Origin of the sequence: Streptomyces sp. KM273126, assembly GCF_004337435.2 — a bacterium.
GTDB lineage: Bacteria > Actinomycetota > Actinomycetes > Streptomycetales > Streptomycetaceae > Streptomyces > Streptomyces acidicola.
In genome coordinates this window covers 2,755,134-2,805,000 of record NZ_SJXB02000001.1, presented here as the reverse complement: position 1 = coordinate 2,805,000, position 49,867 = coordinate 2,755,134, and the positions used below count along the sequence as shown (strand labels likewise).

The 49,867-nt window shown below is 70.5% G+C and carries 43 protein-coding genes and 1 rRNA gene (1 of these 44 running past the window's edge); 16 read left to right on the top strand and 28 right to left on the bottom strand.

Annotated features, from left to right (window positions below):
* Positions 1-136, bottom strand: a 16S ribosomal RNA gene (locus E0500_RS12085) (it extends 1,391 nt beyond the left edge of the window).
* Between the two features lie 831 nt (positions 137-967).
* Between E0500_RS12085 and trpS the strand changes: the two genes are divergently transcribed.
* A complete protein-coding gene (gene trpS / locus E0500_RS12080; protein WP_131572221.1) occupies positions 968-1,966 on the top strand; it encodes a tryptophan--tRNA ligase in 999 nt (332 codons plus the stop codon).
* 58 nt (positions 1,967-2,024) lie between these two features.
* On the opposite strand, the gene proC is transcribed toward trpS, so the two are convergent.
* The 7 genes from proC to E0500_RS12045 all read right to left on the bottom strand — a co-directional run bounded on the left by proC (position 2,025) and on the right by E0500_RS12045 (position 7,811).
* A complete protein-coding gene (gene proC / locus E0500_RS12075) occupies positions 2,025-2,837 on the bottom strand; it encodes a pyrroline-5-carboxylate reductase (protein WP_131572220.1) in 813 nt (270 codons plus the stop codon).
* Positions 2,838-3,287: 450 nt separating this feature from the next.
* Positions 3,288-3,947, bottom strand: coding sequence for an ABC transporter permease (locus E0500_RS12070; protein WP_258572751.1), 660 nt, complete (start codon positions 3,945-3,947; stop codon positions 3,288-3,290).
* Between the two features lie 178 nt (positions 3,948-4,125).
* Positions 4,126-4,920 carry an ABC transporter ATP-binding protein gene (locus E0500_RS12065; protein WP_131572317.1) on the bottom strand — a complete coding sequence of 265 codons (795 nt, stop codon included), beginning with the start codon at positions 4,918-4,920 and terminating at the stop codon, positions 4,126-4,128.
* Between the two features lie 227 nt (positions 4,921-5,147).
* The gene (locus tag E0500_RS12060) at positions 5,148-5,927 is read right to left on the bottom strand and encodes a class I SAM-dependent methyltransferase (RefSeq protein ID WP_181586964.1); all 780 of its coding nucleotides are present in this window, start codon (positions 5,925-5,927) and stop codon (positions 5,148-5,150) included.
* Between the two features lie 441 nt (positions 5,928-6,368).
* A complete protein-coding gene (locus E0500_RS12055) occupies positions 6,369-6,893 on the bottom strand; it encodes an EamA/RhaT family transporter (RefSeq protein ID WP_399119019.1) in 525 nt (174 codons plus the stop codon).
* 221 nt (positions 6,894-7,114) lie between these two features.
* A complete protein-coding gene (locus E0500_RS12050) occupies positions 7,115-7,459 on the bottom strand; it encodes an SH3 domain-containing protein (RefSeq protein WP_165935104.1) in 345 nt (114 codons plus the stop codon).
* A 22-nt stretch (positions 7,460-7,481) separates the two neighbouring features.
* Positions 7,482-7,811: an SH3 domain-containing protein gene (locus tag E0500_RS12045; protein ID WP_131567326.1), complete on the bottom strand. Its 330-nt coding sequence runs from the start codon at positions 7,809-7,811 to the stop codon at positions 7,482-7,484.
* Between the two features lie 391 nt (positions 7,812-8,202).
* Between E0500_RS12045 and E0500_RS12040 the strand changes: the two genes are divergently transcribed.
* The gene (locus E0500_RS12040; protein ID WP_131567324.1) at positions 8,203-10,296 is read left to right on the top strand and encodes a protein kinase domain-containing protein; all 2,094 of its coding nucleotides are present in this window, start codon (positions 8,203-8,205) and stop codon (positions 10,294-10,296) included.
* A gap of 48 nt (positions 10,297-10,344) precedes the next feature.
* Here E0500_RS12040 and ilvD read toward each other — a convergent pair whose 3' ends face one another.
* The 4 genes from ilvD to E0500_RS12020 form a co-directional block, all read right to left on the bottom strand.
* The gene (gene ilvD / locus E0500_RS12035; protein ID WP_131567322.1) at positions 10,345-12,198 is read right to left on the bottom strand and encodes a dihydroxy-acid dehydratase; all 1,854 of its coding nucleotides are present in this window, start codon (positions 12,196-12,198) and stop codon (positions 10,345-10,347) included.
* Between the two features lie 192 nt (positions 12,199-12,390).
* Positions 12,391-13,005, bottom strand: a complete 615-nt coding sequence (locus E0500_RS12030; RefSeq protein ID WP_131567319.1) for a TetR family transcriptional regulator — start codon at positions 13,003-13,005, stop codon at positions 12,391-12,393.
* Complete coding sequence (locus E0500_RS12025) at positions 13,002-13,826, bottom strand: sugar phosphate isomerase/epimerase (protein WP_131567316.1); 825 nt, start codon at positions 13,824-13,826, stop codon at positions 13,002-13,004. The genes E0500_RS12030 and E0500_RS12025 overlap by 4 nt, the downstream gene beginning before the upstream one ends.
* 320 nt (positions 13,827-14,146) lie before the next feature.
* The gene (locus E0500_RS12020; protein WP_131567314.1) at positions 14,147-15,079 is read right to left on the bottom strand and encodes a Ppx/GppA phosphatase family protein; all 933 of its coding nucleotides are present in this window, start codon (positions 15,077-15,079) and stop codon (positions 14,147-14,149) included.
* Positions 15,080-15,150: 71 nt separating this feature from the next.
* Between E0500_RS12020 and E0500_RS12015 the strand changes: the two genes are divergently transcribed.
* Complete coding sequence (locus tag E0500_RS12015; RefSeq protein WP_131567312.1) at positions 15,151-16,071, top strand: hypothetical protein; 921 nt, start codon at positions 15,151-15,153, stop codon at positions 16,069-16,071.
* Positions 16,072-16,235: 164 nt separating this feature from the next.
* Here E0500_RS12015 and E0500_RS12010 read toward each other — a convergent pair whose 3' ends face one another.
* The gene (locus E0500_RS12010) at positions 16,236-18,023 is read right to left on the bottom strand and encodes a BACON domain-containing protein (protein WP_220140497.1); all 1,788 of its coding nucleotides are present in this window, start codon (positions 18,021-18,023) and stop codon (positions 16,236-16,238) included.
* 210 nt (positions 18,024-18,233) lie between these two features.
* Between E0500_RS12010 and radA the strand changes: the two genes are divergently transcribed.
* Positions 18,234-19,643, top strand: coding sequence for a DNA repair protein RadA (gene radA, locus E0500_RS12005; RefSeq protein WP_131567307.1), 1,410 nt, complete (start codon positions 18,234-18,236; stop codon positions 19,641-19,643).
* An 81-nt stretch (positions 19,644-19,724) separates the two neighbouring features.
* Complete coding sequence (gene disA, locus E0500_RS12000) at positions 19,725-20,849, top strand: DNA integrity scanning diadenylate cyclase DisA (protein WP_131567305.1); 1,125 nt, start codon at positions 19,725-19,727, stop codon at positions 20,847-20,849.
* A gap of 279 nt (positions 20,850-21,128) precedes the next feature.
* Here disA and E0500_RS11995 read toward each other — a convergent pair whose 3' ends face one another.
* The gene (locus E0500_RS11995) at positions 21,129-21,971 is read right to left on the bottom strand and encodes a hypothetical protein (protein ID WP_131567303.1); all 843 of its coding nucleotides are present in this window, start codon (positions 21,969-21,971) and stop codon (positions 21,129-21,131) included.
* A gap of 191 nt (positions 21,972-22,162) precedes the next feature.
* Here E0500_RS11995 and E0500_RS11990 point away from each other — a divergent pair, with 191 nt between their 5' ends.
* The 5 genes from E0500_RS11990 to cseC all read left to right on the top strand — a co-directional run bounded on the left by E0500_RS11990 (position 22,163) and on the right by cseC (position 27,054).
* A complete protein-coding gene (locus E0500_RS11990) occupies positions 22,163-23,092 on the top strand; it encodes an A/G-specific adenine glycosylase (RefSeq protein WP_131567293.1) in 930 nt (309 codons plus the stop codon).
* Between the two features lie 556 nt (positions 23,093-23,648).
* Positions 23,649-24,200, top strand: a complete 552-nt coding sequence (locus E0500_RS11985) for a SigE family RNA polymerase sigma factor (protein WP_131567291.1) — start codon at positions 23,649-23,651, stop codon at positions 24,198-24,200.
* Complete coding sequence (locus tag E0500_RS11980) at positions 24,188-24,895, top strand: hypothetical protein (protein WP_131567289.1); 708 nt, start codon at positions 24,188-24,190, stop codon at positions 24,893-24,895. Before E0500_RS11985 ends, E0500_RS11980 begins: the two co-directional genes overlap by 13 nt.
* Positions 24,896-24,904: 9 nt before the next feature.
* Positions 24,905-25,612, top strand: coding sequence for a two-component system response regulator CseB (gene cseB, locus E0500_RS11975; RefSeq protein ID WP_131567287.1), 708 nt, complete (start codon positions 24,905-24,907; stop codon positions 25,610-25,612).
* 101 nt (positions 25,613-25,713) lie between these two features.
* Positions 25,714-27,054: a two-component system sensor histidine kinase CseC gene (gene cseC, locus E0500_RS11970; RefSeq protein WP_131567331.1), complete on the top strand. Its 1,341-nt coding sequence runs from the start codon at positions 25,714-25,716 to the stop codon at positions 27,052-27,054.
* Positions 27,055-27,101: 47 nt separating this feature from the next.
* On the opposite strand, the gene E0500_RS11965 is transcribed toward cseC, so the two are convergent.
* From E0500_RS11965 to E0500_RS11955, 3 genes are all read right to left on the bottom strand, one after another.
* Positions 27,102-27,551: a VOC family protein gene (locus E0500_RS11965; RefSeq protein WP_131567329.1), complete on the bottom strand. Its 450-nt coding sequence runs from the start codon at positions 27,549-27,551 to the stop codon at positions 27,102-27,104.
* A 96-nt stretch (positions 27,552-27,647) separates the two neighbouring features.
* Positions 27,648-28,100 carry a helix-turn-helix transcriptional regulator gene (locus E0500_RS11960; protein ID WP_131567285.1) on the bottom strand — a complete coding sequence of 151 codons (453 nt, stop codon included), beginning with the start codon at positions 28,098-28,100 and terminating at the stop codon, positions 27,648-27,650.
* Positions 28,101-28,231: 131 nt separating this feature from the next.
* The gene (locus E0500_RS11955) at positions 28,232-29,872 is read right to left on the bottom strand and encodes an MDR family MFS transporter (RefSeq protein WP_181586963.1); all 1,641 of its coding nucleotides are present in this window, start codon (positions 29,870-29,872) and stop codon (positions 28,232-28,234) included.
* Between the two features lie 240 nt (positions 29,873-30,112).
* Between E0500_RS11955 and E0500_RS11950 the strand changes: the two genes are divergently transcribed.
* The 4 genes from E0500_RS11950 to E0500_RS11935 all read left to right on the top strand — a co-directional run bounded on the left by E0500_RS11950 (position 30,113) and on the right by E0500_RS11935 (position 35,808).
* Positions 30,113-30,697 (top strand): TetR/AcrR family transcriptional regulator, encoded by a 585-nt coding sequence (locus E0500_RS11950; protein ID WP_131569878.1) that lies wholly within the window; start codon positions 30,113-30,115, stop codon positions 30,695-30,697.
* A gap of 58 nt (positions 30,698-30,755) precedes the next feature.
* Positions 30,756-31,868, top strand: coding sequence for a YhcG family protein (locus E0500_RS11945; protein ID WP_131569874.1), 1,113 nt, complete (start codon positions 30,756-30,758; stop codon positions 31,866-31,868).
* Positions 31,869-31,895: 27 nt separating this feature from the next.
* Positions 31,896-35,030, top strand: coding sequence for an NACHT domain-containing protein (locus E0500_RS11940; protein WP_131569872.1), 3,135 nt, complete (start codon positions 31,896-31,898; stop codon positions 35,028-35,030).
* 118 nt (positions 35,031-35,148) lie between these two features.
* Positions 35,149-35,808 carry an HAD family acid phosphatase gene (locus tag E0500_RS11935; RefSeq protein WP_131569870.1) on the top strand — a complete coding sequence of 220 codons (660 nt, stop codon included), beginning with the start codon at positions 35,149-35,151 and terminating at the stop codon, positions 35,806-35,808.
* A gap of 78 nt (positions 35,809-35,886) precedes the next feature.
* Here E0500_RS11935 and E0500_RS11930 read toward each other — a convergent pair whose 3' ends face one another.
* Complete coding sequence (locus tag E0500_RS11930) at positions 35,887-38,412, bottom strand: ATP-dependent Clp protease ATP-binding subunit (RefSeq protein WP_131569868.1); 2,526 nt, start codon at positions 38,410-38,412, stop codon at positions 35,887-35,889.
* 430 nt (positions 38,413-38,842) lie between these two features.
* Here E0500_RS11930 and E0500_RS11925 point away from each other — a divergent pair, with 430 nt between their 5' ends.
* Positions 38,843-39,577, top strand: a complete 735-nt coding sequence (locus tag E0500_RS11925; RefSeq protein WP_131569866.1) for an SCO3374 family protein — start codon at positions 38,843-38,845, stop codon at positions 39,575-39,577.
* Here E0500_RS11925 and E0500_RS11920 read toward each other — a convergent pair.
* The 10 genes from E0500_RS11920 to E0500_RS11875 form a co-directional block, all read right to left on the bottom strand.
* The gene (locus tag E0500_RS11920) at positions 39,556-39,891 is read right to left on the bottom strand and encodes an Lsr2 family protein (protein ID WP_131569864.1); all 336 of its coding nucleotides are present in this window, start codon (positions 39,889-39,891) and stop codon (positions 39,556-39,558) included. The two genes, E0500_RS11925 and E0500_RS11920, sit on opposite strands and share 22 nt — an antisense overlap.
* Positions 39,892-40,169: 278 nt before the next feature.
* Positions 40,170-40,703, bottom strand: a complete 534-nt coding sequence (locus tag E0500_RS11915; RefSeq protein WP_131569862.1) for an amino-acid N-acetyltransferase — start codon at positions 40,701-40,703, stop codon at positions 40,170-40,172.
* Between the two features lie 9 nt (positions 40,704-40,712).
* Positions 40,713-41,177 carry a BlaI/MecI/CopY family transcriptional regulator gene (locus E0500_RS11910; RefSeq protein ID WP_309505033.1) on the bottom strand — a complete coding sequence of 155 codons (465 nt, stop codon included), beginning with the start codon at positions 41,175-41,177 and terminating at the stop codon, positions 40,713-40,715.
* 106 nt (positions 41,178-41,283) lie between these two features.
* Positions 41,284-41,466 (bottom strand): hypothetical protein, encoded by a 183-nt coding sequence (locus E0500_RS11905; RefSeq protein ID WP_131569858.1) that lies wholly within the window; start codon positions 41,464-41,466, stop codon positions 41,284-41,286.
* Entirely contained in the window at positions 41,430-42,347 is a 918-nt protein-coding gene (locus E0500_RS11900) for a hypothetical protein (protein ID WP_258572750.1), read from the bottom strand. The genes E0500_RS11905 and E0500_RS11900 overlap by 37 nt, the downstream gene beginning before the upstream one ends.
* Positions 42,348-42,710: 363 nt before the next feature.
* Positions 42,711-43,508, bottom strand: a complete 798-nt coding sequence (locus E0500_RS11895) for a type III pantothenate kinase (protein WP_131564136.1) — start codon at positions 43,506-43,508, stop codon at positions 42,711-42,713.
* Positions 43,509-43,522: 14 nt separating this feature from the next.
* Entirely contained in the window at positions 43,523-44,512 is a 990-nt protein-coding gene (gene nadC, locus E0500_RS11890) for a carboxylating nicotinate-nucleotide diphosphorylase (protein ID WP_131564137.1), read from the bottom strand.
* A gap of 7 nt (positions 44,513-44,519) precedes the next feature.
* Entirely contained in the window at positions 44,520-46,391 is a 1,872-nt protein-coding gene (gene nadB / locus E0500_RS11885; protein WP_181586962.1) for an L-aspartate oxidase, read from the bottom strand.
* The gene (gene panC / locus E0500_RS11880) at positions 46,388-47,389 is read right to left on the bottom strand and encodes a pantoate--beta-alanine ligase (protein WP_131564138.1); all 1,002 of its coding nucleotides are present in this window, start codon (positions 47,387-47,389) and stop codon (positions 46,388-46,390) included. The genes nadB and panC overlap by 4 nt, the downstream gene beginning before the upstream one ends.
* 29 nt (positions 47,390-47,418) lie before the next feature.
* Complete coding sequence (locus E0500_RS11875) at positions 47,419-48,339, bottom strand: Rossmann-like and DUF2520 domain-containing protein (RefSeq protein WP_131564139.1); 921 nt, start codon at positions 48,337-48,339, stop codon at positions 47,419-47,421.
* A gap of 205 nt (positions 48,340-48,544) precedes the next feature.
* Between E0500_RS11875 and E0500_RS11870 the strand changes: the two genes are divergently transcribed.
* Positions 48,545-49,792 carry a beta-eliminating lyase-related protein gene (locus E0500_RS11870; RefSeq protein ID WP_131564161.1) on the top strand — a complete coding sequence of 416 codons (1,248 nt, stop codon included), beginning with the start codon at positions 48,545-48,547 and terminating at the stop codon, positions 49,790-49,792.
* Positions 49,793-49,867 lie beyond the last annotated feature (75 nt).

Sequence of the window (49,867 nt, the reverse complement as noted above, 5' to 3'; positions counted from 1 at the left end):
AGAGTGAAGGGCAGATTGCCCACGTGTTACTCACCCGTTCGCCACTAATCCACCCCGAAGGGCTTCATCGTTCGACTTGCATGTGTTAAGCACGCCGCCAGCGTTCGTCCTGAGCCAGGATCAAACTCTCCGTGAATGTTTTCCCGTAATCGGGATGACACCACGAGAGCGGAACCAGGAGGAGGAATAATCCCCCCGGCTCACAGCGTCCTCGCTGTGTTATTTCAAAGGAACCTCGCCCTCCCGGAACCGGGAGAGACGGGGTATCAACATATCTGGCGTTGATTTTTGGCACGCTGTTGAGTTCTCAAGGAACGGACGCTTCCTTTGTACTCACCCGAGAGACTCTCTCGTGGCTTTCCTCCGGGCGCTTCCCTTCGGTGTTTCCGACTCTATCAGATCTTTTTCCGATCCGATTTCCTCGGCGCTTTCCAGGTCAGTCGCTTTCGCGCTTCCCTTTCCGGCGGTTCCGACTTTATCAGATCCTTTCGGTCCTGATTCCCAGTCGGAGGGGGTTGCCTTCCCGGCCGCTGGGCCGTTCCGACGAGTGAGACTTTAGCGGATTCCCGACTCCCGAGCTAATCGGGGGCTGCGCCCTTTCGAACGCGGATTCCTCATTCCGTAAATACGCATGACAGCGTCACGACGACGGATCGCCGTTTGTCAGTTGATACCTGCGGAATGGTTGCCCGGGGACCGACCGGAGTCGGCGCTCACGTCGGGCAACCCGGAGAACACTACGTACCGCGCCGAGGCGTGTCAACTTCGCTCCCGGGAGCACTCCTGGGGCGTAGTCTGACGTCTATGACTACGCGTACGTGCACCCAGCTGTGGTGGGCCGCCTGACGGCGGCCGTACTCACGTATGCACTCGACGGCCGCCAATCCGGCGGCCGTTCTTGTTTCTCCCTCCTGGAGGACCCGGCCGGCGGGCAGTGGCGGTCCTGACCGGAGAGGTGGAGAGGGAGATGACGCGGGTCTTCAGTGGGGTGAAGCCGACCGGGCATCTGACGCTGGGGAACTACCTGGGGGCCATGCGGCGGTGGGCTGCGGTCGACCAGCACCAGGCGGATGCGCTGTTCTGCATCGTCGATCTGCACGCACTGACCGTGGACCATGATCCGGCGCGGGTGCGCAGGCTCAGTCGGCAGGCGGCGACCCTGTTGTTGGCGTCGGGGCTCGATCCCGAGGTGTGCACCGTGTTCGTGCAGAGTCATGTGGACGAGCACGCGCGGTTGTCGTACGTGCTGGAGTGCGTCGCCACCGACGGGGAGATGCGGCGCATGATCCAGTACAAGGAGAAGGCGGCGCGCGAGGGGGCGCGGGGTGGGAGTGTTCGGCTGTCGTTGCTGACGTATCCCGTGCTGATGGCGGCCGACATCCTTGCGTACGGGACCGATGAGGTGCCGGTGGGGGACGACCAGGCGCAGCACGTGGAGCTGACGCGGGATGTGGCGGTGCGGTTCAACCAGCGGTACGGGCACACGTTCGTGGTGCCCCGGGCGACGCATCCGAAGGTCGCGGCGCGGGTCATGAACCTGCAGGAGCCGGCGGCGAAGATGGGGAAGAGCGATGACGTCGGGCCGGGGATCGTCTATCTGCTCGATGAGCCGGACGTCGTGCGGAAGAAGGTCATGCGGGCCGTGACCGACAGCGGGCGGGATGTCGCGTACGACCGGGAGGGGCGTCCGGGGGTCACGAATCTGCTGGAGATTCTCGCGGCCTGTGAGGGTGGGAACCCCGAGGACCTGAGCGGTGTATACGAGTCGTACGGCGCTTTGAAGAAGGACACCGCGGAGGCCGTGGTCGAGGTCCTCAGGCCCGTACAGGAGAGGCACAAGGAGTTGTGCGCGGATCCTGCGTACGTGGAGGGGGTGTTGCGCAGTGGCGCGGAGCGGGCCAGGGAGATGGCGCGGCCGAGGGTGGACGCGGCGTATCGGGCGATGGGGTTGCTGCCGCCTGGCTAGGGAGCGGCGCATGGAACAGAGGTGGAGCCGGGGGCGGGTCCGGCTCCACCCGGGGTTCCTAGCTGCTGCTGCCGGAGGCGAGCTCGCGGCTGCGGTCGCGGGCCGCTTCGAGGGCGGCGATGAGGGCGGCTCGTACGCCGTGGTTCTCCAGTTCGCGGATGGCGTTGATCGTGGTGCCTGCGGGGGAGGTGACGTTCTCGCGGAGTTTGACGGGGTGTTCGCCGCTGTCGCGGAGCATGGTGGCGGCGCCGATGGCGGACTGGACGATGAGGTCGTGGGCCTTGTCGCGGGGCAGGCCGAGCAGGATGCCCGCGTCGGTCATGGCTTCGACCAGGTAGAAGAAGTACGCCGGGCCCGAGCCGGAGAGGGCGGTGCAGGCGTCCTGCTGGGCCTCGGGGACGCGGAGCGTCTTGCCGACGGCGCCGAAGATCTCTTCGGCGTGGGCGAGGTCGGCCTGGCTGGCGTGGCTGCCGGCGGAGATCACGGACATGGCCTCGTCGACGAGGGCGGGGGTGTTCGTCATGACGCGGACGACGGGGGTGCCCTGGGCCAGGTGCTCCTCGATGAGGGAGGTGGTGATGCCCGCTGCGCCGCTGATGACCAGTCGGCCGCTGGGGATGTGCGGGGCGAGTTCTTCGAGGAGGGTGGTCATGTCCTGGGGCTTGACCGTGAGGATGAGGGTGTCGGCGGTCTTGGCGGCCTCGGGGTTGGTGACCGGCGTGACTCCGTAGCGGGACCGGAGCTCTTCTGCTCGCTCAGAGCGGCGCGCGGTGACCAGGAGGTCCTGCGGGGCCCAGCCTGCTCGGATCATGCCGCTGAGCAGGGCTTCGCCGATCTTTCCTGTGCCGAGGACTGCGACTTTGTGGGTCATGGTGCGGGTGCCCTCCGGGGGTGCGTCGTCCTTGGGTCATCCTCGCACTGGGGGTGCCGGTTGGGGGGAGCTGTCCGGTGGGCGGGATGTTGCGGGGCCTGGGTGGCTGGAGGGGTGTTTCGCTCGCGCCGCCCCTACCTGTCCCATCGCAGGGGCTCCGCCCCTGCGACCCCGCCAGGAGGGCTACGCCCCCTGGAGCCCTGGGATTCGGGGCACCGCCCCGGGCCTCACGCTTCGAGATCGCGCCCCGGCCGGCGCTTCGGGGCTTCGCCCCCGGCCCTCTCTCTGGGGCCCGTACACGGTCCCCCGTCAGGGCCGACCCCGGAAACCAGCGTGTTGGCAGCCAGCCCCGGACCCCCGCTCCTCAGACGCCAGAAGGGCTGAAAGATCAGCGGAGGTCTGGGGGTGCAGCCCCCAGGCGAGCCCAGGGGCAGAGGAGGGCGGAACGGCTCATGTTGTTCGGCGTCTCAGGGTGGCGGCTCCCAGGGCCAGGACCAGTAGGGCGCAGGCAGCCACGATCAGGACGTCGCGGATGAAGTTGGCGGTCAGGTCAGTGTTCTTGAGGACCTCGTTCATGCCGTCGACTGCGTAGGACATGGGGAGGGCGTTGGAGATGGCTTCCAGGACGGGGTGCATGTCCGGCCGGGGGGTGAAGAGGCCGCAGAGGAGGAGTTGAGGAAAGATCACGGCCGGCATGAACTGGACCGCCTGGAACTCGGAGGTCGCGAAGGCCGAGATGAAGAGGCCCAGGGCGGTGCCGAGGAGGGCGTCCAGGACGGCGACGACGAGGAGGAGCCAGGGGGAGCCGGTGACGTCCAGGTCCAGGAACCAGACGGCCAGGCCAGTGGCCAAGGCTGACTGGATGATCGCCAGGGTGCCGAAGGCCAGGGCGTAGCCCGCGATGAGGTCGGCCTTGCCGAGGGGCAGGGTGAGGAGGCGTTCGAGGGTGCCGGAGGTGCGTTCGCGCAGGGTGGCGATGGACGTGACCAGGAACATCGTGATCAGGGGGAAGATACCCAGCAGCGATGCGCCGATGCTGTTGAAGGTGCGCGGGCTTCCGTCGAACACGTAGCGGAGCAGGAAGAGCATCACGCATGGGATGAGGAGCATCAGCGCGATGGTGCGGGGGTCGTGGGCCAGTTGGCGCAGGACGCGGGTCGCTGTCGCCGTCGTACGGGAGTAGTTGATCGCGCTCCGGTAGTTCCGCGAGCTCCGGGAGCCGGGGCGGGGGCGGCGGGGGTGTTCGGATTCGTGTGCTCGGTGGTCGTCGGGGTTGGGGACGGGGTTTTCATCGGGCCCGCTCCTTTTCCGGGGCGCTCGCCGCGGCGGCCTCGTCGACCAGGTGCAGGAACGCGGCTTCGACGGTCTCGGCGCCGGTGCGGGTGCGCAAGGCGTCGGGGGTGTCGTCGGCAAGGAGACGGCCCTCGCGCATCAGGAGGAGACGGTGGCAGCGCTCGGCCTCGTCCATGACGTGGGAGGAGACCAGCAGGGTCGCGCCGCGGTCTGCGGCGATGGTGTGGAACAGAGTCCAGAGGTCTCGACGGAGGACGGGGTCCAGGCCGACCGTGGGCTCGTCGAGGACGAGGAGTTCGGGGGTGCCCAGGAGAGCGACGGCCAGGGAGACGCGGCTGCGTTGGCCTCCGGAGAGGTTGCCCGCCAGGGCGTTGGCGTGGGAGGTGAGGTCGACGTCGGTGATGGCTCGGGTGACGGTTGCTCGGCGGCGCTCGGCGGCGGCGCGCCCGGGGTCGAGGATCGCGGCGAAGTAGTCGAGGTTCTGGCGGACCGTGAGGTCGTCGTAGACGGAGGGGGCTTGGGTGACGTAGCCGATTCGGGAGCGAAGGGGGGCAGCGCCGGCGGGGAGGCCAAGGACCTCCAAGGTGCCCATGACCTTGGCCTGAGTGCCGACGATTGCCCGCATCAGGGTGGACTTGCCGCACCCGGAAGGGCCGAGCAGCCCGGTGATCTGGCCGGGCGGGACAGTGAAGTCCAGGGAGCAGAGGACCGTGCGGGGGCCGCGTACGACCGAGAGGTCCTGGGCTCGGACGGCCGGGAGGTCGGGCGGGTCCGACACGGAATTCATCATGCGATGAATAGTGCGCCTGTGGGGTGAAGGCGTCAAGCCAGGGCGCCTGGAATTCGCGGGGAGGGGCAGGGCCTGCGGTCCTCGTGCGGGTGCGTGGGCATGAGAGGCAGCGCGGGCATGGGACCGGAGAGAGCTGGTGGTGCGGGTGGTCGGCGACGCCGCGTTCCTGTGGTTGCCGGAGCTGCTGGACGGGGTGGAGGGCTTGCGGCAGTCGGACGGAACGAGGGTCAGGGGCGGGGCACGACGATCAGTACGACGTCGTAGACCTCTTCGATCATGCCGTTCGGGAACGTGTCGAGGAGGAGGGCGCGCTCCTCCGTGAGGAAGGTGTGGGTGGCCTCCTCGCCGAGGACCAGGAAGACCGAGTGGCTGCCGATGTTGGCGAGGTGGGTGTCGATCGGGACGGTGCGGCTCCAGCGGAGTTCGCGGAGGGTGCAGTCCGGGTGGTGCGGGGCTCCGGCGAACACCTCTTCGGTGCGGGTGCGGCGGCCGGAGCCGCGCACGGTGGTGACGTCACCGCCCATATACGCGTCGATGCGTTGGCTCTGGGCCGCGATCCACGGGACGTCGGAGGCGCTGGTGTTCCACCAGAGGGCCAGTGCGCCGCCCGGGCGGAGGACGCGCATCGCCTCCGGGAGGGAGCGGGCGGGGTCCGTCCAGTGCCAGGCCTGGGCGTAGGTGATGAAGTCGGCGGAGGCGGTGGCCAGGGGGAGGGCGTCGCCGTTGCCTCGGATGATCGGGATGTGCGGGTGGGTGCGGCGGAACTGGGTCGTCATGCCGTCGCCCGGTTCCACGGCGAGGACATGGGCGCCGCGTTGGTGGAGGAGCGTGGTGGCGATGCCCGTGCCGGCCCCCACGTCTATCGCGCGTGAGCCGGCGAGGGGGCGGGTCGCGATGTTCTCGATCGCGTCGAAGAGGGGTGGTGGGTAGGAGGGGCGGTTTGCGGCGTACTGGGCTGCGGCGGCGTTGAAGGAGTGGGCGTGGGTGGTGCGGGAGGGCGTGGCCATACGGCCATGGTGGCGGCGGTGGGGGGCTTGGGCCAGGGAGTGTGCCGGGTGAGGGGGAGGGAGGCGGTGCTGGCGGTCGGTGGGTCGATCATGTGCGGGTTTGTCGGACCGGGAGGGTGTGACAGTTCGGGACCGGCCGGCCACTGCACCGGACTACCGACCGGCGCACCGGGTTAGGGGGCTTCTGATGGATCTCCGTGGAAGAAGGAGCGGCGTTCGGTGCGTGCTCTCGGCGTGCCGGGCGGAAGTCCTCGATGGGGCGCCCCCGGGCATGGGGGTCCCCCCGCTCGAGCGGAGCCGAGAGTGGGGGAGGAGTGGAGACTGGGAGAGGAGCTACTAGGGCTTTAGTACGGTGCGCCGAGTGGGGCACCTCCCACGCCCTTAAGGCAGTGGGGGAACGTGCCGGGCGGCGCGACGCCGCGGAGAGCCATCAGAAGCCCCCTAGCCGCGGCGTCGGCGGGCCGGGTTGCCTGTGCGGCGGGATGTGCGGCGGTCGTACTGGGTGCGGGCCTTCTCGTACTCCTCGCGGTGGAGCTTCTCGCCGGGGGCCTCGGCGAGGGAGCGGAAGAAGTAGGCGAGGAGGGAGCCGACGAAGCCGATGGTCATGAGGCCGCGCAGGGAGGCCTGGCGGTCCGGGTCGGGGCGCTTGGTGAACGCGCCCCAGGTGTGGCCGAAGGCCAGCGCGCTGCACGCTGCGAACATCACCACGATGAGCAGGCTGACCCAGCCGCCCACGGCCGCGATCTGCAGACCCTGGTAGGCCAGCCGGAGCACCACGCAGGCGACCGCGGCCGCGGCGAGCGAGCCGGCGGACACCGCCACGCGGCGGGCCCGGTAGCCGTCGTCGTGGTTGAGCCACGTCGTCCCGAAGAACCGGATGGGTTCGGGGCGCGGGCCCTTGGGGGTCGCCGCGGTGGGGTGGGCCGGAGTGCCGTTGACCGGAATGCCGTTCTGCTCGTCGCTCACGCGGCAATTATGGCTGCGGTTATGGAGGCGGTCTCCGCTGGGCCCATGCCGCTCCGGGTGACTCCGCCGGCCGTCGCACCACGACGTCGGAAGGGCCGTGCCCGCGTTTGTTGCGCGGGCACGGCCCGGGTCGGGCCGAGCCGGGCCTGACCGTTGGCCCGAGAGTCGTGCCGTACACGACCGGCTCTCATCTCATGAGGCTCAGGAGCCTCTCGCCGGCTTTATGCGCAGCGCGGTGCCACGTAGCCGTCGCTGCCCGTGTACACGTACGCGTCCGAGACGTACTGGCCGTCAGCGATGTTGTCCCAGATGTTCGTCGTGCCGTACGGGCCGCTGATCGTCTCGCCAGGACGCTGGCACCAGATCGGGACCTGGGAGCCCGCCGGCAGGACGCGCACGATGCTGTAGTTGGTGCCCGGGCCGCTGCGGACGTTGACACTGACACCGGGGGCGACCGGGTAGTAGCGCACCTCCGCCGAGGCGGTCGTGGACGAGCCCAGCACCATGAGAAGGGCTCCGGCGGCGCCACCGGCCAGGAGAACGGATCTGCGTTTCCTCGACGTCATGATTGTCCTCTCGTCGGTGAGATCAGCCGCAGCGGGAGGCGACGTAGCCGTCGCTACCCGTGTGGACGTACGCGTCCGAGACGTACTCGGCGTCGCCGATGTTGTCCCAGATGTTGCTCGTGCCGTACGGGCCCGTGACCGTCGTACCCGGGCTCTGGCAGAAGATCGGGACCTTGGCCCCTTCGGGCAGGACCCGGACGATGGTGTAGCCGGTACCGGGGCCGCTGCGGACGTTGAGGCGCACGCCCGGGGCGACCGGGTAGTAGCGCAGGGCCCTGGGCGTGGCTGCCACCGTGGTGACGGCCTCCGCCGCTTCGTCGCCCTCGGCCTGTGGAACGCGCTCAACAGACATGAAAAACCTCCCCCGTTGGACCCCATGACTGTCATGGAGCCTCGTTGATTCCCGTGAAACTCGCCGTGAAATCTGTGTGCGCAACCTACCCCCGGAGGCCGGCTCTTCACACAGCGTCGGCCAGCCACCCTCGATCTCGCCACCGACAAGCTGTACTACCGCATCCGGCAGCGCAAGCGGTGGCGCCAGTTCCTCGGCCTGCTCAAGGTTCTGCGTGCCCGCCGGCCCGGTCAGAAGCTGTACCTTCGCGTGAGAATCACCGATCCGATCATGGACCGATCACCTGGCCACGGCTGCGTGACAAGCCACTGGCAAGCCGCCTCGGTCTCGTACGAGTCATCGACTAGGCTCCGTGCGTCGCGCGCGCGTACGAACAGCACGGGGGTGGTCCATGGCGCCACAGCGCAACACCGGAGCGAGCGCGGAACCGGAACTTCCCGAGTACGCCGGTCACTACCGTCTGGAGTCCTGCCTGGGCTCCGGCGGGATGGGCGTGGTGCATTTGGCCCGGAGCACCTCGGGGATGAAGCTCGCGGTGAAGGTCGTACATGCCGAGTTCGCCAGGGATCCCGAGTTCAGGGGCCGTTTCCGGCAGGAGGTGGCCGCTGCCCGCAGGGTGAGCGGTGCCTTCACCGCGCCCGTCGTCGACGCCGATCCCGAGGCCGAACGGCCTTGGATGGCCACGCTGTTCATTCCGGGACTCACCCTGTCCGACCACATAAAGCGGAACGGGCCCATGACCGCGACCCAGTTGCGGCAGTTGATGGCCGGGCTGGCGGAGGCGCTGCGTGACATCCATCGGGTCGGGGTCGTCCACCGGGACCTGAAGCCCAGCAACGTACTGCTCGCCGAGGACGGTCCCAAGGTCATCGACTTCGGCATCTCCCGGCCGAAGGACAGCGAACTGCGGACCGAGACCGGGAAATTGATCGGTACTCCGCCGTTCATGGCACCCGAGCAGTTCCGTCGCCCGAGGGAGGTCGGGCCCGCGGCCGACATCTTCGCGCTGGGCTCGGTGATGGTGCACGCGGCGACGGGGCGTGGCCCGTTCGACTCCGACAGCCCTTACGTGGTCGCGTACCAGGTCGTGCACCACGAGCCGGACCTGACCGACGTACCGGAGAATCTCGCGCCGCTCGTGTTGCGCTGCCTCGCCAAGGAGCCCGAGGACCGGCCCACTCCTGACGAGCTCATGCGGGAACTGCGGTCGGTGGCGGCCTCGTGCGACACGCAGGTGTTCATACCGGCACAGCGGTCAGGTGATGTCCCGAGGCCCGAGCCCCGTGTCGAGGAGCCGGAACAACCGCCCAAGAAGCGTCTGCGCAGGAATGTGGTCCTCGTCGGCGGGGCACTCGTCCTCGTCGTCAGCGGTGCGCTCGTCCCGGTCCTGTCGCACGAGGAGCCGACCACCGCGCCGAACAGCGCCGCTCCCCGGACCACGTCGGCCGCGTTCCGTGTGTGGGAAGCGAAGCCCGTCTCTGCCGACGGGGGTGCGCCCCATTGTTCCCTCGGAGCTGGGAAACTGCTCTGCGCACAGCAGGGGCTGGTCTTCGCCCTCGACCCGTCCGACGGCACCCGGCTGTGGCGGCACCCCGTCGCCAGGACGGCCAGGAGCGGGCCGCCGGTCGTGTCGGGTGGTCTCGTCCAGCCCTTGACGGACGGCAGCCGACGCCTGGAGGCGCTGGATCCCGCCTCGGGAAAGACGCGCTGGCAGCGGAACACATCCGAGAGCAACGGGGTGCAGCAGGTGAACGGCATGCTCCTGCTCACCCGTTCCGACGGGACGGTAACCGGCGTGAACAGCGCAACGGGCGACACCGAATGGAGCCGTGGGTTCCCCGGCCAGAGCATGCCGTACTTCACCTCGTTCGCCGGGGACCCGATGGCGTACACGGCGAGCATCTCCGACGACGGATCGAGCACGCATGTCACCGCCGTGGATCCGAACACGGGTGATGTGCGGTGGGACGCGCACCTGAAGGGGACGCTGAAGCCCTTCGGCGCCGCGGGCGGGTCGGTCTTCTTCCTCTCCCACGACGAGGCCTACGGGAACACGAAAGCCGTGGTCCGCTACACCCCGGAGTCCAAGGCGACGCGCAGGGTGGCGTTGCCCGTCCCGCGCGAGGGCGTCAGTGCCACCGTGCGCGGCGCGGTCGTCTACCTCCTGGCCGCCGGTGGCTCACTGGAGGCCTTCGACATGGATGTGCGACAACAGCTGTGGCATATCGAAACGTCCGTGAGCCGTGGCTCGGCGCCGGTCGCGGACGGCAGGCACGTCTACTTCACCGCGGCCGACGGGCGACTGCTCGCCGTCGACGCCAACAAGGGAAGGCTCATCGGCCAGACCCCACCGCGACTCGGCACACACGGGGACCAGGTCGCGGCCGCGCTGCCCGAGCCGGTGGTCGTCGACGGCCGCGTCTACGCGAGCGCCCCCGACGGCACGGTCTTCGGGCTGGACGGGCGCAACCCGTTGGACTGGTGACATGCGCAGGGCCGCCCCCAAGGGGCGGCCCTGCGACGTGAAGAACCCTCAGCCCAGCTTCGTCACGTCCCGCACCGCGCCCTTGTCGGCGCTCGTGGCCATCGCGGCGTAGGCGCGGAGGGCGGCGGAGACCTTGCGGTCGCGGTTCTTGGGGACGTACGCGCCGTTCAGGGCCTGCTCGCGGCGGGACAGTTCGGCGTCGTCCACGAGGAGCTCGATCGTACGGTTCGGGATGTCGATGCGGATACGGTCGCCGTCCTCGACGAGCGCGATCGTGCCGCCGGACGCCGCCTCCGGGGAGGCGTGGCCGATGGACAGGCCCGAGGTGCCGCCGGAGAAGCGGCCGTCCGTGATCAGGGCGCAGGCCTTGCCGAGGCCGCGGCCCTTCAGGTACGAGGTCGGGTAGAGCATCTCCTGCATGCCGGGGCCGCCCTTGGGGCCCTCGTAGCGGATGACGACGACGTCGCCCTCCTTGACCTGCTGGGTGAGGATCTTCTGGACGGCCTCCTCCTGCGACTCGCAGACCACCGCCGGGCCCTCGAACGTCCAGATCGACTCGTCGACGCCGGCCGTCTTCACCACGCAGCCGTCGACGGCCAGGTTGCCCTTGAGGACGGCCAGGCCGCCGTCCTTGGAGTACGCGTGCTCCACGGAGCGGATGCAGCCGTCCTCGGCGTCCTCGTCCAGGGCCTCCCAGCGCTCGGACTGGGAGAAGGCCTCGGCGGAGCGGACGCAGCCGGGGGCCGCGTGCCACAGCTCGACCGCCTCGGGCGAGGGCGACCCGCCGCGCACGTCCCAGGTCTTCAGCCAGTCCGCCAGGGACGGGCTGTGCACGGAGTGCACGTCCTCGTTGAGCAGGCCCCCGCGGTGCAGCTCGCCGAGCAGGGCGGGGATACCGCCGGCGCGGTGCACGTCCTCCATGTAGTACGTGCGCGTCTTGGCGACGTTCGGGGCGACCTTGGCGAGGCAGGGCACCCGGCGCGAGACCGCGTCGATCTCGTTCAGGCCGAAGGGGACCTCCGCCTCCTGGGCCGCGGCCAGCAGGTGCAGGATCGTGTTGGTGGAGCCGCCCATGGCGATGTCGAGGGCCATGGCGTTCTCGAAGGCCGCGAAGGTGGCGATCGAGCGCGGCAGGACCGACTCGTCGTCCTGCTCGTAGTAGCGGCGGGTGATGTCCATGACCGTGCGGGCCGCGTCCTCGTACAGCGCCTTGCGGGCCGTGTGGGTGGCCAGGACCGAGCCGTTGCCGGGGAGGGAGAGACCGATCGCCTCGGTCAGGCAGTTCATCGAGTTGGCGGTGAACATGCCGGAGCAGGAGCCGCAGGTCGGACAGGCGTTCTCCTCGATGCGGAGGATGTCCTCGTCCGAGACCTTGTCGTTCACGGCGTCGGAGATCGCGTCGACCAGGTCGAGCGTGCGGACGGTGCCGTCGACGAGCGTGGCGCGGCCGGACTCCATGGGGCCGCCGGAGACGAAGACCGTGGGGATGTTCAGCCGCAGGGCGGCGTTCAGCATGCCCGGGGTGATCTTGTCGCAGTTGGAGATGCAGATCAGGGCGTCGGCGCAGTGGGCCTCGACCATGTACTCCACGCTGTCGGCGATCAGGTCGCGGGAGGGCAGCGAGTACAGCATGCCGCCGTGGCCCATCGCGATGCCGTCGTCGACCGCGATCGTGTTGAACTCGCGCGGGATGCCGCCCGCCTCACGGATGGCCTCGGAGACGATCCGGCCGACCGGCTGGAGGTGGGTGTGCCCCGGCACGAACTCGGTGAACGAGTTGGCCACCGCGATGATCGGCTTCCGCCCGATGTCCGCGCCCGGTACACCGGAGGCCCGCATAAGGGCACGGGCGCCCGCCATGTTGCGGCCGTGGGTGACTGTGCGGGACCTCAGCTCGGGCATCGCGCTCGCTCCTTTGAGACTGCGATCAGAGACTTCTGACTGGATGACTTCTGACGGGAGACTTCTGACTGTTGCCGAGCCTACGCCCGTGAACCAAGGGGTGGACACGCTGTCCGGAATGCGGGATGTGTGTCTCGGGGGGGGCGGTGCCCGCGCGGGGCGGCTCAGGGTAGGCGGCTGGGAGCTGAGGGCTCAGGGCCCGGTCAGGTGTGCCTGTACCACCGGTGCCACCCGCGCGATGATCTGCTCCGGGTCCGCCGACGCCAGCGGGTCGATCCTGATGATGTACCGCAGCATGGCGATGCCCACGAGCTGCGCGGCGGCGAGTTCGGCGCGGATCTCGGCGTCCGGGACGTCCAGGCGGCCGGCGATGCGGCGCAGCAGCTGCGCGGCGATGATGCGGCGGAACACGGCGGCCGCGGTCTCGTTGTTCACGGCTGAACGGACGATCGCGAGGAGAGGCGTACGGGTCGCCGGGGTCTCCCAGATGCCGAAGAAGAACCGGGTCAGCCGCTCACCGACGCTGTCGAGAGGGCCCTCCTCAACCGCCTTGGGGGCGCCCAGGGCGGGTGCGACAGCGATCGAGATGGCCGCCTCGAAGACCTGCTCCTTGGTGCCGAAGTAGTGGTGGACGAGCGCCGAGTCCACCCCGGCGGCCTTGGCGATGCCGCGCACCGACGTCTTGTCGTAGCCGCGCTCCGAGAACTCCTCGCGGGCCGCCTCGAGGATGCGGTCGCGGGCGGCCGGGGCGTCGGCCGACTCCGTACGGGAGGGGCGTCCCCTGCGGCGGGGGGTGGCCGCGGTCACGGCCGCGGCACCTTCACTGCCGAGGCGAGATGCAGCCGGGTGAAGGCGAGGGCCTCCGCCAGGTCGGCCTCGCGCTCGGCGCCGGACATCGCGCGGCGGGTGTTGACCTCGATGACCACGTGGCCGTCGAAGCCGGTGTGCGCGAGGCGCTCCAGCACCTCGGCGCAGGGCTGGGTGCCGCGGCCGGGGACCAGGTGCTCGTCCTTGTTGGAGCCGCCCCCGTCGGCGAGGTGGACGTGACCGAGGCGGTCGCCCATGCGGTCGAGCATCTGGAGGGCGTCGGTACGGGCCGTCGCGGCGTGGCTGAGGTCGATCGTGAAGTGACGGTAGTCGTCCCGCGTGACGTCCCAGTCGGGGGCGTAGGCGAGCATCTCGCGGTCGCGGTAGCGCCAGGGGTACATGTTCTCGACGGCGAACCGTACGTCCGTCTCGTTCGCCATGCGCCAGATCCCGGTGATGAAGTCACGGGCGTACTGGCGCTGCCAGCGGAAGGGCGGGTGGACGACGACGGTGCCGGCGCCGAGCTTCTCGGCGGCGGCCTGGGCGCGCTGGAGCTTGATCCAGGGGTCGGTGGACCACACGCGCTGGGTGATCAGCAGGCAGGGGGCGTGGACGGCCAGGATGGGGATCTGGTGGTAGTCGCTGAGGCGGCGCAGGGCCTCGATGTCCTGGCTGACCGGGTCGGTCCACACCATGACCTCGACTCCGTCGTACCCGAGGCGCGCGGCGATCTCGAAAGCCGTCGCTGTCGACTCCGGATAGACGGAGGCCGTGGACAGCGCGACCTTCGCATCCGGGATGCGCACCACTGGTTCTGCCACGGGGACAGATTACGGGGTGGTCTCGGTCTGTGGGCCGGGGAGGTGGGATGCCCTGTGCCTCCGGCGGTTGGGCTGGGGGTGCCTGTGCGCCGTTGGGCGCTTCTCCGCGGGCGGGTGCGGGGTGCCTCCGGCAGCGGGCCGGGGCGCCTTCCCGTCGTCGTGGACTTCGCCACGGGCGGGTGCGGGGTGCCTCCGGCAGCGGGCCGGGGCGCCTTCCCGTCGTCGTGGACTTCGCCGTGCGCGGGTGCGGGGTGTTTGGGGCTGGGCGCGCAGTTCCCCGCGCCCCTTTGGGGCGCGGCCTCAGCCCCCTCTATGACGAACTATGACGAACCCATGTGATCCAGTCGCCGCAGGATCACGCCCTCTCGCAGGGCCCAGGGGCAGACCTCCAGGTTTTCCACGCCGAAGAGGTCCATGGCGCCCTCGGCGACCAGGGCGCCCGCGAGGAGCTGGCCGGCGCGGCCCTCGGAGACTCCGGGGAGGTCCGCGCGCTGGGCGGCGGTCATCCCGGCGAGCCGCGGCACCCAGTCCTCCAGGGAAGCCCGCTTCAGCTCGCGCTGGACGTAGAGGCCCTCGGCGGAGCGGGCGGCGCCGGCCAGCCGGGCCAGCTGCTTGAAGGTCTTCGACGTGGCAACCACGTGGTCGGGGGCGCCGAAGCGGCTGAACTCCCCCACCGTACGGGCGATCTCCGCCCGCACATGGCGGCGGAGCGCCCTTATGTCCGCCGGGTCGGGCGGGTCCCCCGGCAGCCATCCGGCCGTCAGCCGGCCAGCGCCGAGCGGCAGCGACACCGCTCGCTCCGGCTCCTCGTCCATGCCGTACGCGATCTCCAGGGAGCCGCCGCCGATGTCCAGGACCAGCAGCTTGCCCGCCGACCAGCCGTACCAGCGGCGTACGGCCAGGAAGGTCAGGCGGGCCTCCTCCTCGCCGGTCAGGACCGTCAGCTCGACGCCCGTCTCCTCGCGCACGCGCGCGAGGACGTCGTCCGCGTTGCTGGCCTCGCGCACGGCGGACGTGGCGAACGGCAGCACGGATTCGACACCCTTGTCCTCGGCGGCCTGCAGCGCCTCCTGGACGACGCCTATCAGGCTCTCGACCCCCTCGGGGCCGATCGCCCCGCTGCCGTCGAGGAGTTGAGCGAGCCGCAGCTCCGTTTTGTGCGAGTGCGCGGGCAGCGGGCGCGCGCCTGGGTGTGCATCCACGACCAGTAGATGCACCGTGTTCGAACCTACGTCGAGGACACCGAGTCTCATGTACGGAAACGCTACTGCCCGCGGGAGCCCGCGCAGTCCTCGTTGTCGCCGCGTGGACTTACTCTGGACCCGTGCCAAAGACGAAAAAGGCGAAGAACGACAAGGCGGCCAAGCCGACCAAGCCGATCAAAGCGGCCAAGCCGACCGAGGCCGCCGAATCCGCCAAGGGTTCTTCGCGGGCGAAGCCTGCCACATCCACGAAGCCGGGGAAGGGCGCCTCGTACGCCCCGGAGCCCGACGAGAAGGGGCTCGACTTCGCGCGCGCGTGGGTGGAGTTCCCTGATCCTGCGGACGACGAGCAGGTCTTCCGCTGCGATCTGACCTGGCTGACCTCCCGCTGGAACTGCGTCTTCGGAAGCGGCTGCCAGGGCATCCAGGCGGGCCGCGCGGACGACGGCTGCTGCACGCTGGGCGCGCACTTCTCGGAGGAGGACGACGAGAAGCGGGTGGCCGAGCACGTGGCGAGGCTCACACCCGAGATCTGGCAGCACCACGACGTGGGCACGAAGACCGGCTGGGTCTCCGAGGACGAGGACGGGGAGCGGCAGACGCGCCCGTACCAGGGCTCGTGCATCTTCCAGAACCGGCCGGGCTTCCCGGGCGGCGCGGGTTGTTCGCTGCACATCCTGGCGCTCAAGGAGGGCCGCGAGCCCCTGGAGACCAAGCCGGATGTCTGCTGGCAGCTGCCGATCCGGCGGACGTACGAGTGGATCGACCGGCCCGACGACACCCGGGTGCTCCAGGTCTCCATCGGCGAGTACGACCGGCGCGGCTGGGGCCCGGGCGGGCACGACCTCCACTGGTGGTGCACGTCGGCGACCTCGGCCCACGGAGCGGGCGACCCGGTGTACGTCTCGTACCGTCCGGAGCTGGTCGAACTGATGGGCAAGGCGGGGTACGACCGGTTGGCCGAGCTCTGCGAGGAGCGCCTGGCGTCGCGGCTGCCGCTGGTGGCCCCGCATCCGGCGGATCCGGTGGATCCGGTGGGCTGAGGGGGCTGCGTCCCGAAGGGGCGCGGGGCTGTATCAATGTGCGGCTCCGCCGCGATGGGGTTCCCCCCGCTCGAGCGCAGCCGAGAGTGGGGGAGCGACCAGCCACGGAAAACCGGCACTCCGCACACCACAGCAACCCGGCAGACGCTTCGGGCCGCTTCCGGCTATCCCTCAGAGGGACTCGCTTCGCCACTGCCACTGGGCGCCAGGGTCGATCCTTCGGGGCCCGAGGAGCCCGGGTCCGGGCTACCCGGGTCCGACGGGTTCGGATCCGACGGGCTCGGGTCCGAGGGAGATGGGTCCGACGGGGACGGCGTAGGCGTCGGATCGGCCGACCCCGGGTCGCTGGGCGTGGGGTCGGGCGCGGACGTCGGAGGAGGGGAACTCGGCGCGGGCCGCGGCCCGGGCGGGGTGGGCCGCGGAGGGCGGCTCGGCAGCGGGGCGCTCCCGTACCCCTGGATGGAGACGACGTCCCGCGTGGGCCCGATGGACACCCGTGCGCTCCAGTACCCGGCCGGCTCGCGCAGATGGTCGACGTACACCTTGATCGTCAGCGATTCGCCGGGGGCGAGGGTTCCCGAGGACCGGCTGAGGTAGAGCCAGTTCTGGCCGGTGTGCGCGGACCAGTGGACCGGTGAGGTCCCGGACGCGGTCAGGGTGATGAGCGTGGTGTCGCCACGGCCGGCGGCCTGCACCGTGAGTGTTCCGGCGCCCTTTCCGGCGGTGCTGACGACTTCCACGGAGACGTCGGAGGCGTGCTTGCCCGGTTGGTCGTAGCGGGCGTCCGGCCGGGCGCTGGCGTTGCCGGCGTTCTCGTACTCGCCCGTTTCCTCGCCTGCGAGCCCGTCGGCGCCGTGGCTCTCGCGCGCGGCGGCGGTGCGGTCGCCGCTGCCCTCGCCGGTCGAGGGCGCCCCCCGGTAGGCGGCCCAGAGGGCGAGGACGGGCGCGGCGACGACGGTGGCGACGACGGTCGTCGTCACGGCACGCGCGCGCAGGCGGTCGCGGCGGGCCGCGCGGTCCCGGGGGTCCATGGGGAAGCCGCGCCGGTCGAAGCGTGGGGCACCGCCACGCGCGCGCGTGAGGTGGGCCATCGCCGAGTGCAGGGCCGCGCGCGGGGCTTCGAGTACGGGGAGCGCGGCGGGTGTGACGCTGGTGCCGGGCCAGCGGCCGGGGGTGGCGCGCTCGGCGGTGCGGCGGCAGTGGGGGCAGTCGTCGACATGCCGGACGAGCTCGCGGCGCAGGGTGGCGCTGAGGACGAGCTGGTGGTCGCCGGTGAGCCGGGCGACGCTCGGGCAGCCTCCGGTCTCGACGACGGCGAGGGCGGCCCGGGTGCGCTCCACCTCGCAGGCGGCGGAGGCGAGCAGTTCGCGTGCGGCGGCGGGGGCCTGGCCGATGACGGCGGCGACCTCCTGGGCGGCGAGCTGGTGGCGTACGGCGAGTTCGAGGGCCTCGCGCTGCTCGGGTGTCGTGCCGGCGGCCTCGGGCCAGGCGAGCAGGGTGAGTTCGCGCTGCCGCTGTGCCTGGAGTTCCGCGGGGAGGCCAGGTGCGGGCTTCTGTGCGCGTTGCTTCTCGGACTTCTGAGCGCGCTGCTTCTCGGCGCCGTGGCGGCCGGAGGCATGCGTGCCCTGACGTTTCTGCTTGGCCTCGGCCAGTTTGCGCAGACACGCCCAGCGGGCCAGAGCGTACAGCCAGGCCCTGCGGTCGTCCGGGGCGTCGGGGCCCCGGCGACGCTCGGCGAGGGCGAGGCCGTCGGCCAGGGCGGCGGTCGCCGTGTCGTGGTCGCACAGGACGGACAGGCAGTAGGTGAACAGGCCGTCCAGGTACGGCTCGTAGGGCTCGTGGCGGACGGGCGGGGCTTGCGTCCGGGTGCGCGTGGCCGCCCGGTCCTGTGCCTCGCGGTGCGCTCGGTGTGCGCCGGCGGTGCGGGTGGAGATCTGCGGGGTGCTGCTCATCACCCATGGGACCGTATGCGGCGGGCAATGGTCCCTTCTTCCTCCTTGCGCACATTTAATCCGTACGGGTGAAACGATCCCTCATAAGGGGACAGGAACGCCTGATTCCGCCGCCTGCACCCGGTCGGGTGGCCCAGAACGCGGGGCCTCGGGGCGCAGCCCCGTCATGCGGGGGCCGTGCTGTCAGTGGGCTCCGTTACGGTTTCGTCCATGGCTGCCCGTACCAAGACCACCAAGGACCGGCCGTCCTACCGCTGCACCGAGTGCGGCTGGCAGACGGCCAAGTGGCTCGGCCGCTGCCCCGAATGCCAGGCATGGGGGACGGTCGAGGAGTACGGCACGCCCGCGGTCCGTACGACGGCACCGGGCCGCGTCACGACGTCCGCGGTGCCGATCGGCCAGGTCGACGGGCGCCAGGCCACCGCCCGCACCACCGGCGTGCCCGAGCTGGACCGCGTCCTCGGCGGCGGACTCGTCCCCGGAGCCGTCGTCCTCCTCGCGGGCGAACCCGGTGTCGGCAAGTCCACGCTGCTGCTGGACGTGGCGGCCAAGGCGGCGGGCGGCGACCACCGCACGCTGTACGTCACGGGCGAGGAGTCGGCGAGCCAGGTCCGGCTGCGCGCCGACCGCATCGGCGCCATCCACGACGACCTGTACCTCGCGGCGGAGACCGACCTGGCCGCCGTGCTGGGCCACTTGGACGCGGTGAAGCCGTCGCTGCTGATCCTCGACTCGGTGCAGACCGTGGCGTCCCCGGAGATCGACGGCGCCCCCGGCGGTATGGCCCAGGTCCGCGAGGTGGCCGGAGCCCTGATCCGCGCCTCCAAGGAGCGCGGCATGGCCACCCTCCTTGTGGGCCACGTCACGAAGGACGGCGCGATCGCGGGTCCGCGCCTGCTGGAGCACCTCGTGGACGTGGTGCTGCACTTCGAGGGCGACCGGCACGCGCGCCTGCGGCTCGTACGAGGCGTCAAGAACCGCTACGGGGCGACGGACGAGGTCGGCTGCTTCGAGCTGCACGACGAGGGCATCACAGGGCTGGCCGACCCGAGCGGTCTGTTCCTGACCCGGCGCGACGAGCCGGTGCCCGGCACCTGCCTCACCGTGACGCTGGAGGGCCGCCGCCCGCTGGTGGCCGAAGTCCAGGCACTCACGGTCGACTCGCAGATCCCCTCCCCGCGCCGTACGACCTCCGGCCTGGAGACCTCCCGTGTCTCGATGATGCTCGCCGTCCTGGAGCAGCGCGGCCGGATCAGCGCTCTGGGCAAAAGGGATATCTACTCCGCGACGGTCGGCGGTGTGAGGCTCTCGGAACCGGCCGCGGACCTCGCGATCGCACTCGCGCTGGCGTCGGCCGCGAGTGACACCCCGCTGCCCAAGAACCTCGTCGCGATCGGCGAGGTGGGCCTCGCGGGCGAGGTGAGACGCGTCACGGGCGTCCAGCGGCGCCTCGCCGAAGCCCACCGCCTCGGCTTCACGCACGCCCTCGTACCGGGCGATCCCGGCAGGATTCCGCCGGGCATGAAGGTCCTGGAAGTGGCCGACATGGGGGACGCTCTGAGAGTCCTCCCGCGCTCCCGTCGCCGAGAGGCCCCACGGGACGCGGAGGACCGCCGGTAGACTTTGCCCAGGTCTCGCCCGTCCGTACGAACCAGGTGTGCGAAACGGGAGCGCCCCAGAACCTGCGACCGGAGGAGTGCAGTGGCAGCCAACGACCGGGTGGCAGCTCCCGGAAAGTCCGGTGGGAGTGCCGGTTCCGATGGCCTGATGCGCACCTCTCTGAGCGCGGTGGCGCCGGGTACGGCCATGCGCGACGGACTGGAGCGGGTGCTCCGCGGCAACACCGGCGGGCTCATCGTGCTCGGCTCCGACAAGACCGTCGAGGCACTGTGCACCGGCGGCTTCGTCCTGGACGTCGAGTTCACGGCGACCCGCCTGAGGGAGCTGTGCAAGCTCGACGGCGGCATCGTGCTGTCCTCGGACCTGTCGAAGATCCTGCGGGCCGGCGTGCAGCTGGTGCCCGACCCGACGATCCCGACGGAGGAGACGGGCACCCGGCACCGCACGGCGGACCGCGTCTCCCGGCAGGTGGGCTTCCCGGTCGTCTCGGTCTCCCAGTCCATGCGGCTCATCGCGCTCTACGTCGACGGGCAGCGCCGCGTCCTGGAGGACTCGGGGGCGATCCTCTCCCGCGCCAACCAGGCCCTCGCGACCCTGGAGCGGTACAAGCTCCGCCTGGACGAGGTCGCGGGCACGCTCTCCGCCCTGGAGATCGAGGACCTCGTGACGGTCCGCGACGTCTCGGCGGTGGCCCAGCGGCTGGAGATGGTGCGCCGCATCGCCACGGAGATCGCCGAGTACGTGGTGGAGCTGGGCACGGACGGACGTCTCCTCGCCCTGCAGCTGGACGAGTTGATCGCGGGCGTGGAGCCGGAGCGCGAGCTGGTGGTCCGGGACTACGTACCCGAGCCGACGGCCAAACGTTCCCGTACGGTCGACGAGGCCCTCGCCGAACTCGACGCGCTCACGCACGCGGAGCTGCTCGAACTGTCCACGGTGGCCAAGGCGTTGGGCTACACGGGCTCCCCCGAGGGGATGGACTCCGCCGTGTCGCCGCGCGGTTTCCGGCTGCTGGCCAAGGTGCCGCGGCTGCCGGGCGCGATCATCGACCGGCTGGTGGAGCACTTCGGCGGCCTGCAGAAGCTGCTCGCGGCGAGCGTGGACGACCTCCAGACGGTCGACGGCGTCGGTGAGGCGCGGGCGCGCAGCGTACGGGAGGGGCTATCGCGGCTGGCGGAGTCGTCGATTCTTGAGAGGTATGTCTAGCGGCCTTGGGCTCAGCGTCTCAGATTGGCTTAGGGATCCCCAGTGTTGCTCAGGGATGTGAGCCAATCGCCTTCGTGCCCTGGTGCCGAACGGCGGGAACCGTCAGCCCTCGTGGCACGTCCCTCCGGACGCTGGTCGGTGAGGTCTCGCGATCTCACCGAGGAGGGTGCCCGACGTCGCCTGGGCGCCGGGCGTGCGCGTGACAGCCTGCCACAGGATCGCTACGGACCGCTAATCCGACTGATGAGCCTGAGGCTCGCCTGGTTCGTTCTAGTCCCTCTAGTCCTTCGCCAGGACGAACGACGTCTGTGCTTTCACCAGCCCCGGAGCCTTCGCCTCCACCAGGTACGTGCCTGCGGCGGCCGAACCGCTCGGCGGAGTCTCGCAGTTGGGGGCACTGGGCTTGCGGTCCCACGCGACCGTGTAGGTGGCGCTGCCCTCGGCGCGCACGCGGAAGGTGAGGCTGCCGGCGCTCTGCGGGCAGTCGGCGGAGGACCAGATCTCTTCGTCGCCGTCGGCCTGAGTGATCGTCACCACGGCTTTCCGCGGGCCGAGATCGACCTTGCAGTCGCTGCCCGAGGAGTTCCGGGCGATCAACTCGAAGGTGGGCTTCTCACTGGGCTCATACGTGTTCTGGGCGCTGCGCACCGTCAACTTGACTGCTTCGGCGGTGCAGTTGGGCAGGCTCGACCCGGCCGGGACCTGATCGCCGGAGGCGCCGCCGTCCGCGCCGCTGCCGTCGCCGTTGGAGCCACCGCCCGAACCACTGCTCGACCCGGAACCGCCGGCGTCCCCCGAGCCGGAGCCGTCGTTCGAGTTGCCCGAGCCGTCCGAGCCGTCACCGGAACCAGAAGTGTCGCCTCCGCTTCCGGGCGACTCGTCGCGCCCGCCGGGGGCTTGGCTGATCGCGGGCCCGGAACCGGTGGGACCCGGCGTGATCGAGGGCACGGGGTTCTTGCCGTCGGACCCGTTCGCAGTGTCCTTGCCGTTCCCGCCGCTGCTGGCGACGACGACCCAGGTGGCGAGCAGCGCCAACAGGGCGAGGACTGTCAGCAGAACAGCCCTCCGTCGCCAGTAGATGGAGGAGGGAAGCGGCCCGACCGGATTGCGCAAAGATCCCACGCCGCAAACTCTACGAGAGATCCGCCACTTACCCTGCCCCACCCCGCCGCCCCCGCACTACTTTCTCCGGATCATCATCCTGGATACAGCGCCTCGCGGGTGCTCTCAGTCCTCAGGAAGGCGACCACGACCCACCCACCGCAACCCGATACGCACACTCCGCCACCTCTGCATGGCAGGATCGAAGTGCCATGACTGCACCCACGCACACCCCGAGCTCCCACACCCCCACCATGCCGACGTCCGCCGGAGGCACCCTTCACGAGCCGGTCATCGACTGGTTCGAAGCACACGCCCGTGACCTGCCGTGGCGGCGGCCCGAGGCCGGGTCCTGGGGGGTGATGGTCAGTGAGTTCATGCTGCAGCAGACCCCCGTCAACCGCGTCCTGCCCGTCTACGAGCAGTGGTTGGCCCGCTGGCCCCGCCCCGCCGACCTCGCCAAGGAGGCACCCGGAGAGGCCGTACGCGCCTGGGGCCGCCTCGGTTACCCGCGGCGCGCCCTCCGGTTGCACGGCGCCGCGGTCGCCATAACGGAACGGCACGGCGGCGACGTACCGACGGAGCACGCGCAGTTGCTCGCGCTGCCCGGCATCGGGGAGTACACGGCCGCCGCTGTCGCGTCGTTCGCGTACGGGCAGCGGCACGCCGTCCTCGACACCAACGTCCGTCGCGTCCTCGCCCGCGCGGTCACCGGCGTGCAGTACCCGCCCAACGCGACGACCGCCGCCGAGCGCAGGCTCGCCCGCGAACTGCTGCCCGACGACGAGCGCACCGCCTCCCGTTGGGCCGCCGCCAGCATGGAGCTCGGCGCCCTGGTGTGCACGGCGAAGAACGAGACGTGCCAGCGCTGCCCGATCGCCGCGCTGTGCGCGTGGCGGCTCGCCGGGAAGCCCGCGCACGAGGGTCCGGCTCGCCGCGGTCAGACATACGCCGGCACCGACCGCCAGGTCCGCGGCAAGCTCCTCGCCGTACTGCGGGAAGCGCTCGCGCCCGTGCCGCAGGCCGTACTCGACCGCGTGTGGGACGAGCCCGTGCAGCGCGCCCGCGCCCTCGACGGCCTGGTCTCCGACGGATTGGTGGAGCCCCTGCCGGGCGGCCTGTACCGCCTGCCGCTGGCCTGATCACCTGATCGCGGGGCTGACCGCCTCGCCGTGGTCACGGCGACCGCTTGGACCCGGTGAGGGCGACCACCTCGGCGCGGTAACGGCGACGGCTTCGGCCAGTGACAGCGACCGCCTCGGCCGGGTGACGGCGACCGCCTCGTGTAACGACGGCGGTCGCCCCCGTTTGCGGTCACGCCACTCAGGTCCGGGCTCTGTCTCACCTCGGTCCGGTCTCTGTCTCACCTCGGTCCGGTCTCTGTCCCGGCCCTGCCCCTCCCCGGTCCCGCCCTCAGCCGTGTCACAGCGCTCTGCTCAGCGACACACAACTCCGCCCGGCAAATCACCCCATACTCACCCCAAAGGGCCCTCCTCTTTAGCCCGGCCCTACTTCCGTTACACAACCGACGGACAGCCGAGCGTTCTCCGCAGGCTCTCTCGGACAGCCCCGTGACAACGGCTCCGTAGCTTCATTGCCGTACCGCAGGAACACACGAAAAGCGGTGCGGCGACAAGCGACAGCGACCGGCGGCGGGCAGGGGCACGGGCCGGGACACGGGGAACGGAGGCGGTTGGAATGGCGCACGGCGAGGTGCTCGAATTCGAGGAGTACGTCCGCACTCGGCAGGACGCGCTGCTGCGCAGCGCCCGCCGGCTGGTTCCGGACCCGGTCGACGCACAGGACCTGCTGCAGACGGCTCTCGCGCGTACGTACGGTCGCTGGGACGGCATCGCGGACAAGCGGCTCGCGGACGCCTACCTCCGCCGCGTGATGATCAACACCCGGACCGAGTGGTGGCGGGCCCGGAAGCTGGAGGAGGTGCCGACCGAGCAGCTCCCGGACGCCTCCGTCGACGACCCCACCGAGCAGCACGCGGACCGCGCCCTGCTGATGGATGTGATGAAGGTGCTCGCTCCCAAGCAACGCAGCGTCGTGGTGCTGCGACACTGGGAGCAGATGTCCACGGAGGAGACGGCCGCAGCCCTCGGAATGTCGGCCGGAACGGTCAAGAGCACGCTGCACCGGGCGCTGGCCCGGCTCCGCGAGGAGCTGGAGAGCCGGGACCAAGCAGAACGCGCCGCCCGCGCGCTCGAACCCATTAAGGAGCGGGAGCGTTGCGCGGCCTGAGCAACCGGCCGGGGCCTGACGGCACCGGCCAGGCCCTGAAGGCGGTGATCACGGCAGTGGCCGTGATCACCGCCCTCGGGCTTTTCGTCGCCGCCTGCGGCACCGGCGGCACCGGTGCCCGCGACGAGGGCCCGGCGGGCAACGACTCACGGGCCAAGGGCACCGCCTCGCCCACCGTCTCACCCACCGAGAGCCGCGAGACCACCGCCCAGGTGGTCGAACTGGTCAAGGCGGACCCCAGGGTCGGCAAAGCGGTCAAGCGGGATCTCCAGCCGTGCGTGGCCGACGAGTACCCGGTCGACGTGTCGTACGGCAGGCTGACCGGCGGATCCGCCAACGACATCGTGGTCAACGTGATGACCTGCGGGGACGCGGTCGGCGTCGCCTCGTACGTGTACCGGGCGAAGCGCAGCGGCTACGAGAACGTCTTCAGGGCCGAGGAACCCCCGGTGTACGCGGAGATCGACCGGGGCGCCCTGGTGGTGACCCAGCAGCTGTACGGCAAGGGCGACCCGGTCGAGTTCCCGTCCAGCGAGGAAGTGATCACCTACCGCTGGAGCATGAACCGCTTCGCGGAAGAATCCCGTACGCACAACGACTACAGCAGCGCGGTGGGCGACACCGACGCCACGGAGCCGGTCCCGGTGCCCACGGTGGCGCCCGCGGAGACACTGAAGCCGACAGAGAGCAGTTGAGGGCAACGGATGGCAGAGCAGACCCACGTACTGTTCGTCGAGGACGACGACGTCATCCGCGAGGCCACCCAACTCGCCCTGGAGCGGGACGGCTTCGCGGTCACCGCCGTGCCCGACGGGCTGGCCGGCCTGGACGCGTTCCGCGCCGACCGCCCCGACATCGCGCTGCTGGACGTGATGCTGCCGGGCCTGGACGGGGTCAGTCTCTGCCGGCGCATCCGGGACGAGTCGACCGTTCCCGTGATCATGCTGTCGGCCCGGGCCGACTCCATCGATGTCGTCCTGGGCCTGGAGGCGGGCGCCGACGACTACGTGACCAAACCGTTCGACGGCGCCGTGCTGGTCGCGCGCATCCGGGCGGTACTGCGCCGGTTCGGGCACGCGAGCGGCGGCGCGGCGAAGGGGGACGGCCATGGGGCGGGCGCGGTCGGTGGCGTCCTGTCCTTCGGTGAGCTGGAGGTCGACACCGAGGGCATGGAGGTACGGCGGTCCGGGCTGCCGGTGGCGTTGACGCCGACCGAGATGCGGCTGCTGCTGGAGTTCTCCTCGGCGCCCGGCACGGTGCTGTCCCGTGACAAGCTGCTCGAACGCGTGTGGGACTACGGCTGGGGCGGGGACACCCGGGTCGTGGACGTCCATGTGCAGCGGCTGCGGACGAAGATCGGTCAGGACCGGATCGAGACCGTCCGCGGCTTCGGCTACAAGCTCAAGGCCTGAGCAGGAAGGCCTGAGCAGGGGTGACAGAGGTTCAGAGGTCAGGGGTGACAGCGGTACAGAGGTTCAGAGGTACAGAGGTGGGACGACCGGCAGGCGGCCCTGTGGCACGGCTGGCCGGGCGGCTGACGCGCACCGGCTTCGGCCTGCGCACCGGTCTGCGCTGGAAGCTGAGCGCGGCGATCGCCCTGGTCGGCGCGCTGGTGGCGCTCGCGCTGAGCCTGGTCGTGCACAACGCGGCACGCGTGTCGATGCTGGACAACTCCCGCGACCTGGCGGACGAGCGGATCCAGGTCGCCCAGCGCATGTACGAGTCGGGACGCCAACAGAACCCGGGGGCGTTCGGGGTGCGGGTCGACGACCCCACGATCCCGCAGGACCTGCTGGTGAAGGTGTCGGAGGGCCGACGCGCCACGTACGTCGCCGACGGCCCGCACGGCGTGCCGGACATATGGGCCGCGGTGCCGCTGAAGGACGGCAGGGTGCTGTCCCTCCACACCCGGTTCACCGACCGCAGCGCCGACATCATGAAGGACCTCGACCAGGCCCTGGTCATCGGCTCGATCGCGGTCGTGTTCGGTGGCTGCGCACTCGGTGTACTCATCGGCGGCCAGATGTCGCGCCGGCTGCGCAAGGCGGCATCGGCGGCGAACCAGGTCGCCAAGGGCGAGACCGACGTACGGGTCCGGGACGCGATCGGCGGTGTCGTACGCGACGAGACCGACGATCTCGCGCGGGCCGTGGACGCCATGGCGGACGCGCTCCAGCAGCGCATCGAGGCCGAGCGGAGGGTGACGGCGGACATCGCACACGAACTGCGCACTCCGGTCACGGGCCTCCTGACGGCGGCGGAGCTCCTGCCTCCGGGGCGCCCCTCGGAGCTGGTCCGCGACCGTGCCCAGGCGATGCGCACGCTCGTGGAGGACGTCCTGGAGGTGGCCCGGCTGGACAGCGCCTCCGAGCGGGCCGAGTTGCAGGACATCATGCTGGGCGAGTTCGTGGCGCGGCGCGTCGCCGCGAAGGACGCGGACATCGCGGTACAGGTGGTCCACGAGTCGGAGGTCACGACGGACCCGCGCCGCCTGGAACGCGTCCTCTTCAACCTGCTCGCCAACGCGGCGAAGCACGGCAGGCCGCCGATCGAGGTCACGGTCGAGGGCCGTGTGATCCGGGTCCGCGACCACGGTCCCGGTTTCCCGGAGGACCTGCTGGCCGACGGCCCGCGCCGTTTCCGTACGGGCGCGTCCGACCGCGCTGGCCAGGGCCACGGCCTGGGCCTGACCATCGCGGCCGGCCAGGCCCGGGTGCTCGGCGCCCGCCTGACCTTCCGCAACGTACGCCCGGCCGGTGTGCCCGAGGACGTGCCCGCCGAGGGGGCGGTGGCGGTGCTGTGGCTTCCCGAGCACGCCCCGACGAACACGGGCAGTTATCCGATGCTGCCGTAGCCCGGCGGGGGCCCGTCCCAGCCGGACCCCTCTCAGCCGGACCCCTCTCAGCCAGTTGCCCACTCCTTGTCGAAGTCGGGGCCGCCCTCGCGGCGCTGGGTGAAGGAGAACCAGTTCCCGGAGTCGTCCCGGAACAGGGCCTCGGTCCCGTACGGCCGCTCCTGGGGCTCCTGGAGGAACTCCACGCCCCGGTCCTTGAGCCTCTTGTAGTCCCCGTGGATGTCGTCCGTGGCGAGAACTCCGGCCCCCAGGGCCCCCTTGGCGACGAGCTTCCTGACCATCTCCCCGGACTCCGGGTCCATGGCGGGCGGCCCGGGCACCATCAGGGTCAGCTCGACGTCGGGCTGGTCCGGCACGCCGACGGTGAGCCAGCGCATGCCGCCGTCGCCCATGGTCATGTCGGTCCGCACCTCCAGGCCCAGCTTCTCCGTGTAGAACTCCTTGGCCCGGTCCTGGTCGAGAACCCAGATGGTCGAGATGGCGAGTCCCTTGATCATGACGTGCTCCTGCTCGTACGGGATGACGTGACTGAGGTGCGCGTACCCCTTCGCCCGGGGCATGCGTGCGCCCTGCCACGCTAGGCGGACCGCATGTCAGCCCGCTTCTTCGGAATTGCTGCCTTGCCCGCGCTTCTCACAGGGCTCCTGACCGGGCTTCGCCCGCCAGCCCCCGGCCCACAGCATCGCGTAGCACCCGGGGATCAGCGCGGCCCCACGGCCCACGTGCTTCGCCCGGTACTCGCTCGGGGTGAGGCCCGTCCAGGCCTTGAACCTGGCCGAGAAGGTGCCGAGGCTGCTGAACCCGACCAGGTGGCATATCTCCGTCACTGACAGGTTCGCGGTGCGCAGGAGGTCCTCGGCCCGGTCGATGCGCCGGTGGGTGAGGTACTGCCCCGGCGTCTCCCCGTACGTCTCCTTGAAGGCCCGGATGAAGTGGTACCGCGAGTACCCCGCACGCGCCGCGACCGCGTCCAGGTCGAGGCCGGGCTCGGCCCACTCCCGGTCCATCACGTCCTTGGCCAGCCGAAGCTGTCGCAGCCTGTCCATGCTCCCGATGCTGACACGCCCCACTGACACACCCCGCTGAGACGCCCACTGTCACGCCCCGTTGAGACGCCCCGCTGTCACGCCCCGTTGAGACGCTTCTCAGACGCCGGAGGGGCTGAGCACTTGAGTACTCAGCCCCTCCCTACTGGCGCCCCCTCACACAGCCTCGGCGACCGCCTTCGCTCCCGCGACCTCCCCGGCCGCGCCCTCGGAGGCCCCCGCGCCCTCACCCGGCTTCGGAGCCCCCGCCCCCTGAGCGGAACCTCCTTCACGAACACGGCAGCCACGAGGGCCAGCACAGCCACCGCGGCCCCCAGCAGGAACGCGGAGTGCGTCCCCCCGGACACCGCGTACTGGTACGCCTCCCGCGCCGCCGCCGGCAGCTTCGCCAGGCTCGCCGCGTCCAGCTGCGCCGACTGCTCGGTCACCTTGGACCCGAGGTCTCCGGCCCGTTCGGCCATGACGTCCTGCACCCGGCTGTTGAACAGCGCGCCCATGATCGCGACACCGAAGGACGACCCGAGCGTCCGGAAGAGGGTCGTCGACGACGAGGCGACACCCATGTCCTTCATCTCGACGCTGTTCTGCGCGACCAGCATGGTGATCTGCATCAGACACCCCATGCCCGCCCCGAGCACGGCCATGAAGAGCCCGGACGTCAGCCGCGACGTCCCCGTGTCCATCTGGGAGAGCAGGAAGAGCCCCGCCGTCATCAGCACACTGCCGACCACCGGGAACACCTTGTACTTGCCGGTCCCCGTGGTCACCCGCCCCGCCACCATCGACACGGCGAGCATCGCACCCAGCATGGGCAGCAACAGCAGGCCCGAGTTGGTCGCGGACGCCCCCTGCACCGACTGCTGGTACAGCGGCAGGAACAGCACGGCCCCGAACATCACGAACCCGGTGATGAAGCCGATCACCGACATCAGCGTGAAGTTCCGGCTCCTGAAGATGTGCAGCGGCATCACCGGCTCCGCCGCCTTGGTCTCCCAGAAGAGGAAGCCCACGAGCGAGACCACCCCGATCGCGGTCAGCTCCATGATCACGGCCGAGCCCCACGCGTACTCGGTCCCGCCCCACGTCGTGACGAGCACGATGGAGGTGATGCCCACGGTCAGAAGTGCGGCCCCGAGGAAGTCGATGCGCCGCCACGAACGGTTCTCGGTCTTCTTCGGCAGGTGCAGTACGGCGGAGACGGCGATCAGCGCGACCACGCCCAGCGGCAGGTTGATGTAGAACGACCAGCGCCATCCCCAGTGGTCGGTGATCGTGCCGCCCACCAGCGGCCCCAGGATCATGGCGAACGCCATCACGCCGGCCATCATGCCCTGGTACTTGCCACGCTCACGGGGAGGTATCAGGTCGCCGATGATCGCCATGACCCCGACCATGAGCCCGCCGGCGCCGAGCCCCTGAACGGCCCGGAACCCGATCAGCTGCCCCATGTCCTGGGCCATGCCGCTGAGCGCCGATCCGATCAGGAAGATCACGATCGAGCTGAGGAAGGCGCCCTTGCGCCCGTACATGTCGCCGACCTTGCCCCAGATCGGGGTGGAGGCGGCGGTGGCGAGAGTGTACGCGGTGACGACCCACGACAGGTGCTCGAGCCCGCCCAGTTCGCCGACGATCGTCGGCATGGCCGTCCCGATGATCATGTTGTCGAGCATCGCGAGCAGCATCGCGATCATGAGGGCGAGCAGTACGACGCGTACGCTCCTCGGTTGTTCACCGCCCTCGGCCTTCTCCGTGTCCATAACAGCGTCCGCCATCGTCCGTCCCCATTTCCTGGATGCCGCCGGCCCCGACCGCTCCGCCACTCATTGGCATCCGCTGACGCCCCCTGGCACTTACTTGTCGACCGGCTAGTTGACTACACTGAGGGAACGTAGACGCGGAACTAGCCGGTCGTCAAGTAAGTTTTCCCAGGCTTGACCGGCGGGCCGTCGGGGAGCACAAGGAGTACGACGATGGGCGGCGGCACCATGGGTGGCACGGAGAACACGGGCAGCATGGGCGGCACGAAGCACCAGCGCCGGGGGGACACCCGCCAGCGCATCCAGGACGTGGCACTGGAACTGTTCGCCGAACAGGGGTACGAGAAGACGTCGCTGCGCGAGATCGCCGAGCGGCTCGCCGTCACCAAGGCCGCCCTCTACTACCACTTCAAGACCAAGGAAGACATCCTCATCAGCCTGTTCCAGGACATGACCCGGCCGATGGACGAGCTGATCGTGTGGGCGAAGGAACAGCCGCACGGCCTCGCCACCAAACAAGAGGTCCTCCGCCGCTACAGCGAGGCCCTGGCGGCTGCGTCACCGCTCTTCCGCTTCATGCACGAGAACCAGGCGACCGTACGGGAGTTGAGCGTCGGCGAGTCGTTCAAGGACCGCATGGTGGTGATGATGGACATCATCAAGGAGCCGGACATGCCCCTGATCGACCAGGTCCGCTGCGTGAGCGCGCTCTTCACGATGCACGCGGGGATGTTCGCCCTCAAGGACGTCGAGGGCGACCCCGAGGAGAAGCGCAAGGCGGCCCTGGAGGTCGCGATCGACCTCGTGACACAGGCACACGGGGGCGCCCGCGGCGCGTGAGCGTCCCGCAATCCCTACGGCGCCTCTGCGGCCAGCCAGAACCAAACACCCTCACCCCATGCACAAGAACACCAAGGCCGAGGCCATCGTCCCCGCCCAGCTCGGCGCACTCCCCTCCTGGTACGGCGACCTGCTGGGAGAGGTCAAGGACACCGTCGCGGGCGCACGGCTCCGCGCGCAGCGAGCCGTGAACACCGAACTCGTCCGGATGTACTGGCAAATCGGCAAGCTGATCCTCGCCCGGCAGGAGCAGGAGGGCTGGGGCACCAAGGTGGTGGGCCGGCTCGCCGCGGACCTGAAGGCGGCGTTCCCGAACCAGCGCGGCTTCTCGCGACGCAACCTGTTGTACATGCAGAAGATGGCCCGCACCTGGCCGGAGCCAATTGTGCAACAGCCTGTTGCACAATTGCCGTGGGGCCACATCACCCTCCTCATGGACAAGCTCGAAACCCGATCCGACCTGGACTTCTACGTCACCGAAGCCGTCCACAACGGCTGGTCCCGCTCCTTGCTGGACCGCTTCATCCACCAGGACCTGCATCTCACCCAGGGCTCGGCGCCCACCAACTTCGACGTGACCGTCCCCGACGAGTCGGTGGTGCTCAAGGAGCTGGCCCGGGACCCGTACCGACTCGACTTCCTCGGTCTCGACGAGCACCACGCCGAGCACGAGCTCGAAGAGGCGATCGTCGCCAACATGGTCCGCTTCCTCACCGAACTGGGCGTCGGCTTCGCCTTCGTGGGCCGCCAGTACCCGGTCCTCATCGGCGGCGAGGAGTACCGCATCGACCTGCACTTCTACCACCTCAAACTGCACCGCTACTTCGTCTTCGAGCTCAAGACGAAGGACGTACGGCCCGAGCATGTCGGCAAGCTCAACTTCTATGTGAGCGTGGTCGATCAGATGGTGCGCAACAAGGAGCGGGACGATCCGACGATCGGCTTCCTCATCGGCACCCGGCACAACAAGGCCGCTGTGCAGCTCGCCCTCGACGCCAGCAACAACCCGTTGGCCGTGACGAACTACTCGACGCTCTCCCCTGCCGAACGGGAACTCGTCCCCTCCGAGGAGGACTTGTCACGCGTCGTCCAGGAAGCCATCGATGCCGTCGAAGCGATCGACTCCGTCGGCCGTCCGGACGACCCATCAGCTCCGAAGCCGCTACGCTGACCTGCGTCCACGCCTCGGGGGAGTGACATGGAACCAGCAGCTGTAGGCCTCAGGTTGGCGTCGAGCGTGGTGACGCCGCTCGTCAAGAAGCTGTTCGTGGTGGAGGGGCCGGGCGCCGGGCTGGTCGACAGACCCGTGCGGATAGCCGCGTTCGTGTCGTTCAAGGGCGAGAAGCGCACGCTCACCCGGCCTGACCTGCACAAGCTCTGTGCCGAGCTGGTGAAGCGGGCCCTCAAGGACGGTGAGCGGCCCATCCATGCCGACGAGGAGCAGGCCGTCGTCCACGCCCTCGCCGACACCCTGTACGCCCTCGGCGACCTCACCATGACAGACGTCCAGGCGGTGGAACTCGGGCACGAGATCCTCGCCGCCAACCTCCGCTCGGCGAGCGGCAATCCGGACCGCGACCTCTCCTTCGACGCGAGCCTGTTCTACGGCCGGATCCTCGCCACGGCCTGCCTGCACATCCTGCACTTCTTCACCCAGCGGTCCACCTTTGTCCCGCGCACTCTTGTCGAGCAGACCCGACGACAGCGCGAACTCGTGGCGAAGGTGGATGAGTTGATTGCCCGGACAGAACCGCCCGGCGGCACCGACAGCGCCTTCGAGGAGCGCTATCTCGACTACGTCGCCAGGATCCACAGCCATCTCACCATCTACGGCATCGACCTGGTCAACTCCCCCGAACGCTGGCCCCTCGACGCCGCGTACCTCAGCCTCCAGGCCATGCGTCCGCCCGAGGACACCGAGGCGGCCGGCTCTGACGGGCCGCACCCCGCCTCCGGCGCCACCGCGCTGCCCGCCGAACAGGCTCTGGCCGACCATGACCGCGTTCTCCTGCGCGGCGTGGCCGGCTCGGGGAAGACCACCCTCGTGCAGTGGCTGGCGGTCACGGCGGCCCGGGGCGAGCGTGGCGACCGTATCCCCTTCGTCCTGCCGCTGCGGACGCTCGTCCGCCGCCCCGGCGGGCTCCCCGCACCCGATGCCTTCCTGGACGCCGTCCGCGTCCCCTTCCACTCCACCCAGCCGGCCGGATGGGCGGACCGCGTGCTCAGCGCCCGCCGCGGGCTGCTGCTCGTCGACGGCATCGACGAGATCCCCGAGCGGGAGCGCGAGCGCACCCGCCGCTGGCTGCGTGAGTTGCTGGACGTCTATCCCGGAAACCTGTGGCTGGTGACCTCCCGCCCGTCCGCCGTAAGGGAGGACTGGCTCACCCCGGACGGCTTCACGGAGCTGGCGCTGATGCCCATGAGCCGGGACGACGTCGCCGCGTTCATCGCCCGCTGGCACACGGCGGCCCGCCTCGACGTACCCGACCCCGGCGTCCTCGACGGTTACGAGCGCTCCCTGCTCGACGCCGTCCAGACCAAACCGGACCTCGGCCGCCTCGCCACCAACCCCCTGATGTGCGGTCTGGTCTGCGCTCTGCACCGGGACCGGCGCGGTTACCTCCCCCACGGCAGGCGGGAGTTGTATGACGCGGCACTGTCGATGCTGCTGTCGCGGCGCGACGAGGAGCGGGACATGTTCCAGCACGGTGAGCGGGGCGGCGGCATCCGGCTCACCGAGCTCCCTCAGATCCAGCTGCTCCAGCGGCTCGCGTACTGGCTGATCCGCAACCACCAGTCCGAGATGGACCGTGAGCGCGCCGAGCGGATCATCGCCGATGCCCTGCCCTCCGTGCCGGCCGCCGCCGCGCAGGGTGACGCCGGGGAGATCCTGCGGCACCTCCTCATCCGCAGCGGTGTGCTCCGCGAACCCGCCGCCGGCACGGTGGAGTTCGTGCACCGCACCTTCCAGGACTACCTCGGCGCGAAGGCGGCCGTGGAGGACGGTGACTTCGGGCTGCTGGTACGGGGCGCCGTGGACGAACAGTGGGCGGATGTCGTGCGGATGGCCGTGGCGCACGCCCGGCCGCGCGAACGGAGCGAACTGCTCCGGGACCTGACCGCCTCCGCGGAACGCCTGGAGGGCCCGGCCGCCACGCGCGTACGGCTCCTCGCGCTCGCCGCACTGGAACACGCGACGGAGCTCGACCCGCGCGTCCGCGCCGAGGTCGAGCGGAACGCCGCCGCGCTGATCCCGCCGGGCACGACGGAGGAGGCGCGCGCCCTCGCCGAGGCCGGGCCGCTCGTACTGGAGCTGCTGCCCGGACCGGAGGGGCTGACCGACGCCGAGGCGCGGGCTGTGGTGGTCACGGCGTCGCTCGTCGGCACGGAGGCGGCTGTGCCGGTGTTGGCCCGGTTCCGGTCGCACCCGGTGCTGAACGTGCGCACCCAGCTCACCTGGACCTGGCACCGGTTCGCGACCCGACGGTACGGGTGGGAGGTCATCGCCCATCTCCACGAGGACGACCTCTTCTTCTCCGTGCAGTCGGAGGAGCAGCTGCGTTTCCTGGGTGAACTGGGTGGTCGGCGGGCCCTCCAGCTCGTCGGCGATCTGGATCCGTCCGAGCTGAGCGCCGCGCTGTCGTCCGGCGAGGTGCTCCAGCTCCACATACGCGAGAATGCCGCGCTGCAGGATCTCGGCTGTCTGTCGGGCGCCGAGCGGCTCACCTATCTGGACCTCAGCGGGTGCCCGGGGATGGACGACCTCGCTCCGGTGTCCCGGCTGCCGCTGGAGTGGCTGTCGCTGGATCAGATGGCGGGCCTGGAGCGGCCGGGCGTCCTGTCCGCGCTCTCCGGTTCAGCCACGCTGCGCTCACTGGACATCGGTGTGACGCTGGACGCCGAGTCCCTCGACGAGGCGCTTTCCCCGGACCTGCCCCTGCGGTTTCTGCGCCTTTCCAAGCGGGCGTTGTGGCGCACCGGGCTGCGTGGGCTGCACCGGTTCCGGTCGCTGCGGCAGCTGAGTCTTGGCCACCTGTTCGGGGAGCTCGCCCCCGAGGACTACGCGGAGGTGGCCCGGCTGCCCGAACTGGCGGAACTGCGGATCAACTGGCAGGCGGTCGGCTGGCCCGGCCCTCCGCTGCCCCGTATCCGCAGCCTGTGGCTCCGCAGGTTCACCGGGCGTGAAGAGGGCCTCTCGGAGATCCCGGCGCTCTTCCCCAACCTCCAATCCATCTCGATCGGTCTCGACTCGGAGACCGCCGAGGTGCCGGAGCACCTCCTCGCGGCCCTTCCGGTCACCCCGGCCATCGAAACGAGGCACAACGTGCTGTGATCCACCTCTCACTATCATTACCGGCAGGTAACTCCCAGGCCTCTTGGGGTCCATCCTTGTCCACGAGCATGCACCTGACACTCACCATCAGCGTGGACGTGAGAGGACCCCCACACCCATGACCACACGCCCCTGGACGCGCCGTACGGGCATCGCCGCCGTCGCCCTGGCCGCCGTCGTGACGATGGCCGGCCCCGCCGGCGCCGCGACCGGCCCGAGCACCACCACGACGGCCACCGCCTCCACCACGACGGCCACCGCCTCCCCCGCGGTCACCGCCGCCGACGTCGACTACGACACCTGGCAGAAGGACTGCCAGGCCGTGATGGACCAGGCACTGCCCTACGTACAGCAGCGGATCGCGAACACCGCCCCGGGCGAGAAGCAGGCGATCGTCTTCGACATCGACAACACCACCCTGGAGACCGACTTCGGCTTCAGCTACCCGCAGCCCGCCAACAAGCCGGTCCTCGAAGTCGCCGAGTACGCGCAGGAGCACGGCGTCTCCCTGTTCTTCGTGACCGCGCGACCGGGCATCATCGCCTCGGTGACCGAGTACAACCTGAAGCACGTCGGCTACGAGGTGTCCGGACTGTACACCCGGGGCCTGGGCGACCTCTTCAGGGACGTGGCCGAGTACAAGACCGCCCAGCGCGCCGACGTCGAGTCGCAGGGCTACACGATCATCGCGAACATCGGCAACAGCGCCACGGACCTGTCGGGCGGGCACGCCGAGAAGACGTTCAAGCTGCCGGACTACGACGGCCAGTTGTCCTGAGAAGTGAGCAGCGGAAAGGGGCTGCCCCGGGAGTTTCTCCCGGGGCAGCCCCTTTTCCGTTCGGGTCGAGCGCGGAGGCTACGCCTCCTTGCTCAGGTTCGGACCGGCGCCGCCGGCCGCCTGCTCGATCGGCGGGACGTCCGGCAGGGCCGACTTCTCCTCACCGCGGAAGGTGAAGGTCTTGGCGTCGCCCTCGCCCTCCGTGTCCACGACCACGATGTGGCCCGGACGGAGCTCGCCGAAGAGGATCTTCTCCGACAGGCTGTCCTCGATCTCGCGCTGGATCGTGCGGCGCAGCGGCCGGGCGCCCAGCACGGGGTCGTAACCCTTCTTGGACAGCAGTTCCTTGGCGGCCTGGGAGAGCTCGATGCCCATGTCCCGGTCCTTCAGGCGCTCGTCCACCTTGCTGATCATCAGGTCGACGATCCGGAGGATGTCGTCCTGCGTCAGCTGCGGGAAGACGACCACGTCGTCGACGCGGTTGAGGAACTCGGGCCGGAAGTGCTGCTTCAGCTCGTCCGAGACCTTGTTCTTCATGCGCTCGTAGTTGGTCTTCTTGTCGCCCGCGGCCGCGAAGCCGAGGTTGAAGCCCTTGGAGATGTCCCGGGTGCCGAGGTTGGTCGTCATGATGATGACCGTGTTCTTGAAGTCCACGACCCGGCCCTGGGAGTCGGTCAGGCGACCGTCCTCCAGGATCTGCAGCAGCGAGTTGAAGATGTCCGGGTGGGCCTTCTCGACCTCGTCGAAGAGGACGACCGAGAACGGCTTGCGGCGCACCTTCTCCGTCAGCTGGCCACCCTCCTCGTAGCCCACGTAGCCGGGGGGCGAACCGAAGAGACGCGAGACCGTGTGCTTCTCGCTGAACTCCGACATGTCGAGGGAGATCAGCGCGTCCTCGTCGCCGAACAGGAACTCGGCCAGCGCCTTGGACAGCTCGGTCTTACCGACACCGGACGGGCCGGCGAAGATGAACGAACCACCGGGACGCTTCGGGTCCTTCAGGCCCGCACGCGTACGACGGATCGCCTTCGACAGCGCCTTGACGGCGTCGACCTGGCCGATGACCCGCTTGTGGAGCTCGTCCTCCATGCGGAGCAGGCGGCTGGACTCCTCCTCGGTCAGCTTGAAGACCGGGATGCCGGTGGCCGTGGCGAGGACCTCGGCGATCAGCTCGCCGTCGACCTCGGCGACGACGTCCATGTCGCCGGCCTTCCACTCCTTCTCCCGCTTGGCCTTGGCGGCAAGGAGCTGCTTCTCCTTGTCGCGCAGGGAGGCGGCCTTCTCGAAGTCCTGCGAGTCGATCGCGGACTCCTTGTCGCGGCGGACGCCGGCGATCTTCTCGTCGAACTCGCGGAGGTCCGGCGGCGCGGTCATCCGGCGGATGCGCATCCGGGAACCCGCCTCGTCGATCAGGTCGATCGCCTTGTCGGGGAGGAAGCGGTCCGAGATGTAGCGGTCGGCCAGGGTGGCGGCCTGGACCAGGGCCTCGTCCGTGATGGAGACGCGGTGGTGCGCCTCGTAACGGTCGCGCAGACCCTTGAGGATCTCGATGGTGTGCGGGAGCGAGGGCTCGGCGACCTGGATGGGCTGGAAGCGGCGCTCCAGGGCCGCGTCCTTCTCCAGGTGCTTGCGGTACTCGTCCAGCGTGGTGGCGCCGATGGTCTGGAGCTCACCGCGGGCCAGCATCGGCTTCAGGATCGAAGCTGCGTCGATGGCGCCCTCGGCGGCACCCGCACCGACCAGCGTGTGCAGCTCGTCGATGAACAGGATGATGTCGCCGCGGGTGCGGATCTCCTTGAGGACCTTCTTCAGGCGCTCCTCGAAGTCACCGCGGTAGCGGGAGCCGGCGACCAGCGCGCCGAGGTCCAGGGTGTAGAGGTGCTTGTCCTTGAGGGTCTCGGGCACCTCGCCCTTGACGATGGCCTGGGCGAGGCCCTCGACGACGGCGGTCTTGCCGACGCCGGGCTCACCGATCAGGACCGGGTTGTTCTTGGTACGGCGGGACAGCACCTGCATGACCCGCTCGATCTCCTTCTCGCGCCCGATGACCGGGTCGAGCTTGGACTCACGAGCGGCCTGGGTGAGGTTCCGGCCGAACTGGTCGAGGACCAGGGACGTGGAGGGCGTGCCCTCGGCAGGACCGCCGGCGGTGGCGGTCTCCTTGCCCTGGTAGCCGGAGAGCAGCTGGATGACCTGCTGCCGCACCCGGTTGAGGTCCGCGCCCAGCTTGACCAGGACCTGGGCGGCGACGCCCTCGCCCTCACGGATCAGGCCGAGCAGGATGTGCTCCGTGCCGATGTAGTTGTGGCCCAGCTGAAGGGCCTCGCGGAGCGACAGCTCCAGGACCTTCTTGGCACGGGGGGTGAAGGGGATGTGGCCCGAGGGCGCCTGCTGGCCCTGGCCGATGATCTCCTCCACCTGCTGGCGGACAGCCTCAAGCGAGATCCCGAGGCTCTCCAGGGCCTTAGCGGCGACACCCTCACCCTCGTGGATCAGGCCCAGGAGGATGTGCTCGGTGCCGATGTAGTTGTGGTTGAGCATCCGGGCTTCTTCCTGAGCCAGGACGACAACCCGCCGCGCGCGGTCGGTGAACCTCTCGAACATCGTTAATCGCTCCTCAGAGCGGTCAGGCAGTGAGGGGACGCTCCCCTCGCTGTCCTTCCGCAGCTTAGTCCCGCAAGCGGGGACCGCTCATTCCAACTGCCGACACCGTCCTTGGCCTCCTGACCCCGAACGCCGACATCTGCTCCAACCCGATGGTGCGAGACGATGTTCCCGCAGGCCAGGTGGTTAGCCTCACCATCAGTACGCCGATGGCGAACGCGAAACCGCCTTTCCTGCGTGTCGCCCCCTCCCACTAGGCATGTCTTACCCGCACGCACTGACACTCCATGCCGCGCGCACCGGTTCCCTCCGCTACGGGCGAACATCCTTGCGCCGCCGCACTCCCCTGGACGCCCCCCGATCCACCACCCTGTGTACATAATCCACCACCCAGAGTAACTCGGGCGCCCTTCGCGCAGTTGTTCCCGACATGGCATCCATCGTCCCCCTCCCCCGCCGTCCGCTCGACTCGGGCGACCGGGTGCGGGAGTGGTACGAGAACGAGCTCGGCTGGGCCACGCTGCCCGGATCGCCGGTACGGCTCGGTACGGGCGTGCGCTTCGATGTGCTCGACGTTCCCGCGGAGGCGGGGTTCGCGGCGCTGCGGCATCTGGCCCCGGGCTCGCCGGTGGCGCTGCGCGGAGAGCGCATGGCGCTGCTGGTCGCGGCGGGCAGCGCGGACGAACTGCCGGGTCTGCTCGACTGGCTCGACTGGGGCACCCTCGAACTGGACCTCACGGCCGTCGGTGCGGGCGGCCGTATCGAGGCCCCCCGGCCCTGGCCGCACGGCACCCCACGGCTCACGTCCCGCCCGGACGGCCACAGTGGGGTCTCATCGCCCCGGCCTCTTCCTCGGGGCGACCGCGCGGCGGCCGTGGAGCCCCGGACCGTTCCGGGCGCGCGGACGTCCCCGCTCTCCGGCCGTACGGACACGGGGGCACCGCTCCAGCCGTCGTCCGTGGACCGGGCCGGTCCACAGGGGGCCGCCGTGTGGCTGCGGCCCCCCGAGCCGGGAGGCGAGGTGGAACTGTCGCTGCCGACCCTGTCGGCGCTGGGGGGCGGTGGGTCCGCCCCTGACCTCGTACGACTCGTGGACACGGTGGCGACGCGGTGCCACCGGATCCGACTGCGACGCCTGAGCGATCAGGCGTTCGCCTTCTCGTAGGCCTCACGGATGGACGCGGGGACGCGGCCGCGGTCGTTGACCTCGTAGCCGTTCTCCTTCGCCCAGGCGCGGATCTGTGCGGTGTCCTGGCTGCCGCCCGCGGCGGCGCGTGCCTTTCCACGTCCGCCCGAAGCACGACCTCCGGTACGGCGCCCGCCCTTCACGTACGGCTCAAGAAGGCCGCGGAGATTGTCCGCATTGGCGGTCGTGAGATCGATCTCGTACGTCTTGCCGTCCAGCGCGAACGTCACGGTCTCGTCCGCCTCGCCACCGTCGAGGTCGTCGACAAGAAGGACCTGAACCTTCTGTGCCACCGGATTTCCTTTCATCGATAACTTGAGGGTCGAGGGTCCGCGGCCGCAGCCGCTGTTTCGAGTCCCCTGTTATATGCAGTACTGCAGTACGTCGGAAAGCAAACCGCTTTTCCTTGAAAAACACAAACCCCTGACAGAGGCCACGGACCCGGGGAAGACCGGAAACGTACGCGTTTCGGACATAGGGAACGCGGGCATGGCACGTCCGCCGGAATACCGCTTGCCGATCCTGTCGATCTCTGTCGATCCCTGTCGGTCGTTGTGCGGATCCCCGGCGATCACAGATGCAGAAGCATCCGACTGTTACCCAAGGTGTTCGGTTTCACTCGTTCGAGACCGAGGAACTCCGCCACGCCCTCGTCATAGGAACGCAGCAGCTCCGCGTAGACATCCCGGTCGACCGGAGTCTCCCCGATCTCCACGAAGCCGTGCTTCGCGAAGAACTCGACTTCGAAGGTCAGACAGAAAACCCGGCGAACACCCAACCAGCGGGCGGTGTGCAGCAACTTGTGCAGCAACTGGTGGCCGACCCCCAGCCCCCTGGCCTCGGGGTTCACCGCGAGGGTGCGGACTTCCGCGAGGTCTTCCCACATGACGTGCAGGGCACCGCACCCCACCACCTGGGCGTTGTCATCGCGTTCCGCGACCCAGAACTCCTGGATGTCCTCGTAAAGCGTGACCGTCGCTTTGTCGAGCAGGATGCCCCGGCGGACGTAGTCGTCGAGCAGGCCGCGCACATGCGGGACATCGCTGGTCCTGGCCCGTCGGACGGTGATGGCTTTCGCGGTGGCTTCGGGACTCATCGCTGGCATGACCGGACGCTATCGCCCGGTGCCGCCCTGCGCCGAGGCGGGGTTCTCATCGGGGTCCTTGGGGGGCGCGGCTGTTTCGTCCCACGATTCGCCGCCGGTTTCGGCAGAGGTATCGGCTGCGGCTTCGCCAGTGGTATCGACTGCGGCTTCGCCGGCGCTATCGGCCGGAGCAGCGGTCGTTTCCCCGGGTCCGGGACCTTGCACGATACGTACGGCGGCGTGGAGGGCCTGTCGCTGTTCCTCGCTCATCATGCCGAAGAAGGCGACGAGAGCGGTCGCGGGGTTGCCGCTGTGGGGCCAGGCATCGTTCATGAGAGCAGCCGCGTGGGCGGCACGAGTTGAGACCGGCTCATATCGATAGACGCGGCCTTCGGCCTCGCGTCGCACCCGGCCCTTCTGATGGAGATTGTCCAGAACGGTCATCGCGGTGGTGTATCGAGTTCTGCCAATGGGCGAGACAGAACTCGACGCCACCGCGGGAGAAGTGGGGGAAGCGAGGGAAGCGGGAGAAGAAGAACAAAAAGGGCGTACGACTCGAAAAGCAGATGAGTCGTACGCCGATGGGAGGCGTGCCCGGGGTTCAGCCCTGGGCGTCGCCCTTTGAGGCCTGCCTGGCGCTCTCCGCGCGGGCGAGAGCGGCGTCGACGGCCGCGTCCTCCTTGGCCTTGTTGGCGCCACCCTGGGACTTCACCATCGTCACGATCACACCGATGAAGAACACGGCCATCACGACGGGGGGCAGGAGCGCGGAGACGTAGTCCATGCGTCCAGAGTAGCCAGGGGGCGCCGGTGGGCCCCGGTCGGGTGGGCTTCGGCGGGTTGGCCCAGGCGGGTGGGCCCCGGCCTGGTGGGGTCTGCCGGGGCTGCCGGGAGGCGGGACGTGGCGGGGCTCAGCCCGCGGCCAGCTGCCGCTGCTCGGGGTTCGCCGGCGGGCTGGGCTTGCGCTTGGGCGGGAAGACTTCGCCGGGGGTCGGGATCGGACGGCGGCTCGGGCTCGGAGATTTGGGCTGGGGCGACGGCGCAGGCTTCTCGGCGGGCTGCGCCGGACGGGCGGGCCGGGGGCGGGCTGTGCGGGCCGGGCGGGCCGGTCGGGCTTGTCCGCGGGGCGACTGGCGGGCTCCTGCGCGGCGGTACGCGCGACGTGCCGCCGGAGAGGCCTCCGGGGAGGGCGGTGAGCCGGGTACGGGAGGCCGGGACGGTGGGGGCGGCCGCCGTGGCGGCCTTCTCGGGTTCCGTACGGACTCGGGGCTCGGCGTCCTGCTGCGCGGGGACGCCGTGGTGGTCCAGACAGCGGTCCAGGAGGTCGGCCGCGGTGGGGTTGCCGCGCAGGGCGCGCAGGGCGGCGAGGTCGTCCGCGGTGGGCCGGTGGCCGACGCCCAGGGCGTCGTTCAGGAGCGCCAGATAGCCCGTGGCGGTGCCAGGGAGCGCGGCCCGGTACCGGGCGAGGTCGGCCAGCAGAAAGGCCCTCAGCCGGGCGCCCTCGCGGGCGGCCTCGTCGACGGACCGGGCGAGCCGAAGGCAGTCCTGGACGTCCTCCGCGGTGGCGGAGCTGGGCTTGAGGGCGAGGGCGAGAGCGCGGCGGAGCACACGCAGCTCCTCCGTGCCGAACGCCATGGCGCCGCGGGATCCGTAGGGCGTGGGCATACTTCGACGATACGCGCTAATCAGACAAAAACGGCGGTGCGGGGAGTGCGTGGCGTGGGGGAGCCACTCGGGTGGGCGCGGCGCGTCCGTGGCACAGGGCGGGGCTTTTCGCCCCCGCTGCCCCTACCCGTCCCGTCCCATTCCCAGGGCTCCGCCCCTTCGCCCCCGCCAAGGGGGCTACGCCCACTGGACCCCCCGGGTTTCGGGGCTCCGCGGCGGACCCCGTTCGGGGCCAGTCCCCGGACCCCCGCTCCTCAAACGCCGGAGGGGCTGGATTGTGCCGGAGGGGCTGGATTTTCCAGCCCCTCCGGCGTTTGATTTCTGAGGGCGGCAAACCCCAGACCCCAGACCCCAGGGAAGTCGTCACATACGCGACACGTTTCGCTCGTACACCAGCCGCAGCCCGATCAGCGTCAGCCACGGCTCGTGTTCGTCGATCACGGAGGACTCGCCCAGGACCATGGGCGCAAGCCCGCCCGTGGCGATGACCGTGACGTCGTCGGGATCGTCCGCGAGCTCACGGGCCATGCGGTTCACCACGCCGTCGATCTGGCCGGCGAAGCCGTAGATGATGCCCGACTGCATCGCCTCGACCGTGTTCTTGCCGATCACACTCCGCGGCCGAGCCACCTCGATCTTGCGCAGCTGGGCCCCCTTGACGCCGAGTGCCTCGACGGAGATCTCGATGCCGGGGGCGATGACCCCGCCGACGTACTCCCCGCGCGCACTGACCGCGTCGAACGTCGTCGCCGTACCGAAGTCGACGACGATCGCCGGGCCGCCGTAGATCTCGGCCGCCGCCACCGCGTTGATGATGCGGTCGGCTCCGACCTCCTTGGGGTTGTCCGTGAGGATCGGCACCCCCGTCTTCACGCCCGGTTCGACCAGCACCGCCGGCACGTCGCCGTAGTACCGGCGCGTCACTTCGCGCAGCTCGTGCAGCACGGACGGCACCGTCGAGCAGATCGCGATCCCGTCGATGCCGTCGCCCAGTTCCTCTCCGAGGAGGGGGTGCATCCCCATGAGTCCGTGCAGGAGGACCGCCAGTTCGTCGGCGGTGCGGCGCGCGTCCGTGGAGATGCGCCAGTGTTCGACGATGTCCTCGCCGTCGAACAGGCCGAGAACGGTGTGCGTGTTGCCTACGTCGATCGTCAGCAGCATGGCCCGTACCCGCCCTACTCCGCCGCTCGCAGGTCCAGGCCGATGTCCAGGATGGGCGAGGAGTGCGTGAGTGCGCCCACCGCCAGGTAGTCGACACCCGTGTCCGCGTACGCCTTCGCGTTCTCCAGCGTGAGGCGGCCCGACGCCTCCAGCAGCGCTCGGCCGGCGACAAGGGCCACGGCCTCCTCGCACTCGCCCGGCGTGAAGTTGTCCAGAAGGATCAGGTCGGCGCCCGCGTCCACGACCTCGCGCAGCTGGTGCAGGGTGTCGACCTCGACCTCGATCGGCACGTCCGGGAACTCCTCGCGGACCGCCTTGAAGGCCTGCGCGACGCCGCCGGCGGCGACCACGTGGTTGTCCTTGACGAGGGCCGCGTCCGACAGCGACATGCGGTGGTTGACTCCCCCGCCGCAGCGCACCGCGAACTTCTCCAGGGAGCGCAGACCGGGCGTCGTCTTCCTCGTGTCCCGGACCTTCGCCTTCGTGTCCTGGAGGGCGTCCGCCCACGCGCGCGTGGCGGTCGCGATGCCGGACAGGCGGCACAGCAGGTTCAGCGCGCTGCGCTCCGCCGTGAGGAGGTCGCGGGTGAGGGTCGTGACCGACAGGAGCTTCTGTCCCGCCTCCACCAGGTCGCCGTCGTCCACATGGCGCTCGACCTCGAACTCGTCCGTGCACACCACGGAGAGGACCGCCTCGGCGACCCTCAGGCCCGCCACGACGCCGGCCTCGCGGGCGGTGAAGTCGGCGGTGGCGCGGGCGTCCTCGGGGATGGTGGCGACGGTGGTGACGTCGACGCCGTGGTCGAGGTCCTCCTGGATCGCCACGTTGGCGATGTCCTCGACCTCCACCGGGTCGAGCCCGGCGTCGGCGAGGAGCTCGGCGAGCGCGGGGTCGAGGCCGCACTCCATGTACGACTCCAGCGCGTCCGCGTCGGGGTCCGTGCCGCAGGCGCAGCCGTCACCGCAGCCGCCGCTCTGGGCGAGGGGAAGGTCGGGGGTACTCACTTGAACGTCACTGCTCCTGGGGAAGGCGCTCGGGCCGGTGCGTGGAGGTGCCCCCGCTTCGAGCCGGGTCGAGGGTCCGGGGGACGGTAGGGGGGAAGTCTGGGGTGTCCGTGGTCCGTACGGCCAGTGCGCGGTCGGGATTCAGCCGTACGACGATATGGCGGCGCCAGTGGGTGTCGTCGCGGTCGGCGTGGTCCTCGCGCCAGTGGCAGCCGCGCGTCTCCTCGCGCAGCCGGGCGGCGGCGACCAGGACACGGGCCACGCACAGCAGGTTGGTGGTCTCCCAGGTGTCGACGCCGGGCTCGGCCGTCTTGCCGTTCTCGTCGAGGGCGTCGCGTGCGTCGGTGTGCAGCTGGTCGAGGGCCGCGGCCGCGCCCGCCAGGGACTCCGCCGAGCGCAGGACGCCCGCGCCCTGGGTCATGATCCGCTGGATCGCGAACCGTGCCTCCGGTTCCAGCAGCGGGTGCTCGGGCTTCCGGGGGTACGGGACGGGCTGCGGCACGCGCGCGTGGAGGCCGTTCTCCGCCTGGCTCTCGGCGATGTCCGCGGCGATGCGCTCGGCGTAGACGAGGCCCTCCAGGAGGGAGTTGGAGGCCAGCCGGTTGGCGCCGTGGACGCCCGTGCAGGCGACCTCCCCGCACGCGTACAGGCCCGGTACGGTCGTCCGGCCCCGGGAGTCCGTGCGGACGCCCCCGGAGGCGTAGTGGGCCGCCGGGGCGACCGGGACGGGTTCGGTGACCGGGTCGATGCCGTGCGCGCGGCAGGCGGCGAGGATCGTCGGGAAGCGGTGCTCCCACATGTCGGCACCGAAGTGCCGGGCGTCCAGGTACACGTGCTCGACGCCCTGCTCCTGCATACGGCGCATGATGCCCTTGGCGACGATGTCCCGGGGGGCGAGTTCGGCCAGCTCGTGCTGCCCCACCATGAAGCGTGTGCCGTCCGCGTCGACCAGGTGGGCGCCCTCTCCGCGGACCGCCTCGGAGACCAGCGGCTGCTGGCCCTCCGCGTCCGGGCCGAGGAAGAGCACCGTGGGGTGGAACTGCACGAACTCCAGGTCGCTGACCTCGGCACCCGCGCGCAGGGCGAGCGCCACGCCGTCGCCCGTGGACACCGACGGGTTGGTGGTCGCCGAGAAGACCTGGCCCATGCCGCCGGTCGCGAGGACCACGGCGGGCGCGTGCACGGCGCCGACGCCGTCGTGCTGGCCCTCGCCCATGACGTGCAGGGTCACGCCCGCGGTGCGGCCGTCGCCGTCGGTGAGGAGGTCAAGGACGAGCGCGTTCTCGATGGCGCGCAGTCCACGCGCGCGCGTGCCTGACGTCCTTGCTTCGTTGACGGCCTCGATAGTCCTTGCTTCGTTGACGGCCGCGATTACTTCGTTGACCGCCTCGACGAGCGCCCGGGAGATCTCCGCGCCGGTCGCGTCGCCCCCCGCGTGCGCGATGCGGCGGCGGTGGTGGCCGCCCTCGCGGGCCAGCTCCAGTCCTCCTTCGGAGGACTCGTCGAACTGCGCTCCCGTGTCGATCAGCCGGCGTACGGCGTCGGGGCCCTCGGTGACGAGGAGGCGGACGGCGTCCTCGTCACACAGGCCCACGCCCGCGACCAGGGTGTCGTCCAGGTGCTGCTCGGGGGTGTCGCCCTCGCCCAGGGCCGCCGCTATGCCGCCCTGCGCCCAGCGGGTGGAGCCGTCGTCGAGGCGGGCCTTGGTGACGACGACGGTGTTCAGGCCGGCGGCCTCGCAGCGCAGGGCCGTGGTCAGGCCGGCGATCCCGGAGCCGACGACCACGACGTCCGCGGTGATGGCCCATCCGGGGGCGGGGGCGTGCAGTCGTATACCTGTGCTGATCGTGCCTGTGCTGATCGTGCCTGTGCTGGTCACGAGGCGGCTCCGAAAGTGAGGGGCAGGTTGTCGATCAGCCGGGTGGTCCCGACCCGGGCGGCGACGACGAGAACGGCCTCACCGGTGAAGCCGTCGGAGATCTCGGTGAAGTCGGACGGGTCGACCAGAGCCAGGTAGTCGAGGTCCAGCGAGGGCTTCAGGCGTGCGGCGTCCTCAAGGACGAGGCGGGCGGCCACGACGACGTCGGCGGGGCCCGACGTGGTGGCCGGGACGGCCTTCGCGACGGCGTGGGCGTCGGCGGCGGCGCGGGACTCGCCGATGGCGCTGAGGGCCTCCGCACGCGCGCGCGTGGCGGGCACCTCCCGGGCCCGCGCGCGCAGCGCCTCCTGGGCGGCATGCCGGTCGCGCCCCGCGAACAGGGCCTGCGAGAGCGCGAGGGCCGTACGGCGCTCGGCAGCGGACAGGTAGCGGTTGCGGCTGGACAGCGCCAGACCGTCCTCCTCGCGGACGGTCGGCACGCCGACGATCTCCACGCCGAAGTTCAGGTCGCGCACCATGCGGCGGATCAGGGCGAGCTGTTGGGCGTCCTTCTGCCCGTAGAGGGCCACGTCGGGCCGGGTGAGGTGCAGCAGCTTCGCGACGACGGTGAGCACGCCGTCGAAGTGTCCGGGCCGCGAGGCACCCTCCAGGCGCTCCCCCATGGGTCCGGCGGAGATCCGCACCTGGGGCTCGCCGCCGGGGTAGACCTCGTCCGCGAAGGGCGCGAACACGACGTCGGCGCCCGCCCGTTCGGCGATCTTGAGGTCGGCGTCGAGGGTGCGCGGGTAGCGGTCGAGGTCCTCGCCCGCGCCGAACTGCAGGGGGTTCACGAAGACGGTGACGACCACCTCGCCGTCGCGGCCCGCGATCTCGCGCGCGGTGCGGATCAGCGTGGCGTGACCCTCGTGCAGAGCGCCCATGGTCATCACGACGGCACGGCGGCCCATGCGCGCACGGGCGTGCAGTGCTTCGGCGGTGCGCAGCAGGGCGGCGGTCATCGGGCGTCTTTCGTTCCCGGGCGCGGGCGTCATCGGGCGTCCCCTTCCGTGCCGTTGGCGAGTACCCCGAGGAGGTCCTCGGCGAGTTCCGGCTTGAGCAGGCCGTGGGCGAGCGCGCGGTCGGCGGTCGCGCGGGCCATCGCCAGGTAGCCGGCGACGGCCCCCGGGGCGTGCTCGCGCAGCTCGGCGACGTGCGCGGCGACCGTGCCCGCGTCCCCGCGCGCGACGGGGCCGGTGAGGGCGGCGTCGCCGGAGCGCAGGGCGTTGTCGAGGGCGGCGCCCAGCAGCGGCCCGAGCATGCGGTCGGGGGCCTCGACGCCCGCCGTGCGCAGCAGCTCCATGGACTGGGCGACCAGGGTCACCAGGTGGTTGGCCCCCAGGGCGAGCGCCGCGTGGTACAGCGGCCGGGCGGACTCGGCGATCCACTCGGGCTCGCCGCCCATCTCGATCACCAGCGCCTCGGCGGCCAGCCGCAGCTCCTCGGGCGCGGTGACCCCGAAGGAGCACCCGGCGAGCCGCTGCACGTCCACGGGGGTGCCGGTGAACGTCATCGCCGGGTGCAGCGCCAGCGGCAGCGCCCCGGCCCGCAGCGCGGGGTCCAGCACCTTCGCGCCGTACCGCCCGGAGGTGTGCACGAGCAGCTGCCCCGGCCGCACGGCCCCCGTCTCGGCGAGCCCCTCGACGAGCCCGGGCAGGGCGTCGTCCGGCACGGTCAGCAGCACCAGCTCGGCGCGGCCCATGACGTCGGCCGGGGTCACCAGCGGCACGTCGGGCAGCAGCGCCGCGGCCCGCCGTTTCGAGGCGTCGGAGACCCCGGAGACGGCCACGGGATGATGCCCCGCGAGCTGGAGCGACGCCGCCAGCGCGGGCCCGACGCGGCCCGCTCCGACAACGCCCACGGTGAGCCGCGCGGGGCGGTCCTTGGGGTCGGGTTGCTGGAATGTACTCACTCGACGGTGGCCTTCCCGTTCCAGTCCGCTCTGGGTACCGGACGATTTCTCGTCATGTTAACGCGATTGGTTCGAGGGTCGATCGGTTGTCCACAGGCTGTGGGTTTCCCCACGTCGCGCCCCGCCGCGCGGGCTCGGAAAAGGGGGTGCCGCGCGCGTGGGGCGCATGCATCATCCGGGGGTGACCGAGAGGGCGGAGAAGGCGATGGGAACCGCGGAGCGGGCGGACGCTCGGGGCGACGGGCGAAACGTGGAGCCGGACGGCGAGGAGGACACGGCGGCGCAGGCCCCCGACTCACCGGCGGCGCGGCGCCGGGAGCGGCGGATCGCCGCGTTCCGGGCTGCGGAGCGGGTGCTGGACCGCCCGGCGTTCCTGGCGACGATCCGGGAGCGGCTGGCGCTGCTGCAGGAGGCGGCGCCGGGGCTGTACGACCTGGACGCGCCGGCGGACATGTACGGCGACGGGATCGTCGAGGCCCTGGAGGGGCGGGTCGCGGGGCTGCTCGGCAAGGAGGCCGCCGTCTTCTTCCCGACCGGCACGATGGCCCAGCAGGTGGCACTGCGCGTCTGGGCGGCCCGCACCGGCAACCCGGCTGTGGCCCTGCACGCGCTGGCCCACCCCGAGGTGCACGAGCGGAAGGCGTTCAGCGAGGTCAGCGGATTGCGTCCGGTGCGGGTGACGAGCGAGCCGCGGCTGCCGACCGCCGACGAGGTGCGTGACTTCGCCGAACCCTTCGGCTCGCTGATGCTCGAACTGCCCCTCAGGGACGCCGGTTTCGTGCTGCCCACCTGGGAGGAGCTCTCCGAGGTCGTCGCGGCAGCCCACGAGCGGGACGCGGTGGTGCACTTCGACGGGGCCCGGCTGTGGGAGACCACCGTCCACTTCGGCCGGCCCCTGGAGGAGATCGCGGGCCTCGCGGACAGCGTCTACGTGTCGCTCTACAAGTCGCTCGCCGGTTTCGGCGGCGCGGCGCTCGCGGGCCCGCGATGGCTCGTCGACGAGGCGAAGGCGTGGCGGCACCGGTACGGCGGCCAGGTCTTCCAGCAGTTCCCCACGGCGCTGTCGGCGCTGGCCGGACTGGAGCGGGAGCTGCCCCGGCTGCCGGAGTACGTGGCCCACGCGCGCGTGGTGGCCGCCGCGCTCCGCGAGGGCTTCGCGACGGCCGGGGTGCCCTGGGCGCGCGTCCATCCGGAGGAGCCGCACACCCACGAATTCCAGGTCTGGCTGCCGTACGAGGCCGACGTCCTCTTCGAGGCCGCGCTCCGGCAGGGCGAGGAGACGAAGACCCTCCTGTTCGCGGGCGCCTGGGACGCGGGAGGCCCGGGGCTGTCGTACACCGAGGTCGTCGTGAAAGCGGCCGGGCTGGAGTGGACGGCCGGCGACGTGAAGGAGGCGGTGGCGGAGTTCGTGGCCCGGCTGCGGGAGGTCACCGGGGGCGCAGGCGTCGGCTAGGGCCTGTTCCGAGTTCCCCGTCGTCCGCGCGAAGTGCGGGCGCAGCGGCGGAGTGGGGGTACCTCCCGCCCGAAC

Excerpts from the sequence above, each read along its gene's own strand:
- trpS (WP_131572221.1), top strand. The coding sequence starts at position 968 with ATGACGCGGGTCTTCAGTGGGGTGAAGCCGACCGGGCATCTGACGCTG.
- proC (WP_131572220.1), bottom strand. The coding sequence starts at position 2,837 with ATGACCCACAAAGTCGCAGTCCTCGGCACAGGAAAGATCGGCGAAGCC.
- E0500_RS12070 (WP_258572751.1), bottom strand. The coding sequence starts at position 3,947 with ATGCTCCTCATCCCATGCGTGATGCTCTTCCTGCTCCGCTACGTGTTC.
- E0500_RS12065 (WP_131572317.1), bottom strand. The coding sequence starts at position 4,920 with ATGATGAATTCCGTGTCGGACCCGCCCGACCTCCCGGCCGTCCGAGCC.
- E0500_RS12060 (WP_181586964.1), bottom strand. The coding sequence starts at position 5,927 with ATGGCCACGCCCTCCCGCACCACCCACGCCCACTCCTTCAACGCCGCC.
- E0500_RS12050 (WP_165935104.1), bottom strand. The coding sequence starts at position 7,459 with ATGACGTCGAGGAAACGCAGATCCGTTCTCCTGGCCGGTGGCGCCGCC.
- E0500_RS12045 (WP_131567326.1), bottom strand. The coding sequence starts at position 7,811 with ATGTCTGTTGAGCGCGTTCCACAGGCCGAGGGCGACGAAGCGGCGGAG.
- E0500_RS12040 (WP_131567324.1), top strand. The coding sequence starts at position 8,203 with ATGGCGCCACAGCGCAACACCGGAGCGAGCGCGGAACCGGAACTTCCC.
- ilvD (WP_131567322.1), bottom strand. The coding sequence starts at position 12,198 with ATGCCCGAGCTGAGGTCCCGCACAGTCACCCACGGCCGCAACATGGCG.
- E0500_RS12020 (WP_131567314.1), bottom strand. The coding sequence starts at position 15,079 with ATGAGACTCGGTGTCCTCGACGTAGGTTCGAACACGGTGCATCTACTG.
- E0500_RS12010 (WP_220140497.1), bottom strand. The coding sequence starts at position 18,023 with ATGAGCAGCACCCCGCAGATCTCCACCCGCACCGCCGGCGCACACCGA.
- radA (WP_131567307.1), top strand. The coding sequence starts at position 18,234 with ATGGCTGCCCGTACCAAGACCACCAAGGACCGGCCGTCCTACCGCTGC.
- E0500_RS11990 (WP_131567293.1), top strand. The coding sequence starts at position 22,163 with ATGACTGCACCCACGCACACCCCGAGCTCCCACACCCCCACCATGCCG.
- E0500_RS11985 (WP_131567291.1), top strand. The coding sequence starts at position 23,649 with ATGGCGCACGGCGAGGTGCTCGAATTCGAGGAGTACGTCCGCACTCGG.
- cseB (WP_131567287.1), top strand. The coding sequence starts at position 24,905 with ATGGCAGAGCAGACCCACGTACTGTTCGTCGAGGACGACGACGTCATC.
- E0500_RS11965 (WP_131567329.1), bottom strand. The coding sequence starts at position 27,551 with ATGATCAAGGGACTCGCCATCTCGACCATCTGGGTTCTCGACCAGGAC.
- E0500_RS11960 (WP_131567285.1), bottom strand. The coding sequence starts at position 28,100 with ATGGACAGGCTGCGACAGCTTCGGCTGGCCAAGGACGTGATGGACCGG.
- E0500_RS11955 (WP_181586963.1), bottom strand. The coding sequence starts at position 29,872 with ATGGCGGACGCTGTTATGGACACGGAGAAGGCCGAGGGCGGTGAACAA.
- E0500_RS11950 (WP_131569878.1), top strand. The coding sequence starts at position 30,113 with ATGGGCGGCACGAAGCACCAGCGCCGGGGGGACACCCGCCAGCGCATC.
- E0500_RS11945 (WP_131569874.1), top strand. The coding sequence starts at position 30,756 with ATGCACAAGAACACCAAGGCCGAGGCCATCGTCCCCGCCCAGCTCGGC.
- E0500_RS11940 (WP_131569872.1), top strand. The coding sequence starts at position 31,896 with ATGGAACCAGCAGCTGTAGGCCTCAGGTTGGCGTCGAGCGTGGTGACG.
- E0500_RS11935 (WP_131569870.1), top strand. The coding sequence starts at position 35,149 with ATGACCACACGCCCCTGGACGCGCCGTACGGGCATCGCCGCCGTCGCC.
- E0500_RS11930 (WP_131569868.1), bottom strand. The coding sequence starts at position 38,412 with ATGTTCGAGAGGTTCACCGACCGCGCGCGGCGGGTTGTCGTCCTGGCT.
- E0500_RS11925 (WP_131569866.1), top strand. The coding sequence starts at position 38,843 with ATGGCATCCATCGTCCCCCTCCCCCGCCGTCCGCTCGACTCGGGCGAC.
- E0500_RS11915 (WP_131569862.1), bottom strand. The coding sequence starts at position 40,703 with ATGCCAGCGATGAGTCCCGAAGCCACCGCGAAAGCCATCACCGTCCGA.
- E0500_RS11905 (WP_131569858.1), bottom strand. The coding sequence starts at position 41,466 with ATGGACTACGTCTCCGCGCTCCTGCCCCCCGTCGTGATGGCCGTGTTC.
- E0500_RS11900 (WP_258572750.1), bottom strand. The coding sequence starts at position 42,347 with ATGCCCACGCCCTACGGATCCCGCGGCGCCATGGCGTTCGGCACGGAG.
- E0500_RS11895 (WP_131564136.1), bottom strand. The coding sequence starts at position 43,508 with ATGCTGCTGACGATCGACGTAGGCAACACGCACACCGTTCTCGGCCTG.
- panC (WP_131564138.1), bottom strand. The coding sequence starts at position 47,389 with ATGACCGCCGCCCTGCTGCGCACCGCCGAAGCACTGCACGCCCGTGCG.
- E0500_RS11870 (WP_131564161.1), top strand. The coding sequence starts at position 48,545 with ATGGGAACCGCGGAGCGGGCGGACGCTCGGGGCGACGGGCGAAACGTG.